Origin of the sequence: Parafannyhessea sp. LCP19S3_B1 (assembly GCF_052121955.1) — a bacterium.
GTDB lineage: Bacteria > Actinomycetota > Coriobacteriia > Coriobacteriales > Atopobiaceae > Parafannyhessea.
In genome coordinates this window covers 115,344-173,014 of sequence record NZ_JBQKDH010000001.1, presented here as the reverse complement: position 1 = coordinate 173,014, position 57,671 = coordinate 115,344, and the positions used below count along the sequence as shown (strand labels likewise).

39 protein-coding genes, 1 tRNA gene and 1 pseudogene (2 of these 41 cut by a window edge) are annotated in these 57,671 nt (G+C 65.8%); 11 read left to right on the top strand and 30 right to left on the bottom strand.

Annotated features, from left to right (window positions below):
• The 4 genes from adhE to pcp all read right to left on the bottom strand — a co-directional run.
• Window positions 1-2,040 carry the 5' portion of a bifunctional acetaldehyde-CoA/alcohol dehydrogenase gene (gene adhE, locus ACTQWE_RS00705; RefSeq protein ID WP_441855079.1) on the bottom strand. It extends 657 nt beyond the left edge of the window, so 2,040 of the gene's 2,697 nt are visible here — the first part of the coding sequence; its start codon is at window positions 2,038-2,040; its stop codon lies beyond the left edge, outside the window.
• 342 nt (window positions 2,041-2,382) lie between these two features.
• Complete coding sequence (locus tag ACTQWE_RS00700; protein WP_441855077.1) at window positions 2,383-4,023, bottom strand: class I adenylate-forming enzyme family protein; 1,641 nt, start codon at window positions 4,021-4,023, stop codon at window positions 2,383-2,385.
• 258 nt (window positions 4,024-4,281) lie between these two features.
• Window positions 4,282-5,253: a homoserine O-succinyltransferase gene (locus tag ACTQWE_RS00695; RefSeq protein WP_170103872.1), complete on the bottom strand. Its 972-nt coding sequence runs from the start codon at window positions 5,251-5,253 to the stop codon at window positions 4,282-4,284.
• A gap of 280 nt (window positions 5,254-5,533) precedes the next feature.
• Window positions 5,534-6,148, bottom strand: coding sequence for a pyroglutamyl-peptidase I (gene pcp, locus ACTQWE_RS00690; protein WP_441855075.1), 615 nt, complete (start codon window positions 6,146-6,148; stop codon window positions 5,534-5,536).
• 286 nt (window positions 6,149-6,434) lie between these two features.
• On the opposite strand from pcp, the gene ACTQWE_RS00685 reads away from it, so the two are divergent.
• A complete protein-coding gene (locus ACTQWE_RS00685; RefSeq protein ID WP_441855073.1) occupies window positions 6,435-8,108 on the top strand; it encodes a DEAD/DEAH box helicase in 1,674 nt (557 codons plus the stop codon).
• Between the two features lie 99 nt (window positions 8,109-8,207).
• On the top strand, window positions 8,208-9,551 hold the full coding sequence (locus tag ACTQWE_RS00680; RefSeq protein WP_441855072.1) for a class I SAM-dependent rRNA methyltransferase: 1,344 nt from the start codon (window positions 8,208-8,210) through the stop codon (window positions 9,549-9,551).
• Window positions 9,552-9,989: 438 nt separating this feature from the next.
• Here ACTQWE_RS00680 and ACTQWE_RS00675 read toward each other — a convergent pair whose 3' ends face one another.
• The 3 genes from ACTQWE_RS00675 to tadA all read right to left on the bottom strand — a co-directional run bounded on the left by ACTQWE_RS00675 (window position 9,990) and on the right by tadA (window position 19,525).
• On the bottom strand, window positions 9,990-17,675 hold the full coding sequence (locus ACTQWE_RS00675) for an InlB B-repeat-containing protein (protein ID WP_441855070.1): 7,686 nt from the start codon (window positions 17,673-17,675) through the stop codon (window positions 9,990-9,992).
• Window positions 17,676-17,900: 225 nt separating this feature from the next.
• Window positions 17,901-18,881, bottom strand: coding sequence for a threonine ammonia-lyase (locus ACTQWE_RS00670; protein ID WP_441855068.1), 981 nt, complete (start codon window positions 18,879-18,881; stop codon window positions 17,901-17,903).
• A gap of 86 nt (window positions 18,882-18,967) precedes the next feature.
• Complete coding sequence (gene tadA, locus ACTQWE_RS00665; RefSeq protein ID WP_441855066.1) at window positions 18,968-19,525, bottom strand: tRNA adenosine(34) deaminase TadA; 558 nt, start codon at window positions 19,523-19,525, stop codon at window positions 18,968-18,970.
• Between the two features lie 59 nt (window positions 19,526-19,584).
• Between tadA and ACTQWE_RS00660 the strand changes: the two genes are divergently transcribed.
• Window positions 19,585-19,674 (top strand) — tRNA-Ser (locus tag ACTQWE_RS00660).
• 116 nt (window positions 19,675-19,790) lie between these two features.
• Here ACTQWE_RS00660 and ACTQWE_RS00655 read toward each other — a convergent pair.
• The 5 genes from ACTQWE_RS00655 to ACTQWE_RS00635 all read right to left on the bottom strand — a co-directional run bounded on the left by ACTQWE_RS00655 (window position 19,791) and on the right by ACTQWE_RS00635 (window position 24,110).
• Entirely contained in the window at window positions 19,791-20,750 is a 960-nt protein-coding gene (locus ACTQWE_RS00655; protein WP_441855065.1) for a transketolase family protein, read from the bottom strand.
• A complete protein-coding gene (locus tag ACTQWE_RS00650) occupies window positions 20,750-21,604 on the bottom strand; it encodes a transketolase (protein ID WP_328804332.1) in 855 nt (284 codons plus the stop codon). The genes ACTQWE_RS00655 and ACTQWE_RS00650 overlap by 1 nt, the downstream gene beginning before the upstream one ends.
• Before the next feature lie 66 nt (window positions 21,605-21,670).
• Window positions 21,671-21,952, bottom strand: a complete 282-nt coding sequence (locus ACTQWE_RS00645) for a PTS sugar transporter subunit IIB (protein ID WP_170103865.1) — start codon at window positions 21,950-21,952, stop codon at window positions 21,671-21,673.
• Window positions 21,953-22,161: 209 nt separating this feature from the next.
• Window positions 22,162-23,592, bottom strand: a complete 1,431-nt coding sequence (locus tag ACTQWE_RS00640; RefSeq protein WP_441855063.1) for a PTS ascorbate transporter subunit IIC — start codon at window positions 23,590-23,592, stop codon at window positions 22,162-22,164.
• Window positions 23,593-23,654: 62 nt separating this feature from the next.
• Window positions 23,655-24,110: a PTS sugar transporter subunit IIA gene (locus tag ACTQWE_RS00635; protein ID WP_229769713.1), complete on the bottom strand. Its 456-nt coding sequence runs from the start codon at window positions 24,108-24,110 to the stop codon at window positions 23,655-23,657.
• Between the two features lie 253 nt (window positions 24,111-24,363).
• Between ACTQWE_RS00635 and ACTQWE_RS00630 the strand changes: the two genes are divergently transcribed.
• Window positions 24,364-25,182 carry a DeoR/GlpR family DNA-binding transcription regulator gene (locus ACTQWE_RS00630; RefSeq protein ID WP_441855062.1) on the top strand — a complete coding sequence of 273 codons (819 nt, stop codon included), beginning with the start codon at window positions 24,364-24,366 and terminating at the stop codon, window positions 25,180-25,182.
• Window positions 25,183-25,287: 105 nt separating this feature from the next.
• Here ACTQWE_RS00630 and ACTQWE_RS00625 read toward each other — a convergent pair whose 3' ends face one another.
• Window positions 25,288-25,998, bottom strand: a complete 711-nt coding sequence (locus ACTQWE_RS00625; RefSeq protein WP_373577269.1) for a transaldolase family protein — start codon at window positions 25,996-25,998, stop codon at window positions 25,288-25,290.
• Window positions 25,999-26,162: 164 nt separating this feature from the next.
• On the opposite strand from ACTQWE_RS00625, the pseudogene ACTQWE_RS00620 reads away from it, so the two are divergent.
• The 4 genes and pseudogenes from ACTQWE_RS00620 to ACTQWE_RS00605 all read left to right on the top strand — a co-directional run bounded on the left by ACTQWE_RS00620 (window position 26,163) and on the right by ACTQWE_RS00605 (window position 31,028).
• A pseudogene (locus ACTQWE_RS00620) lies at window positions 26,163-26,918 on the top strand (DeoR/GlpR family DNA-binding transcription regulator).
• A 126-nt stretch (window positions 26,919-27,044) separates the two neighbouring features.
• On the top strand, window positions 27,045-27,596 hold the full coding sequence (locus tag ACTQWE_RS00615; protein ID WP_170103860.1) for a LemA family protein: 552 nt from the start codon (window positions 27,045-27,047) through the stop codon (window positions 27,594-27,596).
• Window positions 27,597-27,937: 341 nt separating this feature from the next.
• On the top strand, window positions 27,938-29,779 hold the full coding sequence (locus tag ACTQWE_RS00610; protein ID WP_441855059.1) for a magnesium transporter MgtE N-terminal domain-containing protein: 1,842 nt from the start codon (window positions 27,938-27,940) through the stop codon (window positions 29,777-29,779).
• 1 nt (window position 29,780) lies between these two features.
• A complete protein-coding gene (locus ACTQWE_RS00605; protein ID WP_441855057.1) occupies window positions 29,781-31,028 on the top strand; it encodes an Nramp family divalent metal transporter in 1,248 nt (415 codons plus the stop codon).
• A gap of 43 nt (window positions 31,029-31,071) precedes the next feature.
• On the opposite strand, the gene ACTQWE_RS00600 is transcribed toward ACTQWE_RS00605, so the two are convergent.
• From ACTQWE_RS00600 to ACTQWE_RS00555, 10 genes are all read right to left on the bottom strand, one after another.
• Window positions 31,072-32,160, bottom strand: coding sequence for a PRC-barrel domain containing protein (locus ACTQWE_RS00600; RefSeq protein WP_441855055.1), 1,089 nt, complete (start codon window positions 32,158-32,160; stop codon window positions 31,072-31,074).
• Between the two features lie 110 nt (window positions 32,161-32,270).
• Window positions 32,271-32,714, bottom strand: coding sequence for a YtxH domain-containing protein (locus ACTQWE_RS00595; RefSeq protein WP_170103856.1), 444 nt, complete (start codon window positions 32,712-32,714; stop codon window positions 32,271-32,273).
• A 115-nt stretch (window positions 32,715-32,829) separates the two neighbouring features.
• Window positions 32,830-34,056, bottom strand: a complete 1,227-nt coding sequence (locus ACTQWE_RS00590; protein WP_441855053.1) for a cyanophycin synthetase family protein — start codon at window positions 34,054-34,056, stop codon at window positions 32,830-32,832.
• 119 nt (window positions 34,057-34,175) lie between these two features.
• A complete protein-coding gene (locus ACTQWE_RS00585; RefSeq protein WP_441855051.1) occupies window positions 34,176-35,540 on the bottom strand; it encodes a hemolysin family protein in 1,365 nt (454 codons plus the stop codon).
• A gap of 324 nt (window positions 35,541-35,864) precedes the next feature.
• A complete protein-coding gene (locus ACTQWE_RS00580; RefSeq protein WP_373577261.1) occupies window positions 35,865-37,052 on the bottom strand; it encodes an FprA family A-type flavoprotein in 1,188 nt (395 codons plus the stop codon).
• A 150-nt stretch (window positions 37,053-37,202) separates the two neighbouring features.
• Complete coding sequence (gene asnA, locus ACTQWE_RS00575; RefSeq protein WP_441855049.1) at window positions 37,203-38,204, bottom strand: aspartate--ammonia ligase; 1,002 nt, start codon at window positions 38,202-38,204, stop codon at window positions 37,203-37,205.
• A 236-nt stretch (window positions 38,205-38,440) separates the two neighbouring features.
• Complete coding sequence (locus ACTQWE_RS00570) at window positions 38,441-40,516, bottom strand: elongation factor G (protein WP_170103851.1); 2,076 nt, start codon at window positions 40,514-40,516, stop codon at window positions 38,441-38,443.
• Between the two features lie 164 nt (window positions 40,517-40,680).
• The gene (locus ACTQWE_RS00565) at window positions 40,681-41,883 is read right to left on the bottom strand and encodes a pyridoxal phosphate-dependent aminotransferase (RefSeq protein ID WP_441855047.1); all 1,203 of its coding nucleotides are present in this window, start codon (window positions 41,881-41,883) and stop codon (window positions 40,681-40,683) included.
• Window positions 41,884-42,161: 278 nt separating this feature from the next.
• Complete coding sequence (locus ACTQWE_RS00560; protein WP_441855045.1) at window positions 42,162-43,637, bottom strand: radical SAM protein; 1,476 nt, start codon at window positions 43,635-43,637, stop codon at window positions 42,162-42,164.
• A gap of 301 nt (window positions 43,638-43,938) precedes the next feature.
• Window positions 43,939-46,776 carry an immune inhibitor A domain-containing protein gene (locus ACTQWE_RS00555; RefSeq protein WP_441855043.1) on the bottom strand — a complete coding sequence of 946 codons (2,838 nt, stop codon included), beginning with the start codon at window positions 46,774-46,776 and terminating at the stop codon, window positions 43,939-43,941.
• Window positions 46,777-47,051: 275 nt separating this feature from the next.
• Here ACTQWE_RS00555 and rlmD point away from each other — a divergent pair, with 275 nt between their 5' ends.
• From rlmD to ACTQWE_RS00540, 3 genes are all read left to right on the top strand, one after another.
• Window positions 47,052-48,245, top strand: a complete 1,194-nt coding sequence (gene rlmD, locus ACTQWE_RS00550) for a 23S rRNA (uracil(1939)-C(5))-methyltransferase RlmD (protein ID WP_441855041.1) — start codon at window positions 47,052-47,054, stop codon at window positions 48,243-48,245.
• 173 nt (window positions 48,246-48,418) lie between these two features.
• Window positions 48,419-49,417, top strand: a complete 999-nt coding sequence (locus ACTQWE_RS00545) for a PrsW family glutamic-type intramembrane protease (RefSeq protein ID WP_441855039.1) — start codon at window positions 48,419-48,421, stop codon at window positions 49,415-49,417.
• 27 nt (window positions 49,418-49,444) lie between these two features.
• The gene (locus ACTQWE_RS00540) at window positions 49,445-51,154 is read left to right on the top strand and encodes a hypothetical protein (RefSeq protein ID WP_441855037.1); all 1,710 of its coding nucleotides are present in this window, start codon (window positions 49,445-49,447) and stop codon (window positions 51,152-51,154) included.
• An 81-nt stretch (window positions 51,155-51,235) separates the two neighbouring features.
• Here the strand turns inward: ACTQWE_RS00540 and purN are convergent, their stop codons facing one another.
• The 7 genes from purN to purD form a co-directional block, all read right to left on the bottom strand.
• Window positions 51,236-51,871: a phosphoribosylglycinamide formyltransferase gene (gene purN, locus ACTQWE_RS00535; RefSeq protein WP_441855036.1), complete on the bottom strand. Its 636-nt coding sequence runs from the start codon at window positions 51,869-51,871 to the stop codon at window positions 51,236-51,238.
• Window positions 51,868-52,938 carry a phosphoribosylformylglycinamidine cyclo-ligase gene (purM, locus tag ACTQWE_RS00530; RefSeq protein ID WP_373578167.1) on the bottom strand — a complete coding sequence of 357 codons (1,071 nt, stop codon included), beginning with the start codon at window positions 52,936-52,938 and terminating at the stop codon, window positions 51,868-51,870. Before purM ends, purN begins: the two co-directional genes overlap by 4 nt.
• 160 nt (window positions 52,939-53,098) lie before the next feature.
• A complete protein-coding gene (locus ACTQWE_RS00525) occupies window positions 53,099-54,064 on the bottom strand; it encodes a class B sortase (protein WP_441855034.1) in 966 nt (321 codons plus the stop codon).
• 153 nt (window positions 54,065-54,217) lie between these two features.
• Window positions 54,218-54,679, bottom strand: a complete 462-nt coding sequence (purE, locus tag ACTQWE_RS00520) for a 5-(carboxyamino)imidazole ribonucleotide mutase (RefSeq protein WP_154541691.1) — start codon at window positions 54,677-54,679, stop codon at window positions 54,218-54,220.
• Window positions 54,680-54,776: 97 nt separating this feature from the next.
• A complete protein-coding gene (locus ACTQWE_RS00515; protein ID WP_441855032.1) occupies window positions 54,777-55,742 on the bottom strand; it encodes a hypothetical protein in 966 nt (321 codons plus the stop codon).
• A 75-nt stretch (window positions 55,743-55,817) separates the two neighbouring features.
• Window positions 55,818-56,495, bottom strand: coding sequence for an NUDIX domain-containing protein (locus tag ACTQWE_RS00510; RefSeq protein WP_441855146.1), 678 nt, complete (start codon window positions 56,493-56,495; stop codon window positions 55,818-55,820).
• 221 nt (window positions 56,496-56,716) lie between these two features.
• Window positions 56,717-57,671, bottom strand: partial view of a phosphoribosylamine--glycine ligase gene (purD, locus tag ACTQWE_RS00505; RefSeq protein WP_441855031.1) — the 3' portion only. It continues 344 nt past the right edge of the window; only the last 955 of its 1,299 coding nucleotides appear in the window; its start codon lies beyond the right edge, outside the window — the gene reads right to left on this strand; the stop codon is at window positions 56,717-56,719.

Below are 57,671 nucleotides of genomic sequence, written 5' to 3'. Positions count from 1 at the left end.
CTCCATGGCGTGGGTGAGGACGTCGATGCCGGAGGCGGAGGTGAGGCCCTTGGGCTGCGTCATCATGTTGTCGGTGTCGACGATGGACATGGTCGGCATGAGCTCGTAGTCCGTGATGGGCCACTTGATGCCGGTCTCGGCGTCCGTGATGATGGCGAACGGCGTGACCTCGGAGCCGGTGCCCGAGGAGGTCGGGATCGCGACGAACTTGGCCTTCTCGCCCATCTTCTTGAAGCGGTAGACGCGCTTGCGGATGTCCATGAAGTCGACAGCCATGTCGTCGAACTTCTCCTCCGGGTGCTCGTACATGGTCCACATGATCTTGCCGGCGTCCATCGCGGAGCCGCCGCCGATGGCGATGATCACGTCAGGCTCGAACGCGCGGAGCAGCTCTACGCCCTTCTGAGCGTCCTGCAGCTTCGGGTCGGGCGAGATGCTCCAGAAGCTGGAGTGGACGATGCCCATCTTGTCCAGGGGCTCCTCGATCTTCTTGGTGAAGCCGGACTTGTACAGGAAGGAGTCCGTGACGATGAAGGCGCGCTTGCAGCCGTAGACCTCCTTGAGCTCGCGGAGGGCGACGGGCATGCAGCCCTTCTTGAAGTAGACCTTCTCGGGGGTACGGAACCAGAGCATGTTCTCACGCCTCTCTGCGACCGACTTGATGTTGAGCAGCTGGTGAACGTCGACGTTGCCGGAGAAGGAGTTGCCACCCCAGGAGCCGCAGCCCAGCGTGAGGGACGGCGTGAGCTGGAAGTTGTAGATGTCGCCGATGCCGCCCTGGGCAGCAGGGGTGTTGATGAGGATACGGCAGGTCTTCATGGCGTTCGCGTGCTTCTGGACCTTCTCGGTCTCGCGCGTGTCGATGAAGAGCGAGGAGGTGTGGCCGTAGCCGCCGTCCGCGACGAGGCGGGACGCCTTCGCGAGCGCGTCGTCGAAGTCGCTCGCGCGGTACATGCCGAGGATGGTCGTGAGCTTCTCGTGCGCCCAGGGGTTGGAGGGCTCGACGGACTCGGTCTCGCCGATGAGGACCTTCGTCCAGGCGGGAACCTCGACGCCGGCGGCCGCGGCGATCTTGGTGGCGGGCTGGCCGACCATTTTCGCGTTGACGGCGCCGTTCACGATGACGGTGTTGCCGACCTTGTCGATGTCGTCGCCCTGCAGGAAGAACGCGCCGCGCTTCTGGAACTCGGCCTTGACCGCGTCGTACACGCCGTCGAGGACGATCACGTTCTGCTCGGTCGCGCAGATCATGCCGTTGTCGAACGTCTTGGACTGCATGATGGAGTTGACGGAGTTCACGACGTCGGCGGAGTCGTCGATGATGGCGGGGTTGTTGCCCGGGCCGACGCCGAGGGCGGGGGTGCCGGAGCTGTACGCGGCGTTGACCATGCCGGGGCCACCGGTCGCGAGGATGATGTCCGCCTCGGACATGAGGGTGTTGGTGGCGACCAGGGACGGCTTCTCGATCCAGCCGACGATGCCTGCCGGGGCGCCGGCCTCGACCGCGGCCTCGAGCACGATGCGGGCGGCCTCGGTGGTGCACTTCTTCGCGCGCGGGTGCGGGCTGATCATGATGGCGTTGCGGGTCTTCAGGCACAGCAGCGTCTTGAAGATCGCAGTGGAGGTGGGGTTCGTGGTGGGGATGACCGCAGCGACGACGCCGAGGGGCTCGGCGATCTTCGTCATGCCGTAGGCCTTGTCCTCCTCGATGACGCCGCACGTCTTGGTGTCACGATACTTGTTGTAGACGAACTCGGCCGCGAAATGGTTCTTGATGACCTTGTCCTCCACGACGCCGTAGCCGGTCTCCTCGTAGGCGAGCTGGGCCAGGGGGATGCGCTCCTTGTTGGCCGCAAGCGCTGCCGCCTTGAAGATCTTGTCGACCTGCTCCTGGGTGTACGTGGCGAACTTCTTCTGGGCCTCACGCATCTGGGCGAGCTTCTCGGTCAGCTCCTCGTCGCTGCGGACGATGATGGCCGCGCCGTCATCGCGAGTTGGCTCTTCGACCTGCGGAGCTTTTGTCTCGGGGGCTTCGGACATGTCTTCTCCTTCTGTCTTGATACGCCCGAGACGCCTGAGTCACGGGCATACGTCGCCTTACGACTAGTCCCAATTGTATTTGACGTGGAGATTTTTTGCTAAGTCGAATCGAAAACGTTTCCAGTCCACATCGTTCTGATGACGTTGGCTAGCGAATGATATTCATTTCAAAAACCCCGGAATGCCTGCACGTTCGCCCTTCGCAGGTCGCAGACGGTGTTAGTCGCAATTGACATTTTTCTGAATACGGGGCGAGAAGAACCGCATACCAACAATTCGCATGGCGTATGCATCCGTGCGAAGTCCATGGCCGTACGAGCACAACAAAAACGCATGTCCAGGCTAGGCCTGGTTCTCCCTGTCCACGAGACCCGTGGCCCCGTAGCGGCGGCGCAGGAGCGGCTTCTCGATCTTGCCGGTGGGGTTGCGCGGCACGTCCGCGAAGATGATCTTGCGCGGGCGCTTGTAGCGCGGAAGGCCCATGCAGAAGTCGTTGATGTAGTCCTCCCCCACCTTGCCGACGAACTCCGGCTTCAGCTGCACCACCGCGGCCGCGATCTCGCCCAGGCGCTCGTCCGGGAGGCCTATGACCGCGACGTCCTGGATGGCGTCGCAGCCGCTCATGAAGTCCTCGATCTGCACGGGGTACAGGTTCTCGCCGCCCGTGATGATGACGTCCTTCTTGCGGTCGACGAGCCAGTAGAACCCGTCCTCGTCCTGCCTGGCCATGTCGCCGGTGTGCAGCCACCCGTCCACGAGGGTCTCCGCGGTGGCGACGGGGTCCTTGTAGTAGCACTCCATCAGGCCGGGGCCCTTCACGCACAGCTCGCCCACGGTCCCCCGCTCCACGGCCTCGCCCTTCTCGTCCACGATCTTGCACTCCCAGCGGTAGCCGGGCACGCCGATGGCGCCGACGTGGTCGATGTTGTCCAGGCCCAGGTGCACGCAGCCGGGACCCGTGGACTCCGACAGGCCGTAGTTGGTGTCGTACTGGTGGTTGGGGAAGACCTCCTTCCAGCGGCGGATGAGACTCTTGGGCACGGGCTGCGCGCCAATGTGCATGAGGCGCCACTGGTCGAGGTGGTAGTCGGACAGCGTGACGGTGCCCTCCTCGATGGCGAGCAGGATGTCCTGCGCCCAGGGGACGAGCAGCCAGACTATGGTGCAGCGCTCGTCGGACACCGTCTTGAGGATGGTCTTGGGGCTCACGCCGCGCAGCAGCACGCCGCGTCCGCCGACGGAGAGCGAACCCAGCCAATGCATCATGGCGCCGGTGTGATACAGCGGCGGTATGCAGAGGAAGACGTCGTCGTGCGTGGTGTTGTGGTGCACGGCCTCCATCTGGGCGGCCTGGGTGAGGCTCTGGTGGTGGTGCAGGATGGCCTTGGGGAAGCCCGTGGTGCCAGAGCTGTAGTAGATCGCCGCATCCTCGTTTTCCGAAAGCGGGATCATGGGATCGGCGCTTGAGCAGAGCATGGCGAGCTCGCGGTAGCTCTCCGCCCACGTGGGGCAGTCGTCGCCCACGTAGAACAGCAGCCTGCCGCGCTGAATCTGCGGCACGATCTGCTCCACGCGGCCAATGAACTCCGGGCCAAAGACCAGGATGTCCGCATCGGCCTTCTTTATGCAATACTCGATCTCGTCCGGGGCGTAGCGGAAGTTAAGCGGCACCACGGCGGCGCCCGTCTTGAGGATGCCAAAGTACAGCGGCAGCCACTCGATGCAGTTGTAGAGGAGAAGGGCCACCTTGTCGCCCTTGTGCACGCCTCGCGAAAGCAGCAGGTTCGCGAAGCGGTTGGCCTGCTCGTCGAACACCCGCCACGTCATCTCGCGACGGAACGGCTCGTCCTCCGTGTTCTCGACCAGGTCGTACTCGCGCCACGTGACGTGGCGGTTCTCGCGCACCTCGGGGTTGACCTCGACGAGGGCGGTCTGGGTGGGGTATGCGGCCGCGTTGTGACGCAGCATGTCGACGATGGTCAATCTGTCCTCCTTGGCGAGCGTGGACTGGGCCGCACTAGGCCCGCATGGCGATGGCGCCGGCGCGCCACCCCAACAGTCTAGACGTTGTGCGGCGCCTGACGTGCGCGATTGGGCGCGCGATGCGCATCGTGCGTATGGTGCTTCGGAGGTTGGCGGCCGGCGTCGCGGGCGCATAGCTTATCTACTTGTTTATCTACCACTTATTCAAGTGAATAAGTGATTGAATAAGCTGCTATATAAGTGGGCCGCAGGGGCTTGCTACGCCTCGAACTTGTCCACCATGCCGTCGCTCGACGCGCGCAGCCGTGCGATGGCCTGGGGAATCTGGTCGATGTCGTACGGCGTCATCTGGTACACCCAGTTGAGCCAGTTGCGATACAGCAGGTTGGCGTGGGCGCGCCACGTGAAGAGCGGCTGCTGCTCGGGGTCGTCGTCCGGGAAGTAGTTCTCGGGAATCTTGATGGGCAGCCCCTTCTTGAAGTCGCGCCAGAACTCGTTGCTAAGGGTGTCGCGCCCGTACTCGAAGTGGCCCGTCACGTATATCTCGTGGAAGTCGCGCGTGGCAAGAAGCGCCGGGCCCGTCTTGAAGCTTTCCGACAGAACGTGGAGCTCGGGATGCTTCGCGAGCTCGTTGGTGTCGATCGCGGCGTGACGCGAGTGAGGCATGTTGTGGACCTCGTCGAAGCCGTTCGTGAGGAAGCTGTACTCGTCGCACAGGCGCTGCGGAAAGACGCCAAACAGCTTGCTTCCCAGCTGCTTCTTGGGGATGCCATACAGGTGCCAGAGCCCGGCGAGTGCGCCCCAGCACAGGAACATGGTCGAAAGCACGTGCTCCTGGCTCCAGTCGATGATGCGGCAGAGCTCGTCCCAGTAGTCGACCTCGTCAAACGGCATCTGCTCCACGGGCGCGCCCGTGATGATGAGGCCATCGTAGTTGTTGGACTTGAGCTCGTCGAACGTCTGGTAGAACTTGACCAGGTGGTCCTCGGACGTGTTCTTGGACTCGTGGCTCGACACGCGCATGAAGTCGCAGCTCACCTGCAGCGGGGACTTTGAGATCAGGCGCAGGATCTGGGTCTCGGTCTCGATCTTGGTGGGCATCAGGTTCAGAATCGCCACGGAAAGCGGGCGAATCTGCTGCTCGGTAGCGGCCTCCTCCTCGAGCGCGAAGATGCGCTCCTGGTGCAGGATCTTCTTGGCGGGAAGGCCGTCTGGGATGTTGATGGGCATGTTCTTCTCCAAAGTAAAGCAGTTGCAAGACCGAGCCACGCGCACGACGGCGCAAAGGATGTCGACCCGGTCCCTGGTCAGGCGGCCCGCCCCGGCTCCGTCACGCAGTGGGGCCCACCTTGCGTGACGCTAGCGCATTCGAAACGCCGTGCCAGCCGACAACGCCTTCGCTTTTTCGAGCATACCGAACTCTCCCTCTCTGCCCGCGACCGCGCGCCGCGGGGCGCCTACTACCTTAGCAACTTTCCGGACCGGCGGGTGCGCGATTTGTGCGCCGGGGTCACCCCCGCGCGCAGGCGCACTCCAGGCCGCTCACGATTGCCCGCCGCATGAGCGCGACAGGCATGCTGGGCGTTTCCCCCGGCAGGCAGCGCGCCTGCTCCGGCGAATACGGCACGTGCACAAAGCCCGCCCGCACCGAGGGCCGGGACTCCGCGAGCGCATGAAGCACCGAGAAGAGCACGGCGTTGCAGACGTAGGCACCCGCGGTGTACGAGACGGCCGCAGGCACGCCAGCGTCGACCATTGCCTGCGCCATCGCGCGAACGGGCAGCGTCGAGAAGCGCGCGTCCGGCGCGTCCTCCAGGAGGCGCGCGCCCCGCGGCTGGGCACCGTCGTTATCGGGGATGCGCGCGTCCGCGTAGTTTATGCCCACGAGCTCCGGCGTCACCTTGGCGCGGCCGCCCGCCTGCCCCAGGCAGAGCACGATGGAGGGGTCCTCGCGCCGGATCGCCGCGAGGACGGCGGCCGGGGCGCGACCAAACGACACGGGAATCCGCTCGCAGACCACGGCGCGCCCGCCTATGGCCGAGGGTAGCGTGCTCGCCACCTCCCACGAGGGATTTGTCTGCTCCCCGCCGAAGGGCTCGAAGCCCGTGACCAGGATCTTCTCCATGCATGTCACCTCTCTTGCGCAGAAGCGTCCGGACGGGCAAAAGCCCGTGACAAACGCGCGTGTCAACCCCCTGCGGCGCCACAAGTGCGGTGCCAGAAGCAGTGTACCTATGGAACGGGATGGCGCGCGGCGGCATTCGCGGGGGGGGCGAGTCGCGGCGGCGAGGGGGCGTCCCCGTGCATAAGCGAAGCGCGGCGCACGCCTGACCTGCGCATATTGTGTGCGCACGCGCTGCCGCGCGCGCATGTTCGTGCAAGATTCGCCCAGTTGGTGGATACTAGGGTGCATGAACAAGTCATTTGCCGAGCTCGGGCTAGACGAGCACATCCTCCGGGGTATCGACGCCCTGGGCTTCACCACACCAACACCCGTGCAGGAGCAGGCGATTCCGCTGGTTCTTGCCGGCCGCGACGTCATTGCGTCCGCGCAGACGGGCACGGGCAAGACGGCGGCGTTCGCGCTGCCGATCCTGCAGCTCATCGAGCCGTACTCTCGTGAAGCGCGCAGGGAGCAGGAGCGCCTTGCGAACGAGGACGCGGCGGACGCTGGAAACGCGGCGGACGGCCCCGACGTGCTTGCGGACGACGCGCCCGATGGCAGCGCCTCCGTCTCTGCCAAGGTGGACGCGGACGGCAACATCCGCCCCGTCCGCCGGCCGCGTCGTCGCCACCACAAGGCGGCGGCCAAGCCCGAAGCCGCGTCGCAGGACGGCGCGCGCGATGCGGACGGCGCGCGCGAGCTAGGCGCAGGCAAGCCAAAGGCGTGCGCGGGACGCGGCGCGAAGTCGCCCGCCGGCCGCAAGGCGACGGAGGACCGCAAGCCCCGGGACGACCGCAAGGCGGACGGCCACGGGCGCCGCCGCTCGCGCAAGCGCGGCCGCAAGGGCGGCGCAAACCTCGCGCCAAACCCCAACGCGCACCCGTTTGGTCCGTTCGCGCTGGTGGTCACCCCCACGCGCGAGCTTGCGCAGCAGATAGAGGACGTCGTCTCCGTCGTGTGCGAGCAGACGGGCCAGACGGCCGTCGTCGTGATGGGCGGCACGAAGCTCGACCGCCAGATCCGCAGGCTCGAGGCCGGCTGCGACCTTCTGGTCGCCACGCCCGGGCGTCTGCTCGACCTCATGGAGCACGGCCACCTGAGCCTTGCCGACGTGAAGGTCCTCGTGCTGGACGAGGCGGACCGCATGCTCGACATGGGCTTCTGGCCCAGCGTCAGGCGCATCGTCGCCGCACTGCCCCGCGAGCGGCAGACCCTGCTCTTCTCGGCCACGATCCCGCCCTCCATCAAGGGCACCGTGGACGCCATGCTCAAGGACCCGGCCACGGTCGAGATCGCGCGCGTGGGACAGACGGCCGACACGGTGGAGGAGCACCTGTGCCCCGTCACGCAGGGCCAGAAGCTGCAGCTGCTCGAGGCGCTGCTTAGGCGCTACTCGCCGGAGCGCGTGCTGGTGTTCTGCCGCACGAAGACCCGCGTGGACGAGGTTGCGCAGATGCTCCGCCGCGGCGGCTTCAAGTGCGACCTCATGCACTCCGGTCGCAACCAGGGCGAGCGCGAGCGGGCCCTTGCGCGCTTCCGCTCCGCGGAGGTGCAGGTGCTCGTAGCGACCGACGTCATGAGCCGCGGCATCGACATATCCGGGATCGACGCCGTGGTGAACTTCGACGTGCCCATGGACCCGGAGGACTACGTGCACCGCATCGGCCGCACGGGCCGTGCCGGGCACGAGGGCCTCGCGTTCACGTTCGTGGCGCCGGACGAGATCAGCCCCCTGCGCGAGATCGAGTACTTCACGAAGAAGCTCGTGCCCGTGTGGGACCTCGACGGCTTCGAGTACGATTCCGCGCGCATCGTCCCCAACCCCGGACGCGGTACGGCCAAGCCCACGCGCAGCCTGTTCAACGGCTCGCGCGCACGCGGCCGCGGCATCCAGGGCGGCCGCTACGGCCGTCACTACTAGGCGGCACTCCGCCCGCAGCACCGCTCGTCGCGCCGCCGCAGCCAGCATCCGCCGCGGCGGCGCGCTCCATAGCCACCCAACCACAGGAAGGCCCGTCACATGAGGCAGCTTCGCCCGTATCCCCAGGTAGTCGTCACGGCCAAGGCGGCCCGCTCGCTCAAGGGCGGCCACCCCTGGGTGTTTGAGGGAGAAGTGCTGCGCGTCGAGCCCGCGCCCTCGGACGGGCGCGACGTCGCCAACGGGGACGTGGTGGACGTGGTTGAGGAGAACGGCACCTACCAGGGAACCGGCCTCATCTCGCAGCAGAGCAAGATCCGCGTGCGCGTGGTGAGCAGAAACGCGAACGACCGCTTCGACGCGTCGTTCTGGCGGCGCAAGATCGAGTGGGCGTGGGAGCACCGCAAGGTCGCCATGGGCTCGCTCGCGCTGCCCGGCTGCGAGCCGGACACCAACTGCTGCCGCGTGATCTTTAGCGAGGCGGACGGGTTCCCCGGGCTCATCGTTGACCGCTACGAGGACGTGCTGGTGTCGCAGGTGGGAACCGTGGGCATGCAGCTCTTGCGTCCCACCATCTACCCGCTGCTGGTGCAGGTGCTGCAGGCGGACGGCGTCGCCATCCGCGGCGTCTACGAGAGGAACGACTCCCCCGCCCGCACGAAGGAGGGCCTGCCGCTCCACAAGGGCTTCTACGACTTCGCGGCGCCCGGCGCCGTGGCAGAGGGGCTTGGCGTGCCACGGCTCGCCGTACCGGACAGCGCCCGCGTGCTCGCGCGCGAGAACGGCATCCTCTTCGACCTGGACATCGAGAACAGCCAGAAGACCGGGTTCTTCCTGGATCAGAAGTACAACCGTCGCGCCGTGCGCAACATCGCGGCCGGCAGGCGCGTGCTCGACTGCTTCTGCCACGTAGGCCCGTTCGGCCTGAACGCGGCGGCCGGCGGTGCGCAGTTCGTGCGCTGCGTGGACGTAAGCCAGACCGCCATCGACCTCGCACGCCAGAACGCCCGGGCAAACAACCTGGAGCTTGCGCCCGACGGCAGCGAGCGCATGGGGTTCACCTGCGCAAACGTGCTCGAGTACCTGCCGCGCCTACGCCAGGACCGACAGGCGCTGCGCCAAGAGGGCGGCCCGTTCGACCTCATCGTGCTCGACCCGCCCGCGTTCACCAAGAGCCGCTCGACCGTGCGCAACGCAAGCCACGGCTACCGGGAGATCAACTACGAGGCCATGCGCCTGCTGCCGCGCGGCGGCTACCTAGCCACGTGCAGCTGCAGCCACTTCATGACACGCGACCTTCTGGCCAAGGCGATCGCCGAGGCCGCCCACCAGGCAAACGTGCAGCTCAAGCAGGTTGAGGAGCGCCAGCAGGCGCCGGACCACCCCATCCTGTGGGGCGTGCCGCAGACGCACTACCTCGACTTCTTCATCTTCCAAATCGTGTAGGAACTCACCTACGCCTACCCCTGCCGCGCCGCCCGCCCGCGCAGTACCACTGCCTCCGGGTGAACCTCAAGATGCGCACCTGGCACAACCCCGACCTCGTCACCGCGGTGTTCGGGCTCATGCCCATCAGCATTTCCTACCTTACGCGACCGGTGGCCTCTCTCCCTACACGTGGGTCAAGGTCGTTCTCGCGCTCGCTTGGCCCGTCCTGAACTACTGAATCGCCTTCCTCTCGCCCCTCTACCGGTGGATGGGCGAGAAGTCAGACCGCTACGGCTTCTCCCCCGACGAGGTAATGAAGTTCGAGCGCTACATGCAGGGAAAACGCTCCAGAAAGAGCGCACCTTAGCCACGCCCGCCAAGAGAGGGACCCGGTCCCACTTGAGTGGGACCGGGTCCTGTCAGCTCGCTGCGAGGACTACGAACCGTCCTTGGCGACTATCCCCTGTGACTGCGACGACGCCTGTAGGTGAGACCAGTCGCGACCATGCCAAGGCCGACGATGGCGGCGACCATCGGAGCGGTCGCGCTGTAGGGATCGCCCGTCTTGGGCATGGCAGCACTCTTGGGAGTCTCCTTCTTTGCCGGGGTGGCCGGGGTGGTGGCTGCCGGCTTGGCGGGCTCGGGCGTTGCGGGCGCCTCGGTCACCTTGAGGGTGCCGATCTTCTCGCTCGTGACCTTGTAGTTGCCCTCGAGCGCCGTGCCGTCCCACACGATCTGGTACGTGTTATCGGAGGTACCGGGCTCGGTCTGGCTACCGGTGAGTCGCAGCGTGGCCGTCTCGTCGCCGACAAGGCCCTCGAGCTTGCCACCCGCGGTGAGCGGCTGGCCGTCGTAGGTCTTGCTGGCGGAGTCCGTGGTGACGGTCAGCGGGGCCGGCGTCAGCGTAAGGGTGCCGTTCACGATGGCGATGTTGGTGAACCAGGCGGTGACGTCCTGGTCGCCCCTCATGATGTGAACGCTCTCAGCATCGATCACGTTCTCGCTCGTGCCGGCGTTGGTCTGCGAACCGCTGACGGTCGCAGTGACGGTGAAGAGTTCGGGGTCGACCTCCTCCATCGTGACGTCGTAGCCGCCCTCGGTGAGCGGGGTGCCGTCGTACACGCGCTCCGCGCTCTTGGCGCTGATGGTGACCAGGGCGCCGGTCGGGGTCACCGTGAGCTTGCCGAGGTCATAGTTGACCTCGTAGTCGGTCGGGAGCGCGGTGCCGTCCCAGACGACCTCGGCGGTGTTGGGGACACCCTTCTCGTTGACGTCGGTGAGCGTGCCCGTCACGTTGATGGTGAGGGTCTCGCCGTTGACGGCGTCATGAGTGGCTCCATCGGTCTTGGTGAGCGGGGCGCCGTCGTACTCCTTGGTGGCGTCGAGCGTCTTGACCGTGAGCGTCGCCGGCTTGATCTGGTAGATCCTGGTGACGGTACCGGTGTAGTTGCCGGTACCCTTGACCGTGATGACGATGTCCTTGCCAGTCACGTGGGTGGTCTCGCCAACGTAGGCGAGGGTGTAGTCACCGGTGGACTCGGGCGCGAGGACGCTGCCGGACGTGAGCACGTTGCCGTTGCGCGCATCGGTGACTGTCACGGGCTGGAGCTGGGACAGACCGTTGTACGTCACGTCGGTGGGATAGCTCACGACGAAGTCGGTGGTGGAGATGTCGGCAGGGGTGATGACCAGCTTGCCAGGCGCGAACTTGGGAACGTAGTTCTCGGTCACGTCGTTGCCGTTCTCGTCCAGGACCTTCATGCCGGTCCTGTCGAAGGTGCCGTCATAGGTCTTGGCGTCGGTACCGGCGGCGGAGTAGGTCAGGCCGGTGACCTTGTGGCCCTTGAGCAGGCCGTCGTAGGTGATGCCGGTAACGCTCTTCGGCGTCCCGTCGTAGACGTAGGACCCGGACTCGCCGGTGATGGTGAGCGGGATGCTGGCGTGCTCGATTGTGAGCGTGCCGTCCGCCACCTCGACGTTGACCTTCTCGTAGTTGGGGCTGGTGGCGACGAAGTCGCTCGGCTTGAGGTTCATTTGGTAGGTGCCAACCAGAGTGCCCTTCGCCTCTGCCGTGCTGCCCTTCGCGAGGTCGACGGTGATGGTCTTGTCGACCTCGTCCGCGTTGCTCGTGTAGCCGTCAACCGACTGTTCGGTTCCGTCGTAGGTGACCTTCTTCGAGTTGCCCGTCACCTTGATGGTGACAGAAGCGGCCTTTGTCACGGTGAGCGTGCCCAGCTTGGTGGTAATCACGTAGTTGGAGGCCTTCGTGCCCTCGTTGAGTTTGTAGGTGAATCTGTTGTAGCTGCTGCCCGCCTCGGTCTGCTGGCCGGTGAACTCGTAGGTGGCGCCGTCGCCCGCGACGAAGCCCTCCTCGCCCTCAGGCACGGTGCTGGTTACCTCGACCTCGTGCAGCTCGTGCGCCTTCTGGTCGTACGTCCAGATTCCACTCTTGGAAGTAATGGTTATCTGGCGCGGCCTGACCGTGAGCGTGCCGCCGGTGGTGACAATTGCGCCATCGGCAAAGTAGGTGCTCACGTCGTGGCCGGCGGCGTCGGTCACCTTGTAGCTCTCGACCTTGTTCGCGGAAGTGCCCGCGTCGGTCTGGATGCCGGCCACGGTGGCGGTGACGGTGAGCGCGTCGGGCTTGCCCGTCACGTCGTACGCATCGCTCTCGAGCGGCGTTCCGTCGTACACCTTGCTGTCGCTGGCAGCGGTGATGCCGAGCTTCGTGGTGCGCTTGGTCACCTTGAGGGTTCCCACGTTCTCCACGACGTTGTAGTTCTGCTGGAGCGCCGTGTAGGAGATGGCGTCAAGCCCGAGGGGGCTGACGGCGGTACCCCACGTGATCCTGTAGCCGTTGGGGGTGCTGCCCGGGATGGTCTGGGAGCCGGTGACTTCGAAGCCGATCGTCTCGCCGTTCACGAGGCCGGAGTAGCTTCCGCCCGCGGTCAGCGCCGTGCCGTCGTACTCCTTCTGCGCGGAATCCGTGGTCACGGTCAGGGTCGCCTTCGTGATGAGGTAAGTGAGGTCATGCGTGTCGTCGGTGGTCACGGTTCCGGTGTAGTTGCCCTTGCCGGTGACGGTGATAGTGACGCCCTTGTCAGTGACGTTGATTGTGTCGCCGGTGTAGCTGAGGTCGTAGTCGACGCCCTCCTGCAGGTCCTCGCCAGTCACCGCGTCATGAACGGTGATGGGCTGCCTCTGCGTCTTCCCGTTGTAGACGGTGTCCTTGGGCTCGGAGACCGTGAAGCGGTTGGAGTTCGTGATGTTAGCTTGACCGATGGTCAGCTGGCCAGGGGTGGTCGTGACACTGTAGTTCTGCGTCTGGTCCACGCCGGAGGCGTCCGCGATCGTCGCGCTGCCCGTGAACGCACCGGGGTAGGTGCCAGCGTCGGTGCCGGATGCCTTGTACTGCAGGCCGCTCAGCGTATGGCCGTCGAGAAGGCCGGTCACCGTGGTGCCCGTGAGCTCGTGCGGCTTGCCGTCATACGTTATCCTTGCGGACTCGCCCTTCACCTCGACGGCGAAGCTCGCCTTGGTGATCGTCAGCTTGCCATCCGTGACCTCGACCTTGAGGTTGCTGTAGTTGCTGCTCGTCGCAGAGAAGTCATCTGCAGTGAGGCCCATGGGGTACTCGCCCACGTTGGTGCCCTTCGCCTCCGCCTTGTGTCCGTCCTTGAGGCTGACGGTGATGCTCGGATCGATGGGGTCGGTCGCAGACTTGCTCCAGCCGGTGGTGGACCAGCCGGTCACGGTCTGCTCGCTGCCCGTGTATACCTTTTCGGCCGTGCTGCCGGCAACGTAGATGGTGACCTCGGAGGCGTCCGGGGCGACGGTCAGCTTGCCCGGCTCGAGCGTCACGTTGTAGTTAGACTCCTTGGCCGCGCTCCTCTCCCAATCCACGGCGAAGGTGTTGGGGACGGACCCGGCATCCTTGATGGAGGCCGTGACGTTGGTCGCGATGGTCTCGCCCTTTACCGGCTCGTCGGAGCCGGGCTTCACCGTCACGGTGTGGTCGGAATGCGTCTGCCCGTCGTATGTCCAGCCCTGCGTCGCGGAGACGAGCGTGACGTTGCGCTTCTCCACCGTGAGCGTGCCGTCGGTGGTCTTCACGTTGGTGAAGTTGCCCGTCACGTCGGTCCCGTCCTTGAGGGAGATCTTGTAGCTGGCAATCTTGTTCGCGGTGCTGCCGGCATTCTTGATGCCGCTGCCGCCAGCCATCGTAACGGACACGTCGAACAGGCTCGCGTCGAAGTCCGAGGTCGCCTTGGCGTACGTGTGCGCGGTACCGTCGTAGGTCCAGGTCTTGCTCCCGGCCGCGATGGTGTGCTCGACGTCGCTCTTGGTGACTTCGAGGGTGCCCACGCTCTCCTCGAGCGCGTAGTTGGACCTCCTGGCGGTGTACTCGTTGCCGTCGCCGGCCCACGTGAGCTTGTAGGTGTTCTTGGAGGTGCCGACCTCCGTCTGAGTGCCGGTCACCTTGAGGCCGACGGTCTCGTTGTTAACAAGGCCGGTTACCGTACCATCGGCGGTCAGGGCCGTGCCATCGTACGCCTTGGAGGCGTCCTTCGTAGTAACCGTAAGCTTGGCAGGCTCAATGGTGAGCCCGCCGTTCTCCACCGTCACGCTCACCTTGTACTTGCCCTGGCTCTCGCCGCCGAGCTCGTACTTGATGTCCTGCAGGTAGGTGTCAGCGTCGGTTCCGGAGACGGAATCGCCGGTCACGCTCAGCGTCAGGCCATCGGGCAGCTGCGACTGCGCCTTGCCATCCACGGTGATGGTCGTCGTGTAGCCAGAGAGCTGCTGCTCGACCCCGGTGTAGGCCCTGGAGTCGGAGTTGCCCTTGATGACAACCTTCACCACGGCGCGCCTTGCCCACTGGGCGTACAGCGTGTTCGCGCTCAGGTTGTCGATTCCGATCGTGTCGCCGGACGCCACGGCAATGCCGGAGCCATTGGCTGCGGTGTTCCAGCCCGTGAAGTAGTAGTCGTCAGGAGCGGAGAAGCCCACGCCCTCAAGACTCGAAGCCTTGAGCGAACCAGCCTTGCTGCCCGTGGTCCCGCCGCCGTAGTTGTTCTCGACATCCTCGAGGACCGTCTTGGTAGCCGCCGTCATGCCGGCATCCGCCGGATAGTTGGCATCGTAGGTGAGCGAGGCGGTCTTGGGCTTCTCGCCCCACTGCGCGTACAGCGTCACATTGTGGTTCGCGTCCGTGTATTCGGAGATGCGCAGCTTGGTCCCGACTCCCACGGAGGTGCCGGAGCCATCCTGGGCGGTGTTCCACCCCAGGAAGACCTTGCCCTCAGGGGCCGTGAGGCCGTCGGCGGACAGCACGCGGGCGTCCGCGTACAGGTCATACTTGGTGGGGTCCGTCACGGAACCGGTGCCGCCGTTGGCGTCGTAGACGACGGAGTAGACGTCGGTGGTGATCCAGAACGGGTAGAGCTCGACGTCGCTCTGCACGAGCGTGTCGAAGTTGTACATGACGAACCGCCCGTCCTGGTAGGTCGCCCAACCGGCCCACTCGGCGCCGGCAGGAAGGGTGATGGTGCCCTTGGACGCGTTGCCGGAGAAGACGGTCTTGCTGTCGGAGGTCACGACGCTGGGCAGGTCCTCGGCAGAAATGGTGGTCCCATAGTCAATGTCGGAGCTGGTTACGTCCGTGCCGCCCGTATTCATGGAGAGGTGCGCGGTGACCTTCTTGGTGGGAGGCGCCCACTTGGCGTACAGCGTGAGGCCGGCCGCGGGCATGGTCTCGGTCGAGAAGTCGAACGCCTGCGTGCAGGCGCTGTCCTTGTACCAGCCCTGGAACTCGTACGCGGAGTCGACGCCGTCCGGCCGGGCAGGCGTGTAGCTCGCATAGCTCGCAAGGGAGCCCCCGTACCTCACGCTCTCCTCGCGCGAGGTGGTGTTGTAGTTATAGAAGGACAGCGTATAGGAGTTGCGGCTGTAGCGAACCTGCAGGTTGCCCGTAATGGATACCGAATCGCCGGCAGTCACCGGATGCCACCTACCGATGCCGATCCGGTAGGAGCTGATGGTGAACCCGTTGTACTTGTTGGTGAAGTACCACGTGCCGTCGGAACTCTCCGTGGAGTTGGTCGCCATCGACGGCCAGGAGCCGTCCACGTTCTGCTTGTAGTGGCTTATGGTGTATTGTCCCCCCTGCGGTTTCTTGCCACGAAGGACGAGCGTGGCGTTGGCATCCAGAAAGGCATCCAGGAAGGTCACTTGCGTATCTTCGTCGTCGTACCAGTCGTACTCGGTCGGCCACGTGTAATTGTTCTGCGCGAGCGTCTGCCCGTACAGACCGGTCATGGTCTTGTAGGTCTTTCCGTCAACGCGGTACCGAATCGTGCGCATCTCGCGGTCGTAGTACACGTTCACGACGGTGGTACCGTCACCCTTGACCGTCACGTTCTTGTCCGTGAGGCTGGTGTTGAGCGAGAAGCCCGTCCAGCTCTTGTTCTTGTCGGCACTCGACGGACTGACGCTATCGCCCGTGGTGGCGTTGCGCGTTGCGGCCTCGGCGAAGTCCCAGGTCTTCTTCGCGTCGGTGGCGTCCTTGGAATCGTTCACCGACTGCTTCCAGATGACCACCGTGTAGGTGGTCTTGGCAGGGGCCCACACGGCGTAGAGCGTGGTCGCCTCGGTAATCTTGGTGTCCCAGTCCCAGTTGGCCGTGGTGGCATCTTCCTTGGTGGTCCACCCTTCGAAGGTGTAGCCCTTGCGGGTCGGGTCCGTGGGCTTGCTCACGGTCGTGCCCTTGATGGCGAACTCGGGCGCCACGTACGTGCCACCCTGCGAGTCGAACGTCACGTAGTTGCCACCCTCGATGTGGGGCCAGAGGGTCACGTCCGCGGAGTCGTCGCTCTCGAAGGTGTATGACTCGATCTTCGCGCTGGCGTCCTGGGAGTCCGCCGCCTCCTTGGAGGTGTACCAGCCGGTGACGCCCTTGGTGGAGGGCAGGGGGATGGTGACGTCAGAGACGCTCACCGTCTCGCCGGTGCCGCAGGTGCGCGTGGTGCTCACGCGTCCCTGGTCATCCATGAAGCTGACGGTGTGCGACACCTCGAACACGGGGTACACGGCAACGGTCCCGCTCGCGGGGACCTTCACAGTCGTGGACGCCGTGCCCACGGGCAGGAAGTCCGCGCTCGTGCCGTCCTTGGTGAGGGTCCAGCCCAGGAACTTGTGCCCGGTGAGCGACGGGGAGTCCGGCGCGTAGACGGTCTCGCCGTCCTTGACCTTCTGCTCGTTCATCACCTTGCCATCGGCACCGTAGAACTGGTAGGTCGCGACGGCGGGCTCGTTCTCGCCGGTCACGATATAGATGGAGAAGTGCGTGGCGCTGACCGTCGGGTTGGCGGAGACGTCCCCCGCAATCTTGGTGGGCTCCGCGCCGACGGAGTCCATGTGGTACACGTCGACCTTGTCGCCGGTCACGCCGGTGTTGGAGAAGCTCACCTCCACGGCGCCGTTGGGCTGGATCTGATTTCCGTCGGCATCCAGGAGTTTGACGTCGATCGCCTTGAGGGACTCGACCTCGCGACCGGCCGCCTCGGCCGCGTCGGACACGGCGTCGCGGACGGAGTCGGGACTTACCTCGCTGGCGGTGAGCTGCACGCCCTTGGGCAGGACGCCCTGCGCCGCGTGCACGGTTACCTGCGTGGCTCCCGCATTGGCCGTGAGCGTGACCTCCGGATACGCCTCGTCGGCGGCGTCTGCCTGGCCGGACGCGTCCGCGGAGTCAGTGGCGGCAGTCTGCTCGGTCGTCGCCGCGGACGTCTCCGTGGTGGTCGTCTCCGTCGGTTGCGCCTGCACGGTGGGCTGCTCGGCCTGCGCGCTCGCGTCCGTGGCCGTCGTCTGCTGCTGCGTCTCAGTTGCAGCCGGAGCCGACTGCGCGGGCTCCGCCACAGTCGCCCCCTCCTGCACGGTGCCCTCGGACTCCGTGGTCGCCGCATCGGTCTCCGGCTCGACGGCGGTAGCCGCTGCAGACTCCTGCAGTTCGTCCGCCGCCTCGGCCAGCGCCGAGACGGGCACCGTCGAGGTGACCATCGAGACAGAAAGCAGGATGGAGAGCGCAAGCCTCCATCCTCCACCCTCTGAGCGCTTGAAGTAATGCCCTCTTCTGCCAGACATGAGACCGCCCTCCCAAACTGTCGCCGAACGAGTGCGAACGACGAATACTTCAGCCTAGGTTCACTTTTACACGGTCTCGAACAGCCACGTATGCGCCATCCGATAATTTTCGGTAAGCGCATGCATATTTAATGGAGATTGCTGAAAGACAGACCATGCCAGCGCATTTCTGGCATCAGTTTGCAGCAACCCAAAGTCTTGGGACTTGTCACGCGCGACCTGGCGCTACTCCTCGAAGTCCTCCGCAAGCACGCTCGTAAGAATGTTGATGTCCAGGTTGCCGCCGCTGATCACCAGGGCAACGTTCTTGCCGCCCACGCGCTCCGGGAACTCGCGCACCGCGGCCACCACCATGGCGCTCCCCGCCTCGACGGAGAGCTGCTCGCGCTCGATCATGAACTTGAACGCGGAGCGGATGCTCTTCTCGCTCACCACCACGATGTCGTCTATCAGGCTCGGCAGCATGTCGAAGGCGATCTCGCCGATGCCGCCCACGATGGCCTCGCACACCGTGTCGCCCTCCGTGGGGAAGCGGCTGTAACACACGCCGTCGCGGATGGAGTCCACCATCGCGGGGCAGGCCTCCGTCTGTACGCCCACGATGCGCACGTTGGGGTTGACGGACTTCGCGGCCACGGCGATGCCCGTGCACAGCCCGCCGCCGCCAATGGGCACCACGATCGTGTCGACGTCCGGGTTCTGCTCCATGATTTCGAGGCCGATGGTGCCCTGGCCCGCATACACGCGCGTGTCGTGCTCAAACGGGTCTACATAGAACATCTCTGCTCGGTCGATGTAGTTGATGCCAAGCGTCAGGGCGTCGTCGTAGTCCGCGCCCAGCATCATCGAGCGCGCACCATAGAACCGGATGCGGTCCGTCTTCGCGTGCGGCGTGCCCAGCGGCACCACCACGGAGCAGTCCGGAATGCCCAGCACGTGGGCCGCGATGGCCACCGCCACGCCGTGGTTTCCCGTCGAGACCGTGCCCACGCCGTGGCGCTTCTCGTAGTCAGACAGCTGCGAGATGGTGTTCAGCGCGCCGCGAATCTTGAAGCTCTTGCCCAGCTGCTGGCTCTCGAGCTTGAACTGGTAGTTGCGGTCCGCGTAGTCAAGGTAGATGGACTGCTCAAGTGGCGTCACGCGCGCCCACGGGCTGATCCTCTCGCGCGCCTCGCGAACATCCTGCGCATCGAACCACTCTTTCATCCATACCCCTTCGTCGCATGCACAAAGATAAAAGAAAGATAGCGGATATCCGAGAAGAACGAAACCTCTCGTACCGCGGAATGCGTCTATTGTTCGCCAATGGACGCATCGTGGCCCGCGTCGCCGGCATCCGAACGGCGCGCGGCGGCCTTGCGGGCGGCGCGCTTCGCGCGGAAGAACTCGCGCAGCACCGCCGCGCACTCCCCCTGCAGCACGCCGGGCGTCACCCGGAACTCGTGGTTCAGCCGCGCGTCGTGGCTCACGTCGTAAAGCGTCCCCAGCGCGCCGCCCTTTGGGTCCGGCGCGCCGTACACGCAGCGGTCCACGCGCGCGTTCACCATGAGCCCGGCGCACATGAGGCACGGCTCCAGCGTCACGTACACGGTGCAGCCCGTCAGGCGCCAGCGCCCCAGTGCGCGCGACGCGTCCACCATCGCCCTGAACTCGGCGTGCGCGGAGGGGTCCTCGTCCAGCTCGCGTCGGTTGTGGGCGCGCGCCACCACGCGCCCGTCGCACACGACGACCGCGCCAATGGGCACCTCGTCCTCCGCGGCAGCCGCGCGCGCCTCGTCAAGCGCCAGCCGCATGAAGCCCTCGTCCGGGGTAGCGGCCTCTGCCGCGGGAGTCGCGTCCCTCTTGTCCACCACCGCATCCTCGCTTACGTTTTCTAACTTTATGCGTTAGGATATATCCACTTGACCACGGAGGGATGGCAGAGTGGTTGAATGCAGCGGTCTTGAAAACCGCCGTGCGGGTTCCCGTACCGAGGGTTCGAATCCCTCTCCCTCCGCCATTGCCACGCCGCCCGGCTCCGCCGGGCTCTTGAGTCGGGGCGCCGTCCACATCGGACGACGCCCCGACTTGTCTTGCATATGCCTTGCGCCACTCAGGCGCAGTGCCAACTCCCGCCTAGGCGAGAAGGGCCTTGACGGTCTGCTCGAGGTCGGCTGCGGTCAGCTTGAACTCCTTCTGCAGCCAGTCCATGGTACCAACCTGGCCGAAGCTCTCGACGACGCCGTGGCGCTTGAACGGCACGGACACGCCGGCCTCCATAAGCGCGGACGCGCATGCGTCGCCCAGGCCGCCAATGACACCGTGGTTCTCGAACGTGACGACTGCCCTCTTGCCGGCGGCCTCGCTCAGGAGCAGGTCGACGTCGAGCGGCTTCACGCAGAACATGTCGACGACCTCGGTGGAGATGCCCTGCTCGTCCAGGGACTTCGCGGCCTCCATCGCGTCCTTCAGCAGCTGTCCCTGCGAGATGACGAGCACGTCGGAGCCCTGCTTGATGACGTTGCCCTTGCCGAGCTCGAACGTCGAGCCCTCCGCGTACACCTTGTACGACGCCTTGCGGCCGGCACGCACGTAGTTGATGCCGGGGGTCTTCGCGAACTCGCGAACGATCCAGGCCATCTGGACGGGGTCCGCCGCGTCGCACACGACGGCTCCGGGGATGGTGCGCATGAGCGCCATGTCCTCCCAGGTGGTGTGGGTGCCGCCGTTTGCGCCCACCGTGAAGCCGGGGTCGGAGCCCCAGATGTTGATGGTGTTGTGCGCATAGCCGCCGGACAGGTAGACCTGGTCGAAGGCGCGACGCGTCGCGAACGGGCCAAAGGTGTGCACGAAGGGAATCAGGCCCTCGGAGCTCATGCCCGCCGCGGTGCCCATCATGTCCTGCTCGGAGATGCCCATCTCGACGAAGTGGCCGGGGCACTCCTTCTGGATCTTGAGCGTGCCGGAGGCGCCGCCGAGGTCGGCCTCGAGCATGTACACCCTATCGTCGTTCTTGATGACATCGATGAGGGTGTTGTTGAAGGCGTCGCGATACGGGGTGCCTGCGGCGCCGAAGTCCTCTGCGAGCTTGAACATTACGCCTCACCCCCTTCGATCTCCTCGTTGAGCCTCTTGATCGCCTCGTCGGTCGCGGCGTTGATCTCGTCGTTGTTCCACTTCATGGAGTGGTTGGACTCGGTGTTCTCGAAGTACGGGATGCCCGCGCCTTTCACGGTGTCGAGGACGATGCAGTTGGCGGACTTCTTGTTCTGCTTCGCCTCGGTGATGGCCGCGTCCACGGCGACGATGTCCTGGCCATCGACCTTCTGGGTGTTGAAGCCGAACGCGCGCATCTTCTCGGCGATGTCGAACGGGTTCATGACGTCCTTCGTCCAGCCGTCGAGCTGGCGCTTGTTGTCATCGATGAACACGATGAGATTGTGCAGCTTGTTCGCCGCGGCAAACTGGAAGGACTCCCAGCACTGGCCCTCGTTGAGCTCGCCGTCGCCCACGAACAGGTACGTGTAGACGTCGGAGCCCTTCTTGTCGAGCGCAAGCGCGATGCCCACGGCCTCGGAGGTGCCCTGGCCAAGCGAGCCCGTGGTCGCGTCGATGCCCGGGGTCTTCAGTCGGTCGGTGTGGGACGGGAGCCTCGTGCCGCCGTCGTTCAGGGTGTACAGCCACTCGGTCGGGAAGAAGCCGACCTCGGCGAGGGTGGAGTACGCCACAGGGCCGGCGTGGCCCTTCGACAGGACGATGCGGTCGCGCTCCTCCCACTTCGGGTTCTTGGGATCGTACTTCATCTGCTTGCCATAGAGGACCGCGTAGGCCTCGACCAGCGAGAGGGACCCGCCGACGTGGCCGTAGCCGCGGTGCTGGAGCATCGCGACAACGTCGCGGCGCACCTTGGCCGCAAGCAGCTTGATGTCGTTGTACTGCTTTTCTTCCACTTTCACTCCTTTTGCTCTTCTCACAAAGCGGCCAGGCGCCCTGGGTGCCTGGCCTTGAAAGCGCCGCTATCCGAGGTGGGCCTTCAGCTTCTCCTCGAGCTCGTTCTTGTCGAGGATGTTCTTGAGGACGATCTTCTTGTCGTCGGGAACGTTGTTGACGAAGTCGGCCAGGTCGCCGCCAACGACGAACAGGTCCGCGGCGCCCTCGTGGATGTCGGAAATCGTGGAGTGGTCAACCTCGATCTCGGGATGGCCGAGCTTCTTGACGACCTCCTCGGTGTTCATGTGGACAATGAGGCTGGAGCCCAGACCAGATCCGCAGCAGCACAGAATCTTGTGGATAGCCATCTTGCATTCTCCTTTTTGAGAACCTTCGCCGCCCCTGTGGCAACGAAACGGATTTGAAACCTATCTTACCCATTGTGTCCCCGATGGCGAGCGGCTGCCGCCTGCCGCCATCGAGCCACCGCAAAGCGTGAAAAGGGGCCGGAGACCTGAGGTCCCCGGCCCCGGAAGCTCGCGAGAGCTAGAGACGCCTTGCCGAGCGCATCGGCAGACTACGCCTCCTTGGCCTCCTTCTTGGGAGCCACGAAGTTGTAGATGATCGGCAGCAGGTAGAGCACGACGCAGATGATCACCAGGACGGCGCCGCCGGCGAAGTGGACGAGGTTGCCGAACACGATGCCCAGCCAGGAGAAGTCGGCGTCAGAGAAGGTGGTTCCGGTGTAGCCGAGGTTCGTGAAGACGGGCATGCAGATGGCGGGAAGGAAGGTGATGAGCAGACCGTGTGCGAAGGCGCCGGCGATGCAGCCCTTCAGGCCACCCTCGGCGTTGCCGAAGACGCCTGCGGTAGCGCCGCAGAAGAAGTGGGGAACGACGCCGGGGAGGATGAGGGCAACGGGGATCGCGGCGTTCACGCCCACGAGGATGAGCAGGCCAACGATGCCGCCGACGAACGAGGACAGGAAGCCGATGATGACGGCGTTGGGAGCGTAGGTGAAGGCGACGGGGCAATCCAGGGCGGGCTTGGCGCCGGGGACGAGCTTGTCAGCGATGCCCTTGAAGGCGGGGACGATCTCGCCGATGATCAGGCGGACGCCGGACAGGATGATGTAGACGCCACCAGAGAAGGACAGGCCGGCGGTAATGCACCAGACGATCCAGTTCGTCGTGGTCTCCTGGTTGTAGTTCAGGAGGACGCCGAGGTGGGAGTAGGCCTCGTTCGTGGGGTCGACGTTGAGGATGCCACGGGCGACGGCAACGCCGGTCACGATGAGGAACAGGAAGAACATGGTGATGCCGATGGAGACGGTGGTGTCACGCAGGAAGATGAGGCGCTTGGAGAAGTTGATCTCCTCGGTGCTCTTGCGGTTGGGATCCTTGGCGAAGAGCTTGCCAATCACGCCCGCGAACCAGTAGCCGATGCCGCCGAAGTGACCAAGCGCGATCGCGTCGCCACCGGTCACCTTGCGATAGGTGACCTGGCAGTAGGCCGGGGACAGCACCATGATGAGGCCAAGGATGCTGCCGGCCGCAAGCCACAGCGCGGGACCGGTGAGGCCGCCTGCGCCGCCGAGGATGACGGTGAGCATGCAGGCCATGTACAGCGTGTGGTGGCCAGTCAGGAAGATGTACGGCATGCGGGAGAAGCGCGCGAGGACGATGTTGAGCACCATGCCGCAGGCCATGACGATGGCGGAGTCGGAGCCAAAGTTCTTCAGTGCGTCAGCGACGACCGCCTCGTTGTTGGGAACGACGCCCTGCATGTTGAAGGCGTAGTTGAAGACCTGGCCAAAGGCCAGCAGCGAATCGGACTGCAGGAACGAAGAGCCTGCACCAAGGACCAGGAAGCCAACGATGGTCTTGATGGTACCCTTGAGCACGTCCTCCGCAGGCTTGCCCTGAAGGACAAGACCCAGAAGGGCGAGCAGGCCGACAAGAATTGCCGGCGTAGACAGAATGTTGACAATAAACCCAAGTACTGCCATGATTCCCCCTTTTTAACTCGTACTTACTTACAGTTCCCTACACCAACTCCCAGCCGTCCTCGTTATGCAGCGGGGAAATTGACGAACAGGCTATAGACGTCGTCCGCAGTCTCGGCGGTAGCGACCTTCTCGATGTTCGCGGGGTCCGCGAACATGCTGGCCAGAATCCTCATGACGTCGATGTGCGAGTCAGAGTCCTCCGCGGCCAGGGTGACGAGCACGCGGCACGGCTCGCCCTTCTTGAACTCGACGCCCTTGCGGACGACGGTGACGGCGAGCTGCTTCTTGATCGCGCCCTGCTCGGGGCGGGCGTGCAGCAGCGCCAGGTCAGGGACCAGAACGAAGTAGGGACCAAGCTCCTTGGCATTCTGGATGATCCCGTCGATGTACTCGGGCTTCACATAGCCACCGTCGACGAGCGGCTGAACCGCCACGTGGACCGAGTCCTCCCAATCCTTGCAAGAGTCGACGATCTGAACGTTCTCGCGCTTGAGCATGTCTGACATAGTGAGCGCCATGTGAACTCCTTCGTTTCCGTGTGGATGAAATTTGAAGGCATCATAATTCCTCATTGGCCAATTTCGTTTCATCCTGCACGTTTCTTAGAACGTCCATATTCTATTCCAGGTTTTTCCAGATTTGCAACCTAGTTTTTCCAGTTTCTTCCGCTTGTTCCAAGTTTGTTCCAGTTTTAAGCTGTAAGTGTCGTCTTTATGTCTCTGGCGGGCGACACGCTACTATTCCTAAGGCTTCCAGAGAGGCAGGTATCCCTTGTTCCGAGGCGAGCGTCGCGCAAAGATTCTTGACCTTCTCGACCATTACGGTCGAGTGGAGGTCGACGACCTCGCGTCCCGCTTTGGCGTGGGAGTGGACAGCATCCGCAAGGACCTGCAGGCGCTTGCGAAGGAAGGCAAGTGCAACCGCGTGTATGGCGGCGCCACGCGCATTGGCGAGAAGGACGAGGCGCCTTCGCCGCAGGGCGCCCGCGGCGCCACGCAAGGCGCCATCCCCCAGATGCCCGTCGCCTCGCTGAGCGACGAGGACGCCGGCAGGCTTGCCGTCGCGAAGAGGGCCTACCTCGAGATTCACGACGGCGACTCCATCTTCCTCGACATATCGCGCACGAACACCTTCCTCGCCGACCTCATCGCCCGCGGCGACAAGCAGGTCATCGTCACCACCAACATGATCGAGGTGCTGCAGAAGCTCTCGAACCTCAAGCACGTCACCGCCCTCGGCACGGGCGGCTACCTCAACGTCCAGCTCAATGGCTTCGTGGGCGACACCACCATCAGCATGCTCGAGCCGCTGCTCTTCTCGAAGGCGTTCATCGGCGCAAGCGGCGTCAACCTGGACCTCGCGGCAGTCACCTGCAACAACATCGACAGCGGCTCCGTAAAGGAGCGCGTCATTCATAACGCGTCCTACAAGTTCCTCCTTGCGGACGCAAGAAAGTTCGAGGTCAAGGGCCTGTTTCGCTTTGCCTCGCTCAAGGACTTCTCCGCCGTGGTCACGGATTCCAAAGACCCCGTCGTGCTCGACTCGCTCCGACGCATGGGCATACCCACGTACCGCTCGCTCCCCCTGTAGCCCTCGCGCGCAGCCTCCGCGCGTGGCGCCCGCGGCGAGAAGAACGGGGGCCCGCACTCGGCAGGCCCCCGTTGGTTTGCGCTTTATATATATGTGCGGCAGCGTCTACGCGCGAAGCGTCGTGCGGCCGTAGGCCTTCTGCCAGTTGGCGGTGAACTCGTCCACCGCGATCTTCACGCCGGGGTGGCCGATCATGTTGTACGCCACGTCCACCGGCAGCGTCACGGCCTGCATGCCCGCCGCGATCAGCGCGTGCACCTGGTCCGTGTTCTTGAACGAGGCGCCAAGCACCTTCGTCTTGGAGTTCTGCATCGCGAGCATGTCCACCAGGTCGCAGACGTCCTGCATCCCGCCGCCGTAGTTGCACATGCGGTTTACGTAGGGCGCCAGGTACTCCGCGCCGTTGTGCGCCGCCATGAAACCGGCGTCCGCGCTGTAGATCGAGGTCGCCAGACACTGGATGCCCTCGGACTCCAGCTGCTTGATGGCCTTGAGGCCATTGTGGCTCACGGGGATCTTCGGGCACATGTTCTTGGGCCTGAGCGACGCTATGAAGTGCGCCTCGTCCAGGATGCCCTGCAGGTCCGTGGATACCACCTGCATGAAGATCTTCTGCTCCGGATCGAAGTAGTCGATTATCTTCTGCACGGCAACCAGCGGGTCCTCGCCGGTCTTCGCCAGGATGCTTGGGTTGGTGGTGACGCCCTGCACGTTCAGGATCTGGTCCAGCTCCTTGATTGCGTCGATGTCCGCGGTGTCAAGGTAGAGCTCGAAGTCGTCCACGGGGTCCTCCCTTTCGTTTGCCTTTCGCCTCATGCGCTTTCTCAGCCCCATTCTATATTGCTTTCAATCGGTTTGCGCTACGTTTCAAGGTTGATTTTCGTATAGTTTTACCTGCGTTTTTCTCGCTCGTTCCTTTACTTCTGCTACCTTTTGTCTGTACGTGACTATCGTTTCCTATTGTTTTGTATCGAGGTGCCATGTTCGCGCGAGAAAGACAGGACGCCATAGTCGCACTCGTCTCGCAGCGCGGGCGCGTCACGGTGTCGGAGCTTGCGCAGAACTTCCGCGTCACGCCGGACTGCATCCGCAAGGACCTGCGCCGGCTCGACGGGGAGGGTATGCTGCGGCGCGTGTACGGCGGCGCCACGAGCGTCGCGACCGCGCCGGAGCACGACCTGCGGGGGCGCCTGGGCGTCCGGCCAGAGCAGAAGCGCGCCATCGCGCTCAAGGCGTACGAGCAGATCGTGGACGGCGAGACCATCTTCATCGACATCTCGACCACGACGCTCGCGCTCGCGCGGCTGCTGGCACAAGGCCACCGGCGCTGCGTCGTGGTCTCCAACGGGATCGACGCGCTGCAGTAGCTCTCCGCCAACGAGGGGCTCACGGTCATCGGCACCGGCGGCAGCGTCAACCGCGAGTTCAACGGGTTTCTGGGCGCGGCGACCTGCGCGATGCTCGAACCGATCAGCTTCGACAAGGCGTTCCTGGGCGCGCTTGGGGTGGACCTCGCGCGTGGCTCCGTGAGCACCTTCGACATGGACGACCGCCTTGTGAAGCAGACGGTCATGCGCAACTCCGCGCATCGCTTCCTCTTGGCAGACAGCAGCAAGTTCGGCGTGCGGGGCACACATCGCTACGCAAGCCCCTCTGACTTTGACACCGTGTTCATGGAGAGGGAAGATCCCAAGCTCAGGGCCCTTGCAAAGGCCAAGGGAGCGCGTTTGGCGTAACGTCCGGAAATGCTTTCCATCGCCGGGCCAACCCCCTGCCGAAGACGTTTTTTCGCCCGCAAGACCAACGCGTCCAGTCTGGGTATACTCTGCCTACAGACCAACCTCCCACAGGAAGGAAGCCCCATGCCGCTTGCCATTGTCATCATCGCGATCGTGGTCGTGCTAGCGCTCTGGTTCATCTCGCTCTACAACGGGATCGTCCAGAAGGACAACCGCTGCGACAACGCGTGGCAGACCATCGACGCCCAGCTGCAGCGCAGGAACGACCTCATCCCCAACCTGGTGGAGACCGTTAAGGGCTACGCCGCGCACGAGTCCAAGACGCTCGAGGCCGTGACGCAGGCGCGCTCCGCCGTCATGAGCGCGACCACGCCCGAGGGCAAGATGGAGGCCTCCAACGTCCTGAGCGGCACCCTGAAGTCGCTGTTTGCCGTGGCAGAGGCGTACCCAGACCTCAAGGCGAACGCCAACTTCCAGCAGCTGCAGGCAGAGCTCGCAGAGACGGAGAACAAGATCGTCTATGCGCGCCAGAGCTTCAACGACTGCGTGCTGGAGTACAACAACGCGATCGAGACCTTCCCCGGCAACATCGTGGCCGGCTCCAAGTTCAAGACGCGCCAGGGCTTCGAGGTGACGGACGCCTCCGCGCGCCAGGCCCCGCAGGTCAAGTTCTAGCGTCGCAATACCAGCGTCGCAATCGCATCAAACTTTCCCCAAGGGGAGAAGGACGAGCCGCCGCGGCCGTTCTTCTCCCCTTTTTGCGCGCGGTTTTGTGCACCTTGCATTCTGCTTGCACTACCGTTGCAGAAACCTGCCCGTTCGCGTGTACAATACGTACGGTTTTCATGGCTCGCCACACAGGCGGGCGCATCTGCAGTCTACGAGAAGGGTCATTGATGAAACCTCGACCTCACAGTCGATGACCCTCGGGCGTGCCCAGTTGGTAGCGCCGGAGGGTGGTTCTGGAGTCGCCGCGCCGCGCTTCCGGCGCGCTGCATACCAACTAAGGAGCACGCATGATCTATCTGTCCCAAATGCTGGGCAATCCCGTTTACGACCTCGACGGCGAGAAGATCGGCAAGGTGAACGACCTTGGCATCGCCACGGGCGAGGTGTTTCCGCGCGTGACGGCGCTTGCCGTGGAGGGCCCCGGCAAGACGCCGCTCATGATCAGCTGGCGCAAGTACGTGGACTCGTTCGACGACGACAAGGTGCAGCTGAAGGTGGTCGCGACCGACATCAGGTTCTCGTACCTGCAGCCGAACGAGGTCCTCGTGGCGCGAGATCTCCTGAACAAGCAGATCGTCGACACGCGCGGCCTGCGCGTCGTGCGCGTGAACGACCTGAAGCTGAGCGACACGAGCTCTTCTCAGCTGCGCCTGCTGGGCGCTGAGGTAGGCATCCGCGGGCTGCTGCGCTCTATTTCCCCCGGCTTCGAGCGCGTGGTGCTGAAGATCTCTCGCGCGCTGGGAAAGCCCATCCCCGAGAAGATCATCGCGTGGAACTACATGGACCTGCTGGACAGGGACCTTTCCAACGTGAAGCTTTCCGTATCGCACAAGACGCTGGACGACATGCACCCCGCGGACATCGCGGACATCCTGGAGCGGCTTGACCCGCGCCTGCGTGGGCAGGTGTTTGCCCAGCTGGACGACGAGCAGGCCAGCGAGACGATGGCCGAGTTTGACGACGACGCCATGGCCGCCGAGATCATGGGCGACATGGAGGAGACGGACGCGTCGCGCATGCTGTCCGAGATGGACCCGGACGACGCGGCGGAGCTCGTGAGCGAGCTGGACTACGACAAGGCCGAGAAGCTGCTGCGCCTGATGGGCGTGAAGGAGCAGAAGGCCATTCGCCAGCTGCTGGGATACCGCGAGGACACCGCTGGCCGCATCATGACGTCCGAGGTGGTGTCGCTTCCGGAGGACGCGACCGCGGCGGACGCCGTCGAGAAGCTCCGCAACCTGGAGGATGACTTCGAGACCGTCTATTACATCTATCTGACGGACGAGGACGGCCGCCTCTCTGGCGTCGTCACCCTGAAGGCGCTCGCGATCGCGAGCCCCACGGACAGGCTTTCCGCCATCGCGATCGACGACGACCTCATCACCGCGAGCCCGGACGAGGACCAGGAGGACGTGGCGGAGGACATCGCCAAGTACAACCTGGTGGCGCTGCCCGTGGTTGACGACAACAAGCGCCTGCTGGGCATCGTGACCGTGGACGACGCGCTCGACGTCCTGGAGGACGAGCACGCGGAGGACCTGCGCATCGCCGGCGCCACCACGAGCGACTCCGACGACCACCGCAGCCTCGAGGGCCTGGTATGGCTCATGCGCAACGAGGCGTGGTTCTTCTTCTGGATGGTGGGCGCGGCCGCGCTGGCCACGTTCTTCTCGCCCACCCTGGGCGCCGCGAACGCGCTGCTGCTGACGACGGCGCTGCCCGTGGCCGTGATCGCCGCGAACGACGCGGCGAGCTACGCGACGAGCTCGTTTCTGGAGTACGACCCGGACGACGAGGACACGCCGTCCACCCTGGGCTTCGTGCTGAAGGGACTGGGGCTTGGCATCGTGTTCTCTGCGCTGGTGGGCCTTGTGGGGATGGCCCTCGTGACGAACGTGCTCGGCAACACCGTCGGCGCGTTTGCCGCTACGTCCAGGGGCGTGAGCGCCGCCGTCGTGAGCATCCTGATATCCTTCGCCAGCATTCCCGTCTACCTCACGGTGCTGAGGAAGCGTGACGAGAAGAACCTGGAGACCTCGGGCATGACGCTTTCCCTGGTCTCCATGGTCATCGCGCTTGTGGTGTTTGCAGTTGTCTGCTGCGTCCTTTTGGGCGTCTGGGGTGCATAGCATGGCGGGCAAGACGGACGCGCGCAGGAAGACGCAGCTGGCAGCCATACTTGCGTCCATGGGGCCGGGGCTCCTGACCGCGTTTGCGGGAAACGACGCCGGCGGCATCGCGACGTACTCCACCACGGGCGCAAGCTACGGGCTGGGCATGATCTGGACCGTGCCCATCATGTGCCTGCTGCTTATAGTGGTGCAGGAGACGTCCGCGCGCATGGGCTGCGCCACGGGCAAGGGCTTTGCGTCGCTCATTCGCGAGCGCTTTGGCGTGCGCGTGAGCGCCGTGGCGATGCTTTCGCTTATTGTGTCGAACTTTGCCGTCACGCTGTCCGAGTTTGCAGGCATCGCCTCTGGCATGCAGCTGTTTGGCGTGCCTCTGCAGGTGAGCGTGCCCGTGAGCGCGCTTGTGACGTGGATGCTGTCCATGAGCGGCTCGTATCGCAGGATCGAGAAGGTGCTCCTTGCGCTGAGCTGCGTCTTCCTGACCTACATTGCGGCTGGCTTCCTGGCGAAGCCGGACTGGCTCGCGGCGTTGCACGCAACCGCGGTGCCCAGCTTCTCGAGCGACCCGCACTACGTGTCGCTTCTGGTGGCGAACATCGGCACCACGATATCGCCGTACATGATCTTCATGGTGTCGAGCAACGTGGTGGAGAAGAACCTGGACGCAAGCGACATCCCCGGCCAGCGCGTGGATAACATATCGGGCGCGATCGCGGCGGAGATCGTCACGTGGTTCATCATCCTCACCACGGGAACGGTGCTGTTTCCCGCGGGCATCAAAATCGACACCGCCGCGGACGCCGCGAAGGCGCTTGTGCCGCTCGCGGGGCAGTACTCGTCGCTCCTGTTTGCGATTGGCCTGGTAGGAGCCTCGTTCCTTGCAGCATGCGTGCTGCCGGGCATCACCGCGAGCGCGGTGTGCGAGGCGTTTGGCTGGGAGCGCGGCGCGGACCGCACGTGGCGCGAGGCACCGGTCTACCGCGGCATCATCACGGCCATCACCATACTCTCCGCCGTCATCATCATGATTCCCAACGTGAGCCTGTTTGGCATCATGATGGTCTCGCAGGTCATCAACGGCGTGATGCTGCCCATCCTGCTGGTGTGCATGGTGTTTATCGCAAGCGACCGCCACGTGATGCGCGGCCACGCAAACGGGCGCGTGTGGAACGGCCTGACCTGGCTCACGATCGTGGCGGTGACCGTGTTCACCATCATCATGTTCGTGCTGCAGGCGCTGGGGTTCTAGCAGGCGGCGCGGGCACGTCGCCTGCCCGCGGGCACGTCGCCTGCTACTTGCTTGCCTTCTTGTACTCGTCCATGAACGAGCCAAACATGCTGCCCATCTTGCCCAGCTCCTTGCCGACGGCGCGTGCGGCTGCGTCAGAGGTGGACTTCTTCTTGTTGGCAGGCTTCGCGGGCGCCTTCTTTGCCGCCGGCTTGCCTGCGGCTGCCGGCCTTGCGGGCCGCGGCTTTGTGGCGGCTTCCGCGGCAGAGGGCGCGCCGGCGGCAGAGGCCGTGCCCTTCTCGCCCGCGGGGGCGTACGTCTTCACGTGGTCCGCGCGCTGCTCGCGCTCGTCTTGCGACATGCGCAGCGACGCGGGAGCGCTGGGGGCGGCCACGCTCACGTCTGCCGCCTGCCTTGCGGGAAGCTGCTCCTGCGGCGCCTCCTCCTGCGCGGCATCGGCGCGGGCGTCGTCTATGGCGCGCTTTGCCTTGCCAAGCGCACGGCCGAGCGCGAACGACCCCTTGTCCACGGCGACGGACGCGGCGGCCCCGGCCTTCTTGACGGTCTTCTTGCCAGCCACCTTTGCCTTTGCGTAGCCCTCGCCCGCGACGGCAGCCGCGCCTCCGCTGAGCTTGAGGTTGGCCGCCTCGGGGTCGACGATCATGTAGCCCTTGCTGTAGCCGCGCACCATGTCCGCGGGAATCTCGAGCGAGCCCACGAGCGACTGCGCAACGCTGCCGTCGCCCACGCAGAACCTCTGCACCTTGCCGGTGTGCGCGTCGAACGCGGCGTTGTTGACGTAGCCAAGGTCCTTTCCGTCCGACGTGCGGGCGTCCATGCCGGTCCACATGATGCACGCGTCCCAGTCGATCCCAAGGCGCTCGCGCGCGCGATCGTCCACGCCGTCGCGCTCGTTGGTGAGCAGCAGGCCCTTCTCGATCACGCCAAACGCGTCGCGCGCCATGAAGAAGTCCGGGCGCTTGACCATGCCGGCGATGTCCGGCCGCTTGACGGTGAAGCCCACGACGCTCATGCCGTCCGGCGAGAACACCGCCATGTGCACCTTGCCGAGCTTGGAGTACTTCTCCTCGCCCTTGCGGGTCTTCTTGCCCTTGAACACCTTGAGACCGACGACGTCTGCGACGCGAAGCATCGAACCAACCTCCATGCGCATCGCCCCATGCGGGCACCGCGCCCTAATGCAGCGGGCGTGGTGCAGGGTGCGCACCACGCCCGACTTCCTGTACGTTTGGACGAGAAGGACTACTCCTCGGCGTTGCCGTCCACTACCTCGACGTGGACGCCCTCCGCCTTGGTCTCGCCGGCGGGAGCGGCGTGGTCGCTTGCGGAGACGACTTTGTCCGCCGCGGTGTTGACGACGTCCTGCACCTGGGAGGACGTGGTGGTCACCGCATCGGACAGCGAATCGCGCAGCTGCTCCATGCGCTCGCGCGCGAGGTCGACCTTCGCGCGGAGCTCGTCTGCCGTGACGTCCATGCCGGGACGGGAGCCGATCTTCTCGCTCACCACGCGGGAGCCGCGCTCGTAGGAGTCGACCGCGGTGTCCCAGGCATCGTTCATGGCGTCTGCCGCCATGGCCCGGCTCTCCGCGCCGGAGCGCGGTGCCAGCAGGATGCCCGCCACCACGCCAGCCGCCGCACCAAGAATGCCACCCGCAACGAATCCGAATGCGCCCTTTGCGCTCATGTCGTCCTCCTTCAGAACCTGGCATGCGCCAGTCATCCTACTATCCAAACGAGCCTTGCACTACTGCACTACCGCACACGTGGTGACCGTAGGACGCCGCCTGCGCAGGTTTTCTCTATCGTACCCTTTGGGGACCGGGAATATGCCCCTCGCTCTCCGAAGTGTTCGCTGCATCGGGCAGTGGCTCCGCATCCGCGGGCGACGCCGGCTGGCCGGGCTCGTCCTCCCACGGCGCCGCGTAGCGGGCCTCAGGCTCTGGGGCGGGCTCGTCGTTGGGGGCGGGCTGCGGCGCCGGGGCCGCGTCCTTCTCGCCCGCGTCGGGCGCGCCAGGCGTGGCGTCGGGCTCGGTGTCAGGCTCGGGCTCGGTGTCGGGATCGGGCTCCGCCTGCGGCGCAGGCGCGACGCCCTCTGGCTGCCACTCGATGACGGCCGCGTCCGGCAGGTCGCGGGACGCCTGCACGGCCTCCGGCGACTCGCGGCCCTCGTCCGGCATGAGCACAGTGGTGCGGCGCTCGGCCTCGCGGGCGACCTCCTCGAACAGGCGGTCCTCCTCCGCGCGACGAGCGGCCTCCGCAGCCTCCTCCTGCTCGCGGCGGGCACGTTCCGCCTCCTGGCGCGCGGCCTCCTGCGCGGCACGCGCCTCCTCCTCGGCGCGACGGCGCTCCTCCTCGAGCCTCGCGCGCTCGCGGGCACGCTGCTCCGCGCGCTCGCGCGCCGCGGCCTCCGCCTCGGAGCGCGCCACCTCGATCTCCTCCTCGCGCTGGGCGATCTCCTGCTCGCGCATCGCGAGCGCCTCCTGGTACTCGCGCTGTACGTCTGCCAGGATCTCGCCCTTGACCTTCTCCTTGTAAGAGGTTCCGGGCTCGTCGCCAAGCGACGCGACAAGGTTCCTGAGACCGTCGACCGTCGCGTCCACGTCCGGCACGGGGTCGCCGCCGTCCGTGTACGCCCAGTCCAGAATCCACACCGCGCTCAAGAGCGCCGCGACGGTGAGCACGTCGTCCTTGCAAGAGATCTCCACGTCGAAGCTGCGCGGGTCGCCCTCGATGGGAAACGTGCGGCCGGAAGTGATGTCGCCGGCGATGTCCGTCTGCGCCAGGAGCTCCACGGTCACGTGCTCAAGCAGGTGGGCGAGCTCGGTGTTGCCCATGCACGCCTTGAACGTGTCGCCGGCATCGCCCAGGCAGGCGTGCTCGATGATGTGCGGAAGAAGCCGATAGACGCGCGTGGTGCCCTGCAGGTCCTCGCTCGTCATGAGCGGGGCGCCGTCCGCCATGCGCACGCGCGCAGTGAGGTTCTCTGGCCCAATCTCTACGCGCTGGATGTCCATGAGCTGTGCCATCGGGTTTGACCTTCCGCCTGTATTCACTCGAACGTGACTCTCATTGTAGTAAAACTGGGGCGCGGCACGCAGGTCTTGCGCGTACCTGCGCAGAAAGGCGCCAGGTTTGCGGCCGGGCGTCAGTCGGACGCGTCCGCGTCCTTCTCGCCCTTGGCGCGGCGCGCGTCCTTCTCGCCCTTGGCGTCGTCCGCGGGTTCCTGCTTGGGCTCCGGCGCCGTCACGCGCAGCATGGCCAGGCGCCGTCCGCGCATGGACTGCACGCGGAACGTGTAGCCGTCCTTGTGGAAGACGTCGCCGGGGCGCGGCAGCTTGTCCGCAAGCTCGAGCACGAAACCGGCGATGGTCTCGTACTCCTCGCTGTCCTCGATGGGCCAGCCAAGCTCGATGGCGTCGTCGATGGAGAACCTGCCGTCCACGAGCCACTCCCTGTCGGAAAGCTGCGTCAGGTACTTGTTGTCCGGGTCGAACTCGTCCTCTATCTCGCCCACGACCTCCTCCACGATGTCCTCCACCGTGATGATGCCGGCCGTGCCGCCGTACTCGTCCACCACGATGACCATCTGGTCGTGCGCGGTCTGCATCTCGGACAGCAGCGGGATGATGTCCTTCGTGTCGGGCACGTAGTCCGCCTCGCGCATGTGGCGCACGATGGGCTCGTCCTTCGCTCCGTTCAGGATGGGGCCGATGATGTCCTTGATGTGCGCGATGCCCACCACGCGGTCCACGGAGCGGTGGTAGATGGGCAGTCGCGAGTAGCCGGTGCGCCGCATCACGTCCAGGGCCTCGCCCAGCGTGGCCGTGTCCTCGATGAGCGTCATGTCCACGCGCGGCACCATGACCTCGCGCGCGATGGCGTCACCCAGGTCGATGACGTCGTGGATCATGGACTTCTCCGTGTCCGTCAGCTCGTCGGAGTCCGTCACCATGTAGCGGATCTCGTCCTCGGACACGTCCTGGCGGTCCTCGGGGCTCTTCACGTGCATGAGCTTCGCAAGGCCGTTCGCGCTTGCGCCCGTGAGCCATACCAGCGGCCGCGCGACCGTCGCGAACCCGCCGATGGGGCCTGCCACGCTCTTCGAGACCTTCTCGGCCTCGCTCATGGCGATGCGCTTGGGCACGAGCTCGCCCACCACGATGGAGAAGTACGAGACGATCAGAGTGATGAGCACTGTGGCCAGCGCGTTTGCGCCGCCCGAGGACATGCCGAAGCCCTCGAGCCACCCCGCGAGCGGGCCGGAGAGGTTCGTCGCGGCAAACGCGGACGAGAAGAACCCGACGAGCGTGATCGCCACCTGGATCGCCGCAAGGAAGCCCGTGGGGTCGTCGATGACCTCCGCGGCCTTGGCCGCCTTCGGGTCTCCCTCCTCGGCCTCGTGGTCGAGGAGGACCTTCTTCGCAGTCGAGAGCGCCATCTCGGACATCGAGAAGTAGCCGTTTACCAGTGTGAGCAGGAACGTGACGATAATCGAGAGTGCTATGTCCATGCGCGTCCGCGCAACCTCCTAGCCAGATGCCAAGCGCCGCCGAGCGCGGCGCGATGCGACTTGGGCCGCAGTAGTGACAATTCTACCCGAGCCGCATCCGTGCAGACGCCGTTATCCGCATTGGACGTGGGGTAACGCCACGTATTTGCGGCGAATTCCCACAACGGGCAAATGCGTACCTCTCTCATGGCACTTCTGGCATCCATTCGCGCAAGCGCACGGGACGGCGCCAAGTCGCACCCAAACACACGGGGCGGCCCCGCAACGCGGAAGCCGCCCGTCTTCTCAAGCTCGATACGATCTCGCCAGCCTTGGCCCGCAGCCCTACTTCGCCAGGTCCACGATCTTCTGGCGCAGGTCGTCCAGGTAGGCCTGGTCGGGAATCCAGTTGCATGCCAGGGTGCCCAGCGGCAGGTCGAAGCCCACGCCCTCGAGCTCGGCCGCGATGTTCTTCGGGCCAAGCGGCGCCCAGCCGTAGCTGCCAAACGGGATGCCCACGCGACCCTCGTTCTTAGGCGAGAGCCCCTTCATGTACGTCAGCAGCTCCGCCATCGGCGGCATCATCTGGCTGTTCAGCGTGGGCGAGCCCACGGCCACGTACTTGCAGTCCAGGAACTCCTCCATCACGTCGGATATGTGGTTGCACTTCACGTCCATCAGGCGCACCGGGACACCGGCCGCCAGGAAGCCGTCGGCGATCGCGTGGGCCATCTTGTCCGTCGAGCCCCACATGGAGTCGTACGCCACCAGCGCCTTCTCCTCCAGCTTGCCAGAGGTGTACACGTTCTCGTACGCGTCCAGGATGTCCGCCACGTGGCTGCGCCAGCACACGCCGTGCGCGGGCGCGATGATGTCGATGGCGTCCGGGCCAAGCTTGCGCACGGCCTTCACCGCGTTCGAGGCCTGCATGCGGTACGGCTGCACGATGTTCGCGTAGTACTTACGGGCCTGCTTCATGACCTCGCCCAGGTCATTCTCGTCGTCAAAGCGCTTCGAGCTCGCAAAGTGCTGGCCAAACGCGTCGTTCGAGAACAGGATCTTGTCGTACGCGTCGTACGTGACCATGTTGTCCGGCCAGTGCACCATGGGCGTCTGCACAAACGTCAGCGTGCGCTTGCCGATGTTGAGCGTGTCGCCGGTCTTCACGCCCTCGAAGCCAAGGTCGTGGTAGTGCGCGGTAAGGCCCTTCACGCCCTGCGGCGCGGACGCCAGGATGCGCACGTTCGGGTTCAGCCCCTTGATGGTCGGGACGTTGCCGGAGTGGTCCATCTCAACGTGGTTGCACACCAGGATGTCGATCTTCGACGGGTCGATGACGCTCGAGATCCTTGCAAGCAGCTCGTCCTTGAACGTGATCTTCGCCGTGTCGATCAGCGTGACCTTCTCGTCCATGATCAGGTACGCGTTGTACGTGATGCCGTCCTCGGTGCTGTAGCCGTGGAAGCTGCGGGCATTCCAGTCGACGGCACCAACCCAGTAGACGTCGGGCTTTATCTGAACCGCACTCAGCATGGGGAACCCCTCTCGTTTGCGGGCGCGCCCGCGTTGCCGTGCAAGGCGCGCCGCGTCGCCTAGACAGCAAGATGATACGACATCTTACGCGCCGCGCGGCGGGCGAGAAGGGCACCGCCGCACCTGGGCCACGGTCCCCCAGGCGGCCCGCTACAGCAGCATGACCCCCGCCGCCTCGCACGCGGCCACCGTCTGCTCGTCCCAGATGGACGCCTGCACCTCGCCCACGTGCGCCTTCGCCAGAAGCAGCATGCACAGGCGGCTCTGGCCTATGCCGCCGCCAATGGTGTACGGCAGCTCGCCGGCCAGGAGCGCCTTGTGAAACGGCAGCTCGCGCCTGTCGTCGCAGCCTGCAAGCGTCAGCTGACGGTCCAGCGACTCCGGGCTCACGCGGATTCCCATGGAGCTCACCTCGAGCGCGCGGCCAAGCGTCTCGTCCCAAAACAGCAGGTCGCCGTTCAGGTCCCAGTCGTCGTAGTCCGGCGCGCGGCCGTCGTGCGGCTTCCCGCTGCGCAGCTTGCCGCCGATCCCGCGCACAAACGTCGTGTGGTGCTCGCGCACAAAGCGCTGCTCGCGCTCCTCGGGCGCAAGGTCCGGGTACAGGTCCTCCAGCTCCTGGGCGCCCACAAACGTCACGTCGCGATCAAGCTCAACGTCAAGCTGGGGGTACGCCCACTTCAGCTCGTCCAGCGTGCCGCAGATCGCCGTCACGATGCGGCGCACCACCGCTTCCAGGTACTCCGGGGTGCGCTCGTCCACGTCGATAACCTTCTCCCAGTCCCACTGGTCCACGTAGATGGAGTGCAGGTTGTCCAGCTCCTCGTCGCGGCGGATTGCGTTCATGTCGCACACGATGCCCTTGCCCACCTTGAAGTCGTAGCGCCTCAGCGCCACGCGCTTCCACTTCGCCAGCGACTGCACCACCTCGGCATCCTTGCCGATGGCGGGCACATCAAAGCCCACGGGCCGCTCCACGCCGTTCAGGTTGTCGTTCACGCCCGTAGTCGGGTCCACCACCAAAGGCGCGGTCACGCGCACCAGGTGCAGCGCAGCGCACAGCTTCGCCAGGAAGATGTGCTTGATGCGCTCGATGGCGCGCTGGGTGTCGTAGGTGTCCAGCTCGGACGAGTAGCCGGCGGGAATCTCGGTCATGGGCCCTCCTTCGTAGTCGCTCGTGAGCGCATGGTACCCCAGCGGGGCGAGAAGTGCCGCCGCCGTGGCCGGCACGTTAAGCCAATGGCAACCTTTGCGCACGCCGTGCGCCGGGGGCACCGCACCCGCCGCATCGTTTGGGGCCCCCGGCGCGCACGGCGCCGAGGGCCCATCCCCTGCCTCATGTCGCCGCGGCGTGCGCGAGGCCTAACGCCTCTTCCACGCCCGCGGCTACGCTACTTCTGGCCGGAGGCGCGCTTCTCCTGGTACTCCTCCGCCAGCTTCTGCTGCACGTCGTGCGGCACCTGCTCGTAGCCAGAGACCTCGAGCTCGAACTCGCCCGTGCCGCGCGAGAGCGAGCGCAGGCGCGTCGCGTAGTCGGTCACCTCGGCGTACGGCACCGTCGCGTCGATCGTGGTGTAGCCGCTCTCCGCGGCGCCGGACGCGGCGTTCATGCCCTCGACGCGGCCGCGCGACGCGCTGATGTCGCCCATCACGGAGCCGGCGTAGCTGTCGGGCACGGTCACGCTCAGGTGCGCCATGGGCTCAAGCAGCACGGGCTCGGCCTGCGCCACGGCCTTCTGGAAGCCGATGCGCGCCGCGGTCTTGAACGCCATCTCGTTGGAGTCCACGGGGTGGTACGAGCCGTCGTACACGGCGACCTTGACGTCGATCATCGGGAAGCCGGCAAGCACGCCGTCCCTCATGGTCTCCTGCACGCCCTTGTCGATGGCGGGGATGAAGTTCCTCGGCACGTGGCCACCCACGACCTCGTCCACGAACTCATAGCCGCCGCCGGGGTTTGGCTCCACGCGCAGCCAGCAGTCGCCGTACTGGCCGGCGCCGCCGGTCTGCTTCTTGTGGCGGCCCTGGGCGCTGGCAACGCGGCGGATGGTCTCGCGGTACGGGATCGCGAGCTTCACGGTGTGGGCCGTCACGCCGGCGCGCTCCTCAAGGCGGTCAAGCAGCACGGAGACCTGCGCTTCTCCAATGGCGGATATTACGGTCTGCCCGGTCTCCTCGTCGCGCGAGACGGAGATCGTGGGGTCGGCGTCCGCGGCCTTCTCGAGAAACGCGTAGACCTTGCCCTCGCTGCCGCGCGCGTCCGGCTCGATGGCGACGCGGTACAGGGAGTTCGGGAAGCGGAACTCCGCGGCCTCGACCTTGCCCGTGACGGAGAGCGTGTCGCCGGTCATGGCGTCCAGCTTCGGCACCACGCACACGTCGCCGGACGCGACGGACTTCATGTCCTGCATGTCGTGGCCGCACATCTGGTACAGGTGGCCCAGGCGCTCGCTCTTGCGGGTGCGCGCGTTGATGAGCTCCGTTCCGGGCGTGACGGTGCCCGCGAGCACCTTCACGAACGAGAGCTTGCCGTTCTGCTGGTCCTGCAGCGTCTTGAACACGAAGGCCACCGGGCGGTCGTCGTCAGGCGATATGTCGAGCTCCTCGCCGTTCACCAGCGGCACGCGGCCGTAGTCCGCCATGGTCGGGAACCACTCCGCCACGTCGCTCATGAGCGAGATGACGCCCTCCTCGCGCACGCAGGAGCCCGCGAACACGGGGACGATCACGCGATTGGTGATGGCCTTGCCCAGAAGGCCCTCGAGCTCCTCCTGCGTGATCTCCTCGCCGTCGAGGTACTTCATCATAAGCTCGTCGTCGGCCTCTACCGCAAGCTCCACCAGCTGCGCGTGCGCGGCCTCGGCGGCCTCCTGCATATCCGCCGGGATGTCCTCGACCACGGGCTTGCCGTCCACCATGTGGCGCGCCTTCATGTGCACGACGTCGATGATGCCGCCAAACGCCTCTCCGGAGCCCATGGGCATCGTCACGGGCACAAGGCGGTTGCCGTAGCGGTCCTGCGCGGTCAGAAGCGCGGTGTCCCAGTCGGCGTCCGGCCTGTCAAGACGGTTGATGAACAGCGCGCGGGCGATGCTCAGGTCCTCGGCCGCAAACCACAGGCGCGTGGTGATGGTGCCGGGGCCAGACGCGGCGTCCACCACGAAGACGGCCGTCTCCGCAGCGGCGAGCGCACCGTACGCGTCGCCCACGAAGTCCGGGTAGCACGGCGCGTCGAGCACGTTGATCCTGGTGCCCTCCCACTCTACCGGGGCGATAGTAGTGGAGATGGAAAAACCGCGCTCGCTTTCCTCGCTGTCGTAGTCAAGCGTGGGCTTGGTGCCAGCGTGTCCACCCAGGCGGGACGTCTTGCCCGAAAGGTGGAGCATGGCCTCGGCCAGCATGGTCTTGCCCACGCCGCCTTGGCCCACGAGTGCGAGGTTCTTCACTTTCCCAGTGCTTGTAGCCATGGTTCCTCCTCGAGCCGCATCATGCGGCGGCCTCGCCGCAGTCGCAACGGCGGACCACCGCGCCATAACGAGCCACGCATAAAGCGTCGTGGAATCACCATACCCATAAGCAACGGGATGCCGAGCGATTCATCGGGCAAACGCCGCCTGCCGCTCCGTGGACGCTACCAGGTGTAGCCGCCGTACGATTCGAACAGCCTCTGGAACGCCGGGAGCGACGTCTTGATGCACTCGTCGCTCACGCAGTAGCTCAGGCGGAAGTAGCTGCGGCACGCAAAGTCGCGCGAGCCCACCACGTAGAGCCTCTGCTCGTTCGCCGCACGCGCCTGGAACGCGTCGTCGTCGGGCTCGAGCGCACGAACCCACAGGTAGAACGCCCCGTCGGGATGCACCACGTCGTAGCCGATGTCCGTGAGGCCGCCGTAGAGTAGGTCCCTCTTGCGCGCGTACTCGTCCACGGGGGCCGGAAGGTCCACGCACTTCTCCAACACGCGGTTGAACAGGCTGTTCATGACCGTCGCCGTCACGCGCTGCGCGCCCAGGATCGCGTCGTACACGCGCTCCGCGTGGCGCACGGTGCCGGGCACCCACACGTAGCCCACGCGCTCGCCCGCAAGCGACAGCGACTTCGACCAGCTGTAGCACACGATGGTGTTCTCGTAGTACGCCGCGATCCACGGGTTCTGCTTGCCGTCGTACACGATCTCGCGATACGGCTCGTCGGAAAGCAGGTAGATGGTCTGCCCCAGCTCCTTCGACTTGCGCCGCAGCAGCGCGGCCAGGGCAATTATGGAGTCCTTCGTGTATACGGCGCCCGTGGGGTTGTTCGGCGTGTTGATGATGACCATGCGCGTCTTGGGGTTGATGGCCTCCTCGATCGCGTCGATGTCCAGCTGGAAGGTCTCGGGCTCCGTGGGGACCTCCACCACGTTGCAGTGCCACGCCTGCACCCACATGCGGTACTCCGCGTAGTACGGTGTGGGGATGATGACTTCCTCGCCGGCCCTGGTGGTCGCGGCGATGGTCGAGCTGATGGCGCCCGCGCAGCCCGCGGTCATGGCAATCTCGCCGGCACGCGCGTGCGCGTCGAAGCGTCGGTTCAGGTTTGCGGCCACGGCCTGCCTCGTGGTGAGGTAGCCGTTGTTTGGCGGGTATCCGTGCAGGTCGACGGACTCGTACTCCTCAAGGGCCTCGCGAATGGCCTCCGTCACCTGCGGCGCCACGGGCACGTTCGGGTTGCCTATGGAGTAGTCCCAAAAGTCGGTCACGCCCTGCTGCTTGAGCTCCATGGTCTGCTCGAACACCTCGCGAATGGCCGATTTGCCGGCCCCGAGGTCGTACATGAGGGAATCTACGCCGTCTGCCATGCTGCCTCCACTCTGGTCGCATCGTACGGCACAAGCTTCCCGCGCGCATGTTACCGAGGCGCTACAGGAGTTGATAGCGACGTGTTAAATCGCCGCACACCGCGCGTAACGCCGCCGGCAACGCGCCGCGCACCGCGCGTAACGCCGCGACCGGCACCGCCCAGGGGCGTCCAGACGAGAAGGACCCGGCGCCATGGCTGGCACCGGGTCCCGGGCGTTGTTCTTCTCCCCTGGGGACGTCCCCGGGGTTCATGCCGTCCGTCCTGGCAGGAGTTCCGCTAGTCGACGACGGCCTCGTTCTGGGCATCCTCCTCGGCGATGACCTTGGCCTTGACCGAGATCTTCTCCTGGGACATGGCGTCCTCGTAGTGCTTCTTGCCATCGGGATACATGTTCAGCCACAGCTCCTCGGCCTTGGGCGCCCATGCCTCCGCATACGGCTTCGTGCGAGCGCACACGTCTGCCGCGGACTCTGGCGTCACGTACTCCGTGCACTTCGCGTCCGCCTCGTCCACGATCTGCGTCAGCAGGCCGGAGTTCTCGAGCATGGGGCACGGCTCCAGCAGGTTGTCGTTCCAGGGGTAGTGCGCGCGGTATGCCTGGAAGATCGGCTGATGCAGGCACTCGAGCCAGTTGCCGTTCTCCTTGAAGTTCGCGTTGGAGTAGTGGATGAAGACGCACGGCTCCACGTCGCCGCGGGCGTTCACGTGGCAGTACACGCGGCCGCCGGCGATGCAGCCACCCACGAACTCGCCGTCGTTCTGGAAGTCCATCGCGAAGATCGGGTAGCCCTCGTCGCCCACGGAGCGCACCCAGCGGATGCGGTTGAACATGTACTCGCGCTGCTCGACGGTGGGCATGAGGTCCGCGTTCGCGCCCTCGCCCACGGGCATGTAGTGGAAGTACCAGGCGTAGCGGCAGCCCTTCTCGATGAGGAGCTTGAAGAACTCGTCAGAGCTCACGCGCTCGGTGTTCGCGCGCGTGTAGCACGTGGAGGTGCCGTACAGCAGTCCGTACTTGTGCATGCGGTCGAACGCGTCCATGACCTCCTGGAACGATCCGTCGCCGCGGCGGCCGTCGTTCACGCTGGGCTCGTAGGACTCAAGCGACACGCTGAACACGATGTTGCCCAGCTTCTGCACCCTCTCGCAGAAGGCATCGTCCACCAGTGACGCGTTCGTGAAGATGTTGAACAGGCTGGTGCTGTGCTTCTCGGCCAGCTTCAGCACGTCCTCCTTGCGCACCAGCGGCTCGCCGCCCGTGAGCATGAACAGGTGGGTGCCCAGGTCCTCGGCCTGGCTCACCAGGCTGTCCATCTCGTCGTACGTCAGGTTCAGGCGGTTGCCGTAGTCGGCGGCCCAGCAGCCCACGCAGTGCTTGTTGCACGCGCTCGTCGGGTCAAACAGGATGATCCAGGGCACGTTGCACTGGTACTTGTCCGCGTTGGCGGTGGTGTTGCGCAGGCCGCGGAACGCCGCCTCGTAGCCACCGTTAAGAATCGCGGTCTTCAGCACGTGGGGGTCGGTCTCGTCGATCACGCTGAACAGGAACTTCTCCCACTTGGAGCCGGGACGCAGGCCCTTCCTCAGGCCGCGGATGGCGCCGGGCGAGGTGTCCTTCAGGAGCTTCTCCGCCATGTCGATCAGGTGGTCGATGTTCTTCTCGCGGTCTTCGCCGGAGGCACTCGCAATAATCTTGTCGAGCACCACGCTGAAGGCCTTGCGCTCCGCAGCGTGCGCGATCTTGGACTGCATAGGCACTTCCTCTCCTTCGGGAGTCCCGGGCACTGCCCCAGTTTTCGACTCCCATTCAAAAACTTTGCCTAGCTTACTACTACCCAAATCGCCATGCAACGTACACACGCGCACGATTGGCAACAAATGTTGCCTCAGCCACCACAGATCGCGCGGACGAGAAGAACGCGGGCACTCCCCCGCAGCACGCCCGCGGTTCCCTTCGCGCCACACGGGTGCGGGGAGGGTCGCCCAGGCGGCCCTCCCCGTCAGTCACATGCGTCGCGCCAGGTGCTCGCCTCAGGCGAGACGCCAGCCGCGCCTATCCCCTGCGCTCGCGATGGCGACGCGCGAGGCCCAGCGCCACGGCCAGCGCGCCAAGCGTGCCAAGCGCCGCAGGCATCGCGGCGCTGTTGGCGTCGCCGGTCTTCGGCAGCACGGAACGCACGGCACTCGCCGCCCTGCTCACCACGGACGTGGCCCTGCCCGCAGGCGCGGACGGCGTCTTGCCAGAGGCGCTCGGCGCCGGCTCGTCGGCACTTCTCACCGTGAGCGTGCCCAGGTCATACGTCACGTCGTAGTTGGACTCCTTTGCCGTGCCGTCCCACACGATCGTCGCGGTGTTCTGGGAGGTGCCGACCTCCTTCTGGCCGCCCGTCACATTCAGGGTCGCACTCTCTCCGTTCACGAGGCCGGATATCGTGCCCTTCGCCGTCAGGACCTTGCCGTTGCACGTCGTGGTGGCAGACTCGGTCCTCACCGTAAGCGGAGCCTTCTTTATCTGGTAGTACGCCGTTGCGTCGCCCTCGTAGTTGCCCTTGCCGGTCGCGGTCACGGTCACCTGGCCAACGTTCGTCAGGTCGCCGCCATACGCAAGCGTGTAGTCAGTGCCCTCCACAAGCACGTCGCCCGTCTTCGCATCCTTCACAGTCACGGGCTGACGCTGCTCCTTGCCGTCGTAGGTGACGTCCTTCGGGGCAACCACCTCAAGGCTCGACGTCACCTTCACCGTCGCCGCATCAGACGTCAGGGTGTGGCCACCCTCGTCGGTGACGGTGACCCTGTATTGGGTCGTGCCGGCATGGGACGTGTCGGGCACCAGCGTGGCGCCGTCGGCAGCGGCACGAGCCTTCGCCGCGGTCGCGGAAGCCTTTGCCGCGGGACGGGCGCCAGCCCAGGTCTTGCCGTCCGTGGACTTCTCCCACTTGAAGGTCACGCTGCCGGTCGCATTCGCCACCTCGACGGAAAGCGGCGTTGCCGCGTCGCCCACCTTGTACTCGGCGCCCACTGGCTGCTTCGTGATGGACATCGGGAAGCTGACCACGAACTTCATCGAGGTAGAGCCCTCGTCGGTGGAATATACGCTGATACCGGTGTCCGTCTTCGCAGCGGGGTCGTCGGACCCCTTGTAGAGCGAGAGCTTGCTCGCGCCGTACGCCGCGTGCTCCGTCGCGTTCAGGAACGGCGCGTACAGGTTCGGCGATCCCGCGGACCCCTCGAAGTAGTTCTCCATGACGCCGGGGCGGTGCGTCTTTACGTTCACCGTGTTGGCAAGGCCGGCCTCGACGCCTGGCATGCCGGGATACCCGCACTTCGTCGCGATGCCGTTGTCAACGTGCCACACCACGATGCCGCCGGTCGGGTTCTTGATCGTGTTGTCGCCATTCATGTACATGGGCTCCATGCCGGCGTCGAACGACGCGTACTGGCGGTTCTCGATCAGGTAGTACTCGTCGTCGCTCACGTGGATGATGTAGCACTTGTAGCCGGCCGGGTCGGTCTCGGACGTCGCCGTGTAGGTACCGCTCTTCGTGATCTCCTCGGGAGTGACGTATCCCAGCAGGTAGCGGTCGTACGGGTCGAAGAACGTCGGGCGGTACTCGCCGCTCGTGGTCTTGCCGTACGAACCGTAGTCCATGATGGAGAGGTACATGGTGGAATAGTTGTCCCACGCGCCACTGTCATACGTCGTGGAGTAGAGGTCCGGCATGCCCAGGAAGTGGCCGAGCTCGTGGCCAAGGGCTCCAATGCCGCTCTGGTGCTCCTCTCCCGCCGCCATCGACTCGCTCTCGGACTGCACGATGTAGCGATCCACGCCCACCGTCTTGCCGTTTGCGCAGGTCACCTCATACGGGGCGCCCGTCTCCTCCGTAAAGGAGTACTGGTGCGACCATATGCCGTGGTGGCCTTCGGGTATGGAGCTCGTCGCGGCCTCGTAGCCGGCGAACACGACGCCCAGGCCAAGCTCGTTCGCCTCGACCTTTCCGTCCCCGTCAGTGTCGTACTGCGAGAAGTCCACGTACTGGGCCGCAGCCTCCACGGCCCCCTTCATGTCCGCGATGTAGTCCGCGTCGCCCGGGGTGAACGGGTCGGGGTTGCCGTAGTCGCGGTCCAGCGTCACGTGAACCACGCCGTCGTTCGCCTTGTCTGCGGAGTTCGTGTTGCCGCCGTTGCCGTACGCGCTGGACTCCTCTGCCGGGCGCCAGGTGAACTTGCCCTCGGAGGACGTGGCGTACAGGGACGACACGCTGTACTCGCCCGTGAAGAACGTCTTGTTCCAGTCGTAGTCGTCGCGGTACGGCTCATCCCTGAAGCCCACCACGATGGTCAGGAGCGGAAGCGAGGTGCTCGCCTTGGGGGCGGCGCTTCTCATCATCATCTTGACCTTGCCCGCGGAAGGAGCGCTTGTGCCCTGCGTCTTCCGGACGTCCGAAACCGTGATGGGCTGGGACGCCGTCGCGTCGCTTCCGGTCTTGCCAGAGTAGGTGTGGCCGCCCAGCTGGTAGTACGCCGCACGGGCCGCGTCACCGGAAAGCGCGTCTGCGTCGATTGCGCCGGCGTCTGCGGCGGCCTGCGCGTCAGACCCAAGCGCAAGGCCGGAGCCGGAGCCCACCACCTGACGCCACGTGCCGCTGTCCGGGTCCTGCTGCACCACCACGCCACCGGAGTTCGTGGCGTAGTGGAACCACTCGTCCCCATGCGTCGTAATGCTGGCCGTAGACCCGTCGGGCTGCGCGACCCTCACCGGCTGGTTGTACGCGGGTATCGCGAGCGCAGGTGCCGCCGAGCCCAGCGCGAGCGCAAGCCCCAGCGCCGCGCCCACCGCCGCGCGCATGACGCGGCTTCGTGGTGCGACGCCCTCCTCACATCCTTCGGTCATCACTCCTCCTTTGCAGACGGGCCGCACGCCCGCGGCCGCGTACCGGAACCTCTAGAGTCCAGGTTAGATGGCGGAATTATCCAATAGTTGGCCTGCAGGTTACCAAACGCGACCTTAAGATGCCCCAAAACGTTCCTAAACGGTGCGACGGCGGCGGCGCACGGCCCGCACACATCCGGGGCAAGGCCGCGGCCCCCTAACCCGGCGCGCCGCTACAATTGCAGAGAAGAACGCGGGCACGTGCCCGCAAGGACCACGTACGTTCGCGAGGTTACATGGGCTACAAGACCTACACCTGCCCCATCGCAAAGTCGTGCGGCGGCTGCGAGTGGCTTGCCGTTCCGTACCCCATCCAGCTGCGGCGCAAGCAGGAGCTGGTGGAGGGGCTGCTGGGCGGCATGGCGCGCGAGGACGGGTGCCGCGTGGCGGCCATCCGCGGGATGGACGAGCCCGTAGCGTACCGCCACAAGGCGGCGACGCCGTTCGCGCCCGGCAAGGGCGGGCGCGTGCGCTCCGGCTTCTATAGCGCGGGCACGCACCGCATCGTGGCGTGCGGCAGCTGCCTGGTGGAGGACCCCAGGGCGCGCGGCATCCTGGAGGACGTTGCGCGCGTGGCGCAGGAGCTGGGCATACGCCCGTATCAGGAGGACCGCGGGCGCGGCACGCTGCGCCACGCCGTCGTGCGCTGCGGGTACGCCACGGACGACGTGCTGCTGACCGTGGTGGCAAACGGGCAGCGCCTGCCGCGCGAGGAAGAGTTCGTGCGCCGCATGGCGCAGCTGCACCCAGAGGTCACGTCCATCGTGCTGAACGTGAACCAGCGCCGCACCAACGCGATCCTGGGACGCGAGTGCCGCACGCTCATGGGTCCCGGCACCATGGAGGACGCGCTTTTGGGCTGCACGTTCCGCATTGGGCCCACGAGCTTCTATCAGACGAACCCCCGCCAGACGGAGGTCCTGTACCAGCTGGCCATAGACGGCGCGCGGCTGAGCGGTGGCATGCGAGTGCTGGACGCGTACTGCGGGTGCGGCACCATCGGCATCTGCGCGGCGTCGCAGGCGCAGGCAGCCGGCGCTAACGTGCACGTAGTGGGTGTAGAGCAGGTGGCGGGCGCCGTGCGGATGGCGCGCGGCAACGCGAGGGCGAACGGCCTGGCAGACAGCTGCGAGTTTGTGCGCGCGGACGCCACGGCCTACATGGAGGGCGTCGCGCGCGAGGGTCGCGGCGCCGGGTTCGACGTTGTGGTGATGGACCCGCCGCGCGCGGGCTCCACGCCGGAGTTCCTCGCGGGCGTGGCGCACCTCGCTCCCAGCCGCGTGGTCTACGTCAGCTGCAACGTGAAGACGCAGGCACGGGACCTCGCACTTCTCCGCCAGCACGGCTATGCGATGGAGTCCGCGGTGCCCGTGGACATGTTCCCGCACACGAAGCACGTGGAAAGCGTCGTCACGCTCGTTCGGCGCTAGCAGCGCCGCGCGCGGCAGGCACGTGCCAGACGCGTGGCCCGGCGTGGCGATTTCATCATTATTGCGACGATTTGCCACGCGGGCATTGCCCATGCCCCTGCAAAGTGCCAGCCTGTCTTCGGCCCCGTCCCCGGGGCCGATATTTGGCGGTTCGTACGTAAGAAGGCATTCTCATGGCACCAGAAAGCAACGCGACGCTCAGTCGCAACCCGTTTGGCTACCACAGGCGCCGCTGGTGGGTGGGGCTGACCGCGTTTCTGTTCCTGTTCCTCATAGGACCGCTCGCCATGTTCGGCGACATGGACCGCGGCACCATCCACCACGCGTCGCAGCTCGCGGAGCACTACCAGACCATGCTCCTGTGCTTCTCGCTCCTTCTTCTGTACCTGGTGCCGTTCTTCGTGTTCGTGCGCTACACGCGCATGCGCGCGGGCGTGCCGCGCTGGCTTGTGGTGCTGGCGTTCGCAAGCGGGCTCTTCGTCCCCGGCTGGATCGCCGGCGAGCTCAACGACGCCGCCGACGTGCTGCTGCGCGCGGCCACGTCCAAGGCCTTCGTCAGCACGTGGGGCGATGCCGTCGAGGCGCCGCTGGTGGAAGAGACGCTCAAGCTCCTCACCGTGCTGGCGGTGCTGGGCCTTGCCGGACGCCACGGCGGCCGCGACTGGCTCGTGGGCGGCATGTGCGTGGGCATGGGCTTCCAGCTCAACGAGGACCTGGGCTACATAGTGGACCAGGTTGCCTCGGCGCACCACGGGTACGAGACCGCGGTCGCGGTCACGCTCGGAGACCGCGTCTCGGGCGCGCTCGTCTCGCACTGGACGTACACGGCGCTCGCGGCCGTCGCCGTCTGGCTGTTCTTCTGCCAGCGCCGACGCCTGCGCGGACTTCTTCTAGTGCTCGCCCCGCTGCTGAGCCACGCCGCGTGGGACACGCCCCTTAGCGACGCGGGAGCCCTGTTCGAGGCACTCATCTGCCTTATCGCGGCCATCCCGTTCCTGTATGCTTGGGGCGACATCACGTTTGACGGCGAGCGCCGCCTTTCCGCTCCGTGCCCCAAGCGGCGCAAGCGGCACGCGGCCCACGGCACGCCCGGCTCGCAAGACGCCCGCGAGGACGCCGCGCCGGGCGAGAAAGACGCGGGCTTGGCGCCGCAGCCCCCACGGGGCCTGTAGCCGGCACAAGGGGCGGGAGGTTCTGTCATGCGAGGTGACGACATGCGGGAAGGCGCGCGCAAGGCAGCCGCAAGCGACGCACGCGCAACCGCAAGCCCGTACGACCTTGGCACTCCCCTCCCGCGCGACTACCCGTACGAGCCCCGCGGTCGCAGGCTTGCGGACGGTGCCCTTGCCACGCTCGCCCTGCTGCGCGTCGCGGCAGCAGCGCTCGCGTTTGCCGGGCTCGCGTGGTGCGCGAACACGTGGCTGTCAGCCACCTCGCTTGGTGCCGCAATCATGGCCGTCCTGTGCGTCACGCTTGCCGCGCTCGTCCTCGGGCGCGGCCTCGAGTATGCCGCCGGCGCGGCGTTTGGTCGCGCGTCGCTTCGCCTTGCGCCAGACGCGCGCCACGACTACGTGCTGCGCGCGTTCCGCAGGGGGCGCCGCTCCGCAAGCACCACGCCGCGTTTCCTGCTCGCTCTTGCGCGGCTAGACATCCTCAGGGGGCAACCCCATCTTGCCGGCGACGCCCTCTTGCGCGTAGACACCTCCCATCTGAACCCAGACCGCCTGAAGCTCCTGTACCTGCTGCAGACCGTCACGGCAATACAGCTGCAAGAAGACGCCCGTGACGCGGCAATCCGCTACGCAGGAATCGCAGGCGAGAAGGACGCGGACTTCCCGCCCGAAGACGCGGTCCTTGGCTGGGCGCAATCCACGGCTGACGGCCGCGCGCCCGAGGACGCGACCCTGCACGATGCCTGTGCAAGGGCGCTGCAGCCACGCCGCCGCAAGCCGCTTCTGGCGGTCGCACTCTCCGTCATGCTGGCACACTGCCTCCTCTTCGCAGGCGTCGCCACCGGGGTCGACGCCACGGGCAGCTGGCGCCTGCACGTGGGATACCAGACGGTCGCTGGCCTGCTGACCTCGTCGTTCATCGTGGCGCTCGCAATCGTGGGCGTCGTTCTTCTCGCCCGGTGGCGCACACGCCGGGATGCGCCGCAAACGCGCGGGCGCAAGGTCGCGCAAGTCGTGGGCTCGTGCCTTGTGGTCGTGGCTGTCACGTGCCTTGCGCTTGTTGTCGCGATCGGGACGCTCTTCGCAACGGATGGGACGGAGCGCGTCATCGTGCGCGGCGTACAACTTGATTCTGCCGATGGGCGTCCGTACGACTACGTCGCGATCGACACGGAGGAAAGCTATGGTTCGAGCCGCCTCACCACGTATTGGCGCACGCGCGACCCCTTTGTGATGCAAGAGTGGTCGCCGGCACAGGTGTATGACGCGAAGGCATGGCGCAAGACGATTGCAAACGGCGGCGACTCCGGCTCTGGCACGACCGATAGCTCGACGTCCGCGACGGGGTCCGCGGGAAGCTCGGCCGTCACGTCCGATACCGACACGTCAGAATCCGCCATCTCGTCTGCGCTCGCAGACCAGATGCGCGCAGTCGCAAGGTATCTGCAAAAGCGGGGCGTCGTGCCCGGCACAAGCGAGCCCGCGCTCTCCTTCGACGCAAAGGGCCATGCATATGCAAGTTTGGGCACGCAGGACCAAATTGTACGTGGCAGGACCGTCGTGGTCGAGTACGTGCTAAAAGACAACGGCGAGTCCGAGCAGCCCTCCGGCACGGCGCAGGAACTCGTGCTTGAGCGCACGTATCCCAATGGCGACGGCGAGCCGGAGCTCATGGGCTTCTACCTAGTAGACCATCAGACGCTTGCCGTTACGGATGAAAACAGGACGTCCTGGTAGGGACGCCCTGCTCTCTCAAAGGTCTTTCGCTTGTCTGCACGCGTCCAACGCGCGCGTCTCGCAGCCTGTCGCCACGCCTCGCTATGCGCCCGCCGACGGGTCGACCACGACCTTGTTGCCCTCCACGTGCACGCGGCCCTCTGCCAGAAGCTGGATGGTATCGGGGTACAGCTCGTGCTCGATCTCGTGGATGTGGGCCTCGAGCGTGTCCACGTCCCAGTCCTCCTGCACGGGCAGCGCGCGCTGCGCGATGATGGGGCCGCAGTCGTACCTGTCGTCCGCGAAGTGCACGGTCACGCCCGTGACCTTCACGCCGTAGTCGAACGCGTCCTGGATGGCGTGCGCCCCCTTGAAGCTGGGCAGCAGCGCCGGGTGCAGGTTCACCACGCGGTTCTCGAACGTGCGCAGGATCGGCGCGTGCACCATGCGCATGTATCCCGCCATGATCACGTAGTCGACCTTCTCACGCACCAGCGTGGAGGCGATCACCTCGTCCGCCGTGATCGGGTCGGCGTACACCTCCTTGCTCAGGGTCATGGTCTGGATGCCCGCGGCCTCCGCGCGCTTCAGTCCGTACGCGCTGGGGCGAGAAGAGATGACGATCGCGACCTCGGCGTCGAGCGTGCCTGCGGCGATCCTGTCGATTATGGCCTGGAGGTTCGTGCCGCTGCCGCTGATGAGGACGCCCAGCCGTATGGGCCTGCGCTCCTGGCTCATCGGTAGGTCACCTTGCCCTCGCCCTTGACGCACTCGCCCATCACGAACGGCGCGAAGCCCTGCGCCACCAGGTCCTCGCACACCTCGTCCACGTCGTTGGGGTCGCAAATGATGCTCATGCCCACGCCCATGTTAAACGTCTTGTACGCCTCGTCCGGGGTGAGGCCGGCGGCCTTCACGCAGTAGTCGATGATGGGCGGCACGTCCCACGCAGGGCCGTCGGCGCCGCCGCGGTCCACCACGGCGTCCACGTCCGCCGGCAGCGCGCGGTTCAGGTTCTCGGTGATGCCGCCGCCCGTGATGTGCGCCATCGCGTGGATGGGGGCACCGGCCTTCAGCGCGGCAACGAGGCCGCCCGCATAGATCGTCGTCGGGCGCATCACGGCGTCCGCAAGGGACTCGCCGCCCAGCTCGGGCAGCGGGGTCTCGAGCTCCTCGACCGTCTTGCCCTCGATGGCGACCTTGCGCACCAGGCTGTAGCCGTTGGAGTGGATGCCGGAGCTCGGCAGGCCCAGGATCACGTCGCCCTCGTGCACCAGGTGCGGCCCTATCATCTTCGGGCGGTCGACCACGCCCACCACAAAGCCGGCCAGGTCGTAGTCGTCGGGGTCCATCACGCCGGGGTGCTCGGCCATCTCGCCGCCCACAAGGGCGCAGCCCGACTTCTTGCAGCCGTTCGCGATGCCCTTCACGATCTTGGCCACGTGCTCGGCACGCAGCTTGCCGATCGCGACGTAGTCCAGGAAGAACAGCGGCTCCGCGCCGATGGGCACCACGTCGTCCACGCACATGGCCACCAGGTCCTCGCCCACGGTCTCGTGGCGGTCCAGCAGCTGGGCGATCGCGAGCTTCGTGCCCACGCCGTCGGTGCCGGATACGAGCACGGGGTCCTCCATGTCCTTGAAGCCCCTCATGCTGAAGCACGAGCCAAACCCGCCCAGGCCGCCAATGACCTCCGGACGGTTCGTCTCCCTCACGGCCGCCTTGATGGCGTCCACCGCACGTGCGCCCTCGTCTACGTCCACGCCGGCGTCGGCGTAGGTAATGTGCTTGGGCTGAGTCTCCATGCTCTTCTCCTCCGTGTGTCGCGCAGGGCGCTGGCCCTGCGCACCGGCTGCAGCGTATGTCTCAAGTCTATCAAGTTCCAATGGCGCCGCCGCGTGCGCGGCGCCTTACGCGCACATTGTTTACGCGACGCGCCCGCAGGCAGACGGCACGTCCGCCCCCTTAGGCCCCGTTCGTTGTGCCGGAGGCCGAAGCGTCCTGCGCAGACGCGCCCGTCGCCGCCGCGGCCTCGCTCTTTGGCACGCACAGCATGACGGCGCGGCCGTGGCCAAAGTCGTAGTTGCACGTCACGAGCGTGAGCACGTGGCTCGTGCCGCCTATGATCTGCTGCGCGTCCGAGCGCTTCGCGACCGCCTTCGCGAGCATCTTGTTCAGGTATGCGTGGAAGTCGTCGTTCGATGCAAACGTGAACGTGCGCAGGTCGTCGTCGTAGTCGCTCTTGATGATGTACAGCAGCAGCGGCTCGAGCTCCCACGCCTTGTTGTTGCGGTCCACATACCAGACCGTCTTCACCTTGTCGAAGTTCTCCTGCTTCTTGAGGTCGTCCAGCGGCGCGAACATCTGCCCGTCGTTCAGGTGGTGCCCGTAGATCAGCGACTGGGCGTCCACCATGCCCGGCTTCGTGTTCTTGCAGTCCAGGAACACCTGGCCGCCCACGCTGTACTCGCCCGTCGCGGACGTGCGCAGGTACGTGTTGTTCGTCTTGCCCTGGTACACGGGGAAGCTCATGCTCGTCCCCACGACGTCCACCCAGCCCACGATGTCGTCGTTCACAGCCTCCAGCGCGGCAAAGTCTATCTTCGGCGCGCCGTTGTTCTCGCTCACCTGGACGTTGGCGACCTTCTGGAGCTTCTCGTTGCTCTGCCGGGTGTGGCTGTACTCGCTCTGCGCGTGGAAGTACAGGTATCCCGCCGTGGCGAGAAGGGCTATGCCAACCACCAGGAAGATGGTGCTCAGGACGTTGCGCAGTCCGCGCTTGCGCCTTGGGCGGCCCTGGTCGCCGGCCGTCGCGGCGCCCCGCGTGGGCGTCAGCGGCTCGAAGCCCACGGCACCGTGCTCCATCGCCGGCGCCGTGGCAGGCGCCTGCGCCGTGCCCTCGGGCCCTTGAGCTCGCGTGTGCTTTCCCATCGTCACTCCTACCAAGGTCTGTCTCGGCGGGGCGCCAGGCACCGCCGCCTTCGTTTCCAACGCACCATTCTTGCACGTTTGGACCGGGCTCGGCCACAAACGACGCGAGGCGCCCACAAACGGGCGCCTCGCGCTGCACGGCTTTCGCGTTGCCTAGGCCTCGGCCATCTGCCTCTTGAGCTCCACAATCTTCTCGCGGTACTCCGGCATGGTCGCGCCCAGGATCTGGGTCGCATAGATGGCCGCGTTCTTGGCGCCGCCAATGGCGACGCACGCCACGGGCACGCCGGACGGCATCTGCACCATGGACAGCAGGGAGTCCATGCCGCCGAGGTCGGAGGTCTTCATGGGCACGCCCACGATGGGCAGCGGCGTGTACGCCGCGACGACGCCGCCCAGGTGCGCGGCCTTGCCCGCCGCCGCGATGATCACCTTGATGCCGCGGTCTGCCGCAGTCGAGGCCCACTCGTGCACCTTCGCGGGCGCGCGGTGCGCGGACGCGATGACCAGCTCGTAGGGAACGCCCAGCTCGTCCAGCTCCTTCGTGCACGCCTCCATTGCCGGCATGTCCGACTTGGAACCCATGATGATTCCGACGACAGGCTGCTCTGCCATGCTTGACCTCCAAGGTCTCGTGTTCGTCTCTTCGGAAGGCGTCCGCCAGCCGGCTCCCGCGCCGACGGTCGCTACAGACAGTATAGGTTCGGCGGCATCAGTTTCCAGCGCCCGTGCCCGTCGCCGCACCGGAGGCGCCCTTCTCGCCCGTTGCGCTCGAGGCGTTGTCCGTGGTGGGGGCGTCCCCCGTGGACTTGCCGTCGGCACCGGAGGTCAGCACGCCCAGTATGCCGCCGGAGTCGCCGTCCCCGCCGCTTGAGGACTTGTCGTCCGCGCTCGGGCCAAACACCTGGTCGAGCACGCCGTTCGTGATGGACTTGCGCAGCTGCTTCTCCGTCGCGGAGTCCACGCCCGTGATGGAGCAGTTGAAGCGCACGCCCTGCGCGGTCGACGTCTTGGTCCAGATGAACGTCATGAGGGTCTTCTGCTCGCCCGTGGGCTTGAGGTAGCCAAAGAACCTGGACGTCTGTATCTTGCCCGCCTTGCTGACGTGGACGTTCACGTTGTAGATGACGGTGTTGATGTCCGGGTTCATGAGGGCGTTCGTCGCGAGCGCGGCCGCCTGGATCTGCGAGGTCGAGAACACGCCCAGCACGTCGGACGAACTCGTGTCCGTCACGGTCACCTCGATGCGGTGGGAGTTCTCGTCCGCCTCCTGCACCGAGAAGTCCTCCGGAAACTGCGTGTAGCCGTTGCCCCACTCCACGCCGTTGCTCATCGCGGCGACGACGCTCGAGATGCTGGCGTCGTTGCCAAGGCTGCGCGTACTGACGCGCCGCACCACGCCGCAGGAGACCTGCAGCGTCACGACGGCCAGGAAGAACACCACGAGGAAGATGGTCGTGGTGCGGGTCATGACCTCGCCCACGTTCGAGCCGGAGGGGTCCTTGTCTGAAAGCGGGTCCACGTCGACGCCATGGCGCCCCTGGCTGCGCATCTTGCGCTGGCGCGCCGCGGTCTCCTCGTTGGTGTGGCCCGTCTCGTCCACGGTCGAGAAGAGCTTCTCCGCGTCTGCGGCGTCAAGGGTGCCCCGCCTGCGAGCCTTTCCCCCCAACTTTGCCATGAAGCCTCTTCCTGCCGCGGGCCACGCCCGCCCCGTCAATCGGTCCCGTTACAATCAATCCCGTTAAGTATATTGCTACCGCGCGTCCGCGCCCTGCGGGGACAGCCGGTGCGCAACCGCATCACATATGAGCGCGCCCACCACGGTCTTCGCATCCTCGATCCTGCCGTCGAGCACGGCGTCCACCAGCTCCGACAGGTCCACGAGGTCGACGTTTATGAACTCGTCCGCGTCCGGGCTCGACTCCGCCAGCGTCAGGCCCGTCGCCATGTAGATGTGGATGAGCTCGTCCGCGAACCCCGCCGCCGTGGCGATCGTGGTGAGAAACGCCATCTTCTGGGCGCGCATGCCCGTCTCCTCCGCAAGCTCGCGCTCCGCGCAGTCCAGCGGATCCTCGCCGGGGTTGAGCTTGCCGGCGGGAATCTCGACCGTGACGCGGCCGAGCGCGGAGCGGTACTGCCGCACGAGGCAGATGCGCCCGTCATCCGTAAGGGCGACGAGCGCGACGGCGCCGGGATGACGCACGACGTCGCGGTCTGCCTCCGCGCCGTCCGGCAGCCGCACGCGCAGGCGGTCGATGTTGAACACGCGCCCCTTGAACACCACGTCCTCCGCAAGCACGTGCTCGCTCAGGTCCGCGTCGCGCGGGTCGTCGTCGCCCAGGACCAGGTGCCTGCGCTCCGGCGCGCCGGAGTGGTGGTCGTGCCTGCTCCTGTCGCCGTCGTACGTCAGGGCGTCCACCCCCTCGGCCATGCTCGATATCGCGTGGTCAAGGGCGCCGGCCGTGCCGTCATCGAGCGCCACCAGGTGCTCCTCGCCCAGAAGCGCGTCGTCGTCCTCGTCCAACGTGACGTCTACCTCGTCCGAGCCCTCGTTCTTCTCGTCTTTGGACATGCGTTGCCTCCCGGATAAAAAGTCGCGGCACCACGCGGCGCCGCGACTGCTGGCCTACACGCTCATGGTACCCAGGCGCGCTACAGGTTCGCGCGGCCCTTGATCGCCTTGATGCCGATGTCGTGGCGGTACGTCTTTCCCTCGAAGAAGATCTTGTCGCACGCCTCGTACGCCTTGTTGCGGGCGTCCTCGAACGTGGGGGCCACGGCCGTGACGTCGAGCACGCGGCCGCCGTTGGTGTACACGGCGCCGTCCTCGCCGAGCTTGGTGCCCGCATGGTAGACGGTCACGCCGTCCATGGCGTTTGCGTCGTCGATGCCGCAGATGAGCTTGCCCTTCTCGTAGGAGCCGGGGTAGCCGGCGCTCGTGAGCACGACGGAGACGGCCCAGTCGTCGTCCCACGAGACCATGTCGGGGCTGAGGGTGCCGTCGTCGCACGCGAGGAAGCACTCGACGAGGTCGCCCTTCATGCGAGGCAGCACGACCTGGGTCTCGGGGTCGCCGAAGCGGGCATTGAACTCGAGGACCTTCGGGCCGTCCTTCGTGAGCATGAAGCCGCCGTACAGGCAGCCGCTGTAGGGGTTGTCCTCGCGGGCAAGCTCCGCCACGACCTTCTCCTCTATCTGAATCATCTGCTCAAGCTCGCCGGGCAGCAGGATGGGCACCGGGGAGTACACGCCCATGCCGCCCGTGTTGAGGCCGCGGTCGCCATCGAGCGCGCGCTTGTGGTCCTGGGAGGTCGCGAGGGGCACGACGGTCTTGCCGTCCGTGAGGGCCAGAAGCGAGCACTCCGGACCCTCGAGCATCTCCTCGACCACGACGAGGGAGCCCGCGTCGCCGAACGCGTTGAAGCACTCGTGGACGCCGTCGAGGGCCTCCTCGGTGGTCTGGGCGACGATGACGCCCTTGCCGGCGGCGAGGCCATCGGCCTTGATGACGATGGGGCCGCCGACCTTGCGCACGTACTCCGCGCACGCGGTCTCGTCCGTGAACGACTCGTACCTGGCCGTGGGGACGCCGGCGCGCTCCATGACG

Coding starts and splice junctions, on each gene's coding strand:
- purN (WP_441855036.1), bottom strand. CDS start 51,871: ATGAGCCAGGAGCGCAGGCCCATACGGCTGGGCGTCCTCATCAGCGGC.
- ACTQWE_RS00605 (WP_441855057.1), top strand. CDS start 29,781: ATGGCGGGCAAGACGGACGCGCGCAGGAAGACGCAGCTGGCAGCCATA.
- ACTQWE_RS00560 (WP_441855045.1), bottom strand. CDS start 43,637: ATGCAGTCCAAGATCGCGCACGCTGCGGAGCGCAAGGCCTTCAGCGTG.
- ACTQWE_RS00615 (WP_170103860.1), top strand. CDS start 27,045: ATGCCGCTTGCCATTGTCATCATCGCGATCGTGGTCGTGCTAGCGCTC.
- ACTQWE_RS00525 (WP_441855034.1), bottom strand. CDS start 54,064: ATGGGAAAGCACACGCGAGCTCAAGGGCCCGAGGGCACGGCGCAGGCG.
- asnA (WP_441855049.1), bottom strand. CDS start 38,204: ATGACCGAGATTCCCGCCGGCTACTCGTCCGAGCTGGACACCTACGAC.
- ACTQWE_RS00685 (WP_441855073.1), top strand. CDS start 6,435: ATGAACAAGTCATTTGCCGAGCTCGGGCTAGACGAGCACATCCTCCGG.
- ACTQWE_RS00585 (WP_441855051.1), bottom strand. CDS start 35,540: ATGGACATAGCACTCTCGATTATCGTCACGTTCCTGCTCACACTGGTA.
- ACTQWE_RS00595 (WP_170103856.1), bottom strand. CDS start 32,714: ATGAGCGCAAAGGGCGCATTCGGATTCGTTGCGGGTGGCATTCTTGGT.
- purM (WP_373578167.1), bottom strand. CDS start 52,938: ATGGAGACTCAGCCCAAGCACATTACCTACGCCGACGCCGGCGTGGAC.
- pcp (WP_441855075.1), bottom strand. CDS start 6,148: ATGGAGAAGATCCTGGTCACGGGCTTCGAGCCCTTCGGCGGGGAGCAG.
- ACTQWE_RS00510 (WP_441855146.1), bottom strand. CDS start 56,495: ATGGCCGAGGGGGTGGACGCCCTGACGTACGACGGCGACAGGAGCAGG.
- ACTQWE_RS00655 (WP_441855065.1), bottom strand. CDS start 20,750: ATGTTCAAGCTCGCAGAGGACTTCGGCGCCGCAGGCACCCCGTATCGC.
- ACTQWE_RS00645 (WP_170103865.1), bottom strand. CDS start 21,952: ATGGCTATCCACAAGATTCTGTGCTGCTGCGGATCTGGTCTGGGCTCC.
- ACTQWE_RS00635 (WP_229769713.1), bottom strand. CDS start 24,110: ATGGCGCTCACTATGTCAGACATGCTCAAGCGCGAGAACGTTCAGATC.
- ACTQWE_RS00670 (WP_441855068.1), bottom strand. CDS start 18,881: ATGAAAGAGTGGTTCGATGCGCAGGATGTTCGCGAGGCGCGCGAGAGG.
- ACTQWE_RS00640 (WP_441855063.1), bottom strand. CDS start 23,592: ATGGCAGTACTTGGGTTTATTGTCAACATTCTGTCTACGCCGGCAATT.
- ACTQWE_RS00515 (WP_441855032.1), bottom strand. CDS start 55,742: ATGGCAAAGTTGGGGGGAAAGGCTCGCAGGCGGGGCACCCTTGACGCC.
- ACTQWE_RS00590 (WP_441855053.1), bottom strand. CDS start 34,056: ATGGCACAGCTCATGGACATCCAGCGCGTAGAGATTGGGCCAGAGAAC.
- ACTQWE_RS00600 (WP_441855055.1), bottom strand. CDS start 32,160: ATGCTTCGCGTCGCAGACGTCGTCGGTCTCAAGGTGTTCAAGGGCAAG.
- ACTQWE_RS00695 (WP_170103872.1), bottom strand. CDS start 5,253: ATGCCCATCAACATCCCAGACGGCCTTCCCGCCAAGAAGATCCTGCAC.
- ACTQWE_RS00540 (WP_441855037.1), top strand. CDS start 49,445: ATGCGAGGTGACGACATGCGGGAAGGCGCGCGCAAGGCAGCCGCAAGC.
- ACTQWE_RS00675 (WP_441855070.1), bottom strand. CDS start 17,675: ATGTCTGGCAGAAGAGGGCATTACTTCAAGCGCTCAGAGGGTGGAGGA.
- ACTQWE_RS00625 (WP_373577269.1), bottom strand. CDS start 25,998: ATGAGGCGAAAGGCAAACGAAAGGGAGGACCCCGTGGACGACTTCGAG.
- rlmD (WP_441855041.1), top strand. CDS start 47,052: ATGGGCTACAAGACCTACACCTGCCCCATCGCAAAGTCGTGCGGCGGC.
- ACTQWE_RS00680 (WP_441855072.1), top strand. CDS start 8,208: ATGAGGCAGCTTCGCCCGTATCCCCAGGTAGTCGTCACGGCCAAGGCG.
- ACTQWE_RS00545 (WP_441855039.1), top strand. CDS start 48,419: ATGGCACCAGAAAGCAACGCGACGCTCAGTCGCAACCCGTTTGGCTAC.
- purE (WP_154541691.1), bottom strand. CDS start 54,679: ATGGCAGAGCAGCCTGTCGTCGGAATCATCATGGGTTCCAAGTCGGAC.
- ACTQWE_RS00565 (WP_441855047.1), bottom strand. CDS start 41,883: ATGGCAGACGGCGTAGATTCCCTCATGTACGACCTCGGGGCCGGCAAA.
- ACTQWE_RS00555 (WP_441855043.1), bottom strand. CDS start 46,776: ATGACCGAAGGATGTGAGGAGGGCGTCGCACCACGAAGCCGCGTCATG.
- ACTQWE_RS00610 (WP_441855059.1), top strand. CDS start 27,938: ATGATCTATCTGTCCCAAATGCTGGGCAATCCCGTTTACGACCTCGAC.
- ACTQWE_RS00580 (WP_373577261.1), bottom strand. CDS start 37,052: ATGCTGAGTGCGGTTCAGATAAAGCCCGACGTCTACTGGGTTGGTGCC.
- ACTQWE_RS00570 (WP_170103851.1), bottom strand. CDS start 40,516: ATGGCTACAAGCACTGGGAAAGTGAAGAACCTCGCACTCGTGGGCCAA.